The 57,142-nt window shown below is 64.1% G+C and carries 48 protein-coding genes and 2 tRNA genes (1 of these 50 cut by a window edge); 20 read left to right on the top strand and 30 right to left on the bottom strand.

Features of this window, described 5'->3' with window-relative positions; all coding sequences use genetic code 11:
- Positions 1-122: 122 nt before the first annotated feature.
- Both rhtA and NTD82_RS04415 read left to right on the top strand, forming a co-directional pair.
- Positions 123-1,010 carry a threonine/homoserine exporter RhtA gene (rhtA, locus tag NTD82_RS04410; RefSeq protein ID WP_262127943.1) on the top strand — a complete coding sequence of 296 codons (888 nt, stop codon included), beginning with the start codon at positions 123-125 and terminating at the stop codon, positions 1,008-1,010.
- Between the two features lie 180 nt (positions 1,011-1,190).
- On the top strand, positions 1,191-1,472 hold the full coding sequence (locus NTD82_RS04415; protein ID WP_110972607.1) for a hypothetical protein: 282 nt from the start codon (positions 1,191-1,193) through the stop codon (positions 1,470-1,472).
- A 52-nt stretch (positions 1,473-1,524) separates the two neighbouring features.
- Here the strand turns inward: NTD82_RS04415 and NTD82_RS04420 are convergent, their stop codons facing one another.
- Both NTD82_RS04420 and NTD82_RS04425 read right to left on the bottom strand, forming a co-directional pair.
- A complete protein-coding gene (locus tag NTD82_RS04420; protein ID WP_262127891.1) occupies positions 1,525-3,339 on the bottom strand; it encodes an aminopeptidase P family protein in 1,815 nt (604 codons plus the stop codon).
- 57 nt (positions 3,340-3,396) lie between these two features.
- On the bottom strand, positions 3,397-4,557 hold the full coding sequence (locus NTD82_RS04425) for a cysteine desulfurase family protein (protein WP_262127892.1): 1,161 nt from the start codon (positions 4,555-4,557) through the stop codon (positions 3,397-3,399).
- 204 nt (positions 4,558-4,761) lie between these two features.
- On the opposite strand from NTD82_RS04425, the gene NTD82_RS04430 reads away from it, so the two are divergent.
- Positions 4,762-5,865 (top strand): DUF3182 family protein, encoded by a 1,104-nt coding sequence (locus NTD82_RS04430; protein ID WP_262127893.1) that lies wholly within the window; start codon positions 4,762-4,764, stop codon positions 5,863-5,865.
- Entirely contained in the window at positions 5,852-6,622 is a 771-nt protein-coding gene (locus tag NTD82_RS04435) for an alpha/beta hydrolase family protein (protein WP_095157567.1), read from the top strand. The genes NTD82_RS04430 and NTD82_RS04435 overlap by 14 nt, the downstream gene beginning before the upstream one ends.
- On the opposite strand, the gene NTD82_RS04440 is transcribed toward NTD82_RS04435, so the two are convergent.
- Positions 6,617-6,988, bottom strand: coding sequence for an antibiotic biosynthesis monooxygenase (locus NTD82_RS04440; protein WP_262127894.1), 372 nt, complete (start codon positions 6,986-6,988; stop codon positions 6,617-6,619). The two genes, NTD82_RS04435 and NTD82_RS04440, sit on opposite strands and share 6 nt — an antisense overlap.
- A 187-nt stretch (positions 6,989-7,175) precedes the next feature.
- Here NTD82_RS04440 and soxR point away from each other — a divergent pair, with 187 nt between their 5' ends.
- Positions 7,176-7,625, top strand: a complete 450-nt coding sequence (gene soxR, locus NTD82_RS04445; protein WP_095157571.1) for a redox-sensitive transcriptional activator SoxR — start codon at positions 7,176-7,178, stop codon at positions 7,623-7,625.
- A 2-nt stretch (positions 7,626-7,627) separates the two neighbouring features.
- Here soxR and NTD82_RS04450 read toward each other — a convergent pair whose 3' ends face one another.
- Positions 7,628-8,599: a GlxA family transcriptional regulator gene (locus NTD82_RS04450; RefSeq protein WP_262127895.1), complete on the bottom strand. Its 972-nt coding sequence runs from the start codon at positions 8,597-8,599 to the stop codon at positions 7,628-7,630.
- Between the two features lie 103 nt (positions 8,600-8,702).
- On the opposite strand from NTD82_RS04450, the gene NTD82_RS04455 reads away from it, so the two are divergent.
- Positions 8,703-9,251 carry a cysteine hydrolase family protein gene (locus NTD82_RS04455; protein WP_262127896.1) on the top strand — a complete coding sequence of 183 codons (549 nt, stop codon included), beginning with the start codon at positions 8,703-8,705 and terminating at the stop codon, positions 9,249-9,251.
- A gap of 1 nt (position 9,252) precedes the next feature.
- Here NTD82_RS04455 and NTD82_RS04460 read toward each other — a convergent pair whose 3' ends face one another.
- On the bottom strand, positions 9,253-9,816 hold the full coding sequence (locus NTD82_RS04460) for a helix-turn-helix domain-containing protein (RefSeq protein ID WP_262127897.1): 564 nt from the start codon (positions 9,814-9,816) through the stop codon (positions 9,253-9,255).
- Between the two features lie 87 nt (positions 9,817-9,903).
- On the opposite strand from NTD82_RS04460, the gene NTD82_RS04465 reads away from it, so the two are divergent.
- The 7 genes from NTD82_RS04465 (at position 9,904) to NTD82_RS04495 (ending at position 17,054) form a co-directional block, all read left to right on the top strand.
- On the top strand, positions 9,904-10,848 hold the full coding sequence (locus tag NTD82_RS04465) for a DMT family transporter (RefSeq protein WP_262127898.1): 945 nt from the start codon (positions 9,904-9,906) through the stop codon (positions 10,846-10,848).
- 145 nt (positions 10,849-10,993) lie between these two features.
- Positions 10,994-13,909: a monovalent cation/H+ antiporter subunit A gene (locus NTD82_RS04470; RefSeq protein ID WP_262127899.1), complete on the top strand. Its 2,916-nt coding sequence runs from the start codon at positions 10,994-10,996 to the stop codon at positions 13,907-13,909.
- A complete protein-coding gene (locus NTD82_RS04475) occupies positions 13,909-14,253 on the top strand; it encodes a Na+/H+ antiporter subunit C (protein WP_009394682.1) in 345 nt (114 codons plus the stop codon). The genes NTD82_RS04470 and NTD82_RS04475 overlap by 1 nt, the downstream gene beginning before the upstream one ends.
- Positions 14,250-15,935, top strand: a complete 1,686-nt coding sequence (locus tag NTD82_RS04480; RefSeq protein WP_262127900.1) for a monovalent cation/H+ antiporter subunit D — start codon at positions 14,250-14,252, stop codon at positions 15,933-15,935. The genes NTD82_RS04475 and NTD82_RS04480 overlap by 4 nt, the downstream gene beginning before the upstream one ends.
- Positions 15,932-16,420, top strand: a complete 489-nt coding sequence (locus NTD82_RS04485) for a Na+/H+ antiporter subunit E (protein WP_095157585.1) — start codon at positions 15,932-15,934, stop codon at positions 16,418-16,420. The genes NTD82_RS04480 and NTD82_RS04485 overlap by 4 nt, the downstream gene beginning before the upstream one ends.
- Positions 16,417-16,695: a K+/H+ antiporter subunit F gene (locus NTD82_RS04490; protein WP_095157587.1), complete on the top strand. Its 279-nt coding sequence runs from the start codon at positions 16,417-16,419 to the stop codon at positions 16,693-16,695. The genes NTD82_RS04485 and NTD82_RS04490 overlap by 4 nt, the downstream gene beginning before the upstream one ends.
- Positions 16,692-17,054: a Na+/H+ antiporter subunit G gene (locus NTD82_RS04495; protein ID WP_095157589.1), complete on the top strand. Its 363-nt coding sequence runs from the start codon at positions 16,692-16,694 to the stop codon at positions 17,052-17,054. The genes NTD82_RS04490 and NTD82_RS04495 overlap by 4 nt, the downstream gene beginning before the upstream one ends.
- On the opposite strand, the gene NTD82_RS04500 is transcribed toward NTD82_RS04495, so the two are convergent.
- The 18 genes from NTD82_RS04500 to NTD82_RS04585 form a co-directional block, all read right to left on the bottom strand.
- Entirely contained in the window at positions 17,048-17,248 is a 201-nt protein-coding gene (locus NTD82_RS04500) for a hypothetical protein (protein WP_262127901.1), read from the bottom strand. The two genes, NTD82_RS04495 and NTD82_RS04500, sit on opposite strands and share 7 nt — an antisense overlap.
- Positions 17,245-17,712, bottom strand: coding sequence for a hypothetical protein (locus tag NTD82_RS04505; RefSeq protein WP_095157593.1), 468 nt, complete (start codon positions 17,710-17,712; stop codon positions 17,245-17,247). The genes NTD82_RS04500 and NTD82_RS04505 overlap by 4 nt, the downstream gene beginning before the upstream one ends.
- Positions 17,713-18,106: 394 nt before the next feature.
- Positions 18,107-19,771, bottom strand: a complete 1,665-nt coding sequence (locus NTD82_RS04510) for a methyl-accepting chemotaxis protein (RefSeq protein ID WP_410017027.1) — start codon at positions 19,769-19,771, stop codon at positions 18,107-18,109.
- Positions 19,772-19,919: 148 nt separating this feature from the next.
- Positions 19,920-20,324, bottom strand: a complete 405-nt coding sequence (locus NTD82_RS04515) for a TraR/DksA family transcriptional regulator (protein ID WP_095157597.1) — start codon at positions 20,322-20,324, stop codon at positions 19,920-19,922.
- A 254-nt stretch (positions 20,325-20,578) separates the two neighbouring features.
- Positions 20,579-22,246 (bottom strand): NahK/ErcS family hybrid sensor histidine kinase/response regulator, encoded by a 1,668-nt coding sequence (locus NTD82_RS04520; protein WP_262127903.1) that lies wholly within the window; start codon positions 22,244-22,246, stop codon positions 20,579-20,581.
- Positions 22,230-23,393 carry an alcohol dehydrogenase-like regulatory protein ErcA gene (gene ercA / locus NTD82_RS04525; RefSeq protein ID WP_262127904.1) on the bottom strand — a complete coding sequence of 388 codons (1,164 nt, stop codon included), beginning with the start codon at positions 23,391-23,393 and terminating at the stop codon, positions 22,230-22,232. The genes NTD82_RS04520 and ercA overlap by 17 nt, the downstream gene beginning before the upstream one ends.
- 117 nt (positions 23,394-23,510) lie before the next feature.
- Entirely contained in the window at positions 23,511-23,582 is a 72-nt protein-coding gene (gene pqqA, locus NTD82_RS04530) for a pyrroloquinoline quinone precursor peptide PqqA (RefSeq protein WP_009394664.1), read from the bottom strand.
- Between the two features lie 111 nt (positions 23,583-23,693).
- The gene (locus tag NTD82_RS04535) at positions 23,694-25,214 is read right to left on the bottom strand and encodes an aldehyde dehydrogenase family protein (protein ID WP_095157603.1); all 1,521 of its coding nucleotides are present in this window, start codon (positions 25,212-25,214) and stop codon (positions 23,694-23,696) included.
- A 208-nt stretch (positions 25,215-25,422) separates the two neighbouring features.
- Positions 25,423-30,000 carry a dermonecrotic toxin domain-containing protein gene (locus NTD82_RS04540; RefSeq protein WP_262127905.1) on the bottom strand — a complete coding sequence of 1,526 codons (4,578 nt, stop codon included), beginning with the start codon at positions 29,998-30,000 and terminating at the stop codon, positions 25,423-25,425.
- A gap of 157 nt (positions 30,001-30,157) precedes the next feature.
- Positions 30,158-34,735, bottom strand: coding sequence for a dermonecrotic toxin domain-containing protein (locus tag NTD82_RS04545; protein ID WP_262127906.1), 4,578 nt, complete (start codon positions 34,733-34,735; stop codon positions 30,158-30,160).
- 78 nt (positions 34,736-34,813) lie between these two features.
- Positions 34,814-35,587, bottom strand: coding sequence for an enoyl-CoA hydratase (locus NTD82_RS04550; RefSeq protein ID WP_262127907.1), 774 nt, complete (start codon positions 35,585-35,587; stop codon positions 34,814-34,816).
- 14 nt (positions 35,588-35,601) lie between these two features.
- Complete coding sequence (locus NTD82_RS04555) at positions 35,602-36,729, bottom strand: acyl-CoA dehydrogenase (protein ID WP_262127908.1); 1,128 nt, start codon at positions 36,727-36,729, stop codon at positions 35,602-35,604.
- 8 nt (positions 36,730-36,737) lie between these two features.
- Positions 36,738-37,931, bottom strand: coding sequence for an acetyl-CoA C-acyltransferase (locus NTD82_RS04560; protein WP_262127909.1), 1,194 nt, complete (start codon positions 37,929-37,931; stop codon positions 36,738-36,740).
- A 15-nt stretch (positions 37,932-37,946) separates the two neighbouring features.
- Positions 37,947-38,714, bottom strand: a complete 768-nt coding sequence (locus NTD82_RS04565) for an SDR family NAD(P)-dependent oxidoreductase (RefSeq protein ID WP_262127910.1) — start codon at positions 38,712-38,714, stop codon at positions 37,947-37,949.
- Positions 38,715-38,724: 10 nt separating this feature from the next.
- A complete protein-coding gene (locus NTD82_RS04570; protein ID WP_262127911.1) occupies positions 38,725-40,377 on the bottom strand; it encodes an AMP-binding protein in 1,653 nt (550 codons plus the stop codon).
- A gap of 145 nt (positions 40,378-40,522) precedes the next feature.
- Complete coding sequence (locus NTD82_RS04575) at positions 40,523-45,052, bottom strand: NEL-type E3 ubiquitin ligase domain-containing protein (RefSeq protein ID WP_262127912.1); 4,530 nt, start codon at positions 45,050-45,052, stop codon at positions 40,523-40,525.
- A gap of 105 nt (positions 45,053-45,157) precedes the next feature.
- Positions 45,158-46,147 carry an AraC family transcriptional regulator gene (locus NTD82_RS04580; RefSeq protein ID WP_262127944.1) on the bottom strand — a complete coding sequence of 330 codons (990 nt, stop codon included), beginning with the start codon at positions 46,145-46,147 and terminating at the stop codon, positions 45,158-45,160.
- Positions 46,148-46,238: 91 nt separating this feature from the next.
- Positions 46,239-47,102, bottom strand: a complete 864-nt coding sequence (locus tag NTD82_RS04585) for a LysR substrate-binding domain-containing protein (protein WP_262127913.1) — start codon at positions 47,100-47,102, stop codon at positions 46,239-46,241.
- 109 nt (positions 47,103-47,211) lie between these two features.
- On the opposite strand from NTD82_RS04585, the gene NTD82_RS04590 reads away from it, so the two are divergent.
- Positions 47,212-48,318, top strand: coding sequence for a 2-aminoethylphosphonate--pyruvate transaminase (locus tag NTD82_RS04590; RefSeq protein WP_262127914.1), 1,107 nt, complete (start codon positions 47,212-47,214; stop codon positions 48,316-48,318).
- Positions 48,319-48,367: 49 nt separating this feature from the next.
- Positions 48,368-49,195, top strand: coding sequence for a phosphonoacetaldehyde hydrolase (gene phnX / locus NTD82_RS04595; protein WP_262127915.1), 828 nt, complete (start codon positions 48,368-48,370; stop codon positions 49,193-49,195).
- 37 nt (positions 49,196-49,232) lie between these two features.
- Here the strand turns inward: phnX and NTD82_RS04600 are convergent, their stop codons facing one another.
- Positions 49,233-49,787 (bottom strand): NADPH-dependent FMN reductase, encoded by a 555-nt coding sequence (locus tag NTD82_RS04600; protein ID WP_262127916.1) that lies wholly within the window; start codon positions 49,785-49,787, stop codon positions 49,233-49,235.
- A gap of 150 nt (positions 49,788-49,937) precedes the next feature.
- On the opposite strand from NTD82_RS04600, the gene NTD82_RS04605 reads away from it, so the two are divergent.
- Entirely contained in the window at positions 49,938-50,156 is a 219-nt protein-coding gene (locus NTD82_RS04605) for a hypothetical protein (RefSeq protein WP_262127917.1), read from the top strand.
- Positions 50,157-50,289: 133 nt separating this feature from the next.
- Here NTD82_RS04605 and NTD82_RS04610 read toward each other — a convergent pair.
- Positions 50,290-50,366, bottom strand: a tRNA-Val gene (locus tag NTD82_RS04610).
- Positions 50,367-50,534: 168 nt separating this feature from the next.
- A tRNA-Val gene (locus tag NTD82_RS04615) sits at positions 50,535-50,611 on the bottom strand.
- Positions 50,612-50,825: 214 nt separating this feature from the next.
- Between NTD82_RS04615 and NTD82_RS04620 the strand changes: the two genes are divergently transcribed.
- Positions 50,826-52,109, top strand: coding sequence for an NAD(P)/FAD-dependent oxidoreductase (locus tag NTD82_RS04620; RefSeq protein ID WP_095157642.1), 1,284 nt, complete (start codon positions 50,826-50,828; stop codon positions 52,107-52,109).
- A 12-nt stretch (positions 52,110-52,121) separates the two neighbouring features.
- Here NTD82_RS04620 and NTD82_RS04625 read toward each other — a convergent pair whose 3' ends face one another.
- Positions 52,122-52,850 (bottom strand): peptidase C39 family protein, encoded by a 729-nt coding sequence (locus NTD82_RS04625; protein WP_262127918.1) that lies wholly within the window; start codon positions 52,848-52,850, stop codon positions 52,122-52,124.
- A 155-nt stretch (positions 52,851-53,005) separates the two neighbouring features.
- On the opposite strand from NTD82_RS04625, the gene NTD82_RS04630 reads away from it, so the two are divergent.
- Positions 53,006-53,191: a hypothetical protein gene (locus tag NTD82_RS04630; protein ID WP_095157646.1), complete on the top strand. Its 186-nt coding sequence runs from the start codon at positions 53,006-53,008 to the stop codon at positions 53,189-53,191.
- A gap of 304 nt (positions 53,192-53,495) precedes the next feature.
- On the opposite strand, the gene NTD82_RS04635 is transcribed toward NTD82_RS04630, so the two are convergent.
- Together NTD82_RS04635 and NTD82_RS04640 are read right to left on the bottom strand one after the other, a co-directional pair.
- Positions 53,496-54,245: a TerC family protein gene (locus tag NTD82_RS04635; RefSeq protein ID WP_262127919.1), complete on the bottom strand. Its 750-nt coding sequence runs from the start codon at positions 54,243-54,245 to the stop codon at positions 53,496-53,498.
- A 36-nt stretch (positions 54,246-54,281) separates the two neighbouring features.
- Positions 54,282-54,518: a hypothetical protein gene (locus NTD82_RS04640; protein ID WP_095157654.1), complete on the bottom strand. Its 237-nt coding sequence runs from the start codon at positions 54,516-54,518 to the stop codon at positions 54,282-54,284.
- Between the two features lie 135 nt (positions 54,519-54,653).
- Between NTD82_RS04640 and nhaR the strand changes: the two genes are divergently transcribed.
- Positions 54,654-55,559: a transcriptional activator NhaR gene (gene nhaR / locus NTD82_RS04645; protein ID WP_262127920.1), complete on the top strand. Its 906-nt coding sequence runs from the start codon at positions 54,654-54,656 to the stop codon at positions 55,557-55,559.
- On the opposite strand, the gene NTD82_RS04650 is transcribed toward nhaR, so the two are convergent.
- Positions 55,540-56,688: an MFS transporter gene (locus NTD82_RS04650; protein WP_262127921.1), complete on the bottom strand. Its 1,149-nt coding sequence runs from the start codon at positions 56,686-56,688 to the stop codon at positions 55,540-55,542. The two genes, nhaR and NTD82_RS04650, sit on opposite strands and share 20 nt — an antisense overlap.
- A 213-nt stretch (positions 56,689-56,901) precedes the next feature.
- Between NTD82_RS04650 and sstT the strand changes: the two genes are divergently transcribed.
- Positions 56,902-57,142, top strand: partial view of a serine/threonine transporter SstT gene (sstT, locus tag NTD82_RS04655; RefSeq protein ID WP_095157660.1) — the start only. It continues 968 nt past the right edge of the window; the window shows 241 of its 1,209 coding nt (coding positions 1-241); its start codon is at positions 56,902-56,904; the stop codon falls past the right edge of the window.

Here is a 57,142-nt window from a genome sequence, read left to right on the forward strand (position 1 = left end):
GAAATATGGGTCAACAAAGAAATATGCGCACTATATTGCTCATTTACCCCGCAGTTGAGCATCATAGGCCCATCGGCGTAACTACCGCCCTGCCCTCCTATATAAAGGAACACCCAACCGCAATGAACATCCAACCCCGCAGCCTGGCCGCCACGCTGTTTCCTGTCGGCGTGCTGCTTATTGCAATGGCGTCGATTCAGTCTGGAGCGTCGCTCGCCAAAAGCCTGTTCCCGCTGGTTGGCCCGGAGGGCACCACGACGCTGCGCTTGCTGATCGCGAGCGTGATCATGTTGCTTCTGCTGCGCCCCTGGCGTGCACGGCTTACCGCCAGCACGCTGAAGACTGTGGTGGTTTACGGCGCCGCTTTGGGTGGTATGAACCTTCTCTTCTATATGTCGCTGCAAACTGTTCCGCTGGGCATCGCGGTGGCGCTGGAGTTCACCGGCCCGCTGGCAGTCGCGCTGTATGCGTCCCGCCGCCCGGTGGACTTTCTCTGGATCGGCATGGCCATCGCCGGCCTGCTGTTGCTGGTCCCTATCGGTGCGACCAGTTCGGGAATCGATCCGAAAGGCGCGTGCTTCGCCCTGGGCGCGGGGGTTTGCTGGGCGCTGTATATCCTTTATGGACAGAAAGCCGGTGCCGAGAACGGCATCCAGACCGCCGCCCTTGGCGTGGTGATTGCCGCGATAGTCGTTGCCCCGATCGGTATCGTTCATGCCGGTACTGCGCTGTTGAACCCGGCACTGATCCCGGTAGCCCTCGGTGTCGCGATCCTTTCTACCGCCCTGCCCTACAGCCTGGAGATGGTCGCCCTCACGCGCCTGCCGGCACGCACGTTCGGCACGCTGATGAGTATCGAGCCGGCATTCGGCGCTCTTTCCGGGCTACTGTTCCTCAACGAAGTGCTGAGCCTCACCCAATGGCTGGCGATTGCCGCCATCATTACAGCCTCCGTCGGCGCCACGATGTCCATGCGCAAGGGCGCCCCACCGCTGGTTGCAGCCGACTGATTGAGAAATATTTTCATTTAAAGCGATATGAGTGATTGTGTCGGCCCGCCAACCCTGTTTAAGCTGTGGACGGTATCTAATATGTTGAACCTTTCAAATCGGAGCAGGGACGAATAAGCATCAGGACGATGCCAAGTACACAAACACGGGCACAGACCCGCGAATGCGTTAAGGACAGGAATGAAACGAATTTTGCTCATCCTCGCCATTCTGGCCGTTGCCGGTTGTGCCGCGACCGCCAAGGACGAAGTCAAGCGTGGCAAGAAAGGGCTGCACATCAACTGCTCTGGCCTGTCCTCCTCCTGGAACAAGTGCTATAGCAAAGCTGAAAGCTCTTGCGGCACCAAAGGCTACAAGGTCATCGCAAAATCCGGCGACGGCGATGAAGAGCCCGGCGACTACCCGTTCGGCATCAATCCAGCGGGCTACACAAGCCGCAGCATGATCGTCATCTGCAAATAAGAAAGGGCAACCCGTGGGTTGCCCTTCTTTATTAATGCGACATTTTGCCGACCTAAGCGCTGATTGCCGCCGTTCTCTCCTGCAGCCACGCAAGCGCTGCACCGCTCAGCAATGGCTCGAGCCGACGCCGTACCTGTGCGTGATAGCCGTTCAGCCACTCGACATCCTCGCTACCGAGCCTTTCGATCAGCAGGCAACGTGTATCGATCGGGCACAGGGTCAAGGTTTCGAACTCAAGGAAGTCGCCGAACGCACTCTTTGCCGACTCGCGATTGAACACCAGGTTTTCGATCCGAACGCCCCACTGCCCCGGACGATAAGTGCCCGGTTCAATAGAGGTGATCATCCCCGTCTGCATGGCCGTCTGTGGCGCGGCGGCGGCCTGATAGGCAATCACCTGCGGCCCTTCATGGACATTCATGAAGTAGCCCACCCCATGACCGGTGCCATGGCCATAATCGACATGCTCTGCCCACAGTGGCGCCCGGGCGATGGCATCGAGTAGCGGCGACAGAATGCCCCGCGGAAACTTCACTCGCGACAACGCGATCATGCCCTTGAGCACCCGCGTGCAATCTTCTTTCTGTGCCTGACTAGGCGTCCCAATCGGCACCATACGGGTGATATCGGTGGTTCCGCCCAGATATTGCCCGCCGGAATCGATCAACAGCAGGCCATCGCCTTCGATCCGCGCGTGGGAGGCTTCCGTGGCCCGATAGTGCGGCATGGCCCCGTTGGCATTGAAGGCGGCGATGGTCGCGAAGCTGAGTGAAACGAAACCGGGACGCCGCGCCCTCTCGGCGCTCAGGCGTTCATCGACGGTTACTTCGGTAACCGTCTCGCGAGTCTGGGCGACCTCGAACCAAGAGAAGAACTCACACAGCGCCGCACCGTCCTGCTCCATGACCTGGCGGATGTGCGCAAGGTCCGCCTCGCTCTTGCGCGACTTGGCCAGGGTGGTCGGGTTGATGCCCTCCACCAGCCGCACGCCTTCATTAAGGTTCGCCAGCAGGCCACTGGTGACCTTGGCCGGATCGACCAACAGGCTGCTGCCCGCCGGAATCGCGGCGAGACTGGCGGAAATCGCAGGGTAATCCCGCACCTCTACGCCATCGGCAGCCAGAACCTTGCGCAGTTGAGCATCGACCTTGCCTTCACCGACAAACAGCAGCGCCGCATCGCGACTGACCAGCGCAAAGGAGACAAAGACCGGGTTGTAGGAAACATCACTGCCACGCAGGTTGAACAACCAGGCAATGTCATCGACGGTGGCAATGAAATGCCAGTCCGCGCCGCGCTCTGCGAGACTCTGGCGCAGGGCGTGCAACTTCTCCACCCGACTGACCGTGGCCTGCGGCGGCAAATGCTCGTAGACCGGATTGGTTGGCAGCGCCGGACGATCATCCCAGACCTCTGTGAGCAGGTCCTTGTGCATCAACAGGCGGACATTGCGCGCCTTCAACCGATCACCCAATTGCCGGGCCGAGGCCAGGGCCATGACCGCGCCATCCACTGCCACCGTGCCATCGGCGGGCGCATTATCGGCCAGCCAATCCAACGGACCGGGGCGACCCGGCTGCAGCTTGACCAGTTCTATCCCGCTGCCGGCCAATTCCCGCTCGGCCTGCTCCCAATAACGACTGTCGGCCCAGAGGCCGGCAAAGTCCGCGGTCAGCACCAAGGTGCCGACCGAGCCGTGGAAGCCCGAGAGCCACCGGCGTGCCTGCCAGTAGCCCGGCAGGTATTCGGAAAGATGGGGGTCGGCGGAAGGCACGAACAACGCATCGACCCCTTCGTTGCGCATCACCTGACGCAGGCGCGCCACTCGTGTACTGATCGCATCCTGCGCTGTCGGCTGACTGTTCATGCTTACTCCTGTCACTACCACGGCCATTCATTCTGGCCGCTGATAATGGAGCAGGCATCAGCCTCGGGCAACACCCCAGAACGGCGCAGGACGCAGCGCAGCCCTTATCGCGCGGGCCGCCTGGTCGATATCCGCCTCGTGGGTGAAACGTCCGAGGCTCAGACGGATGGTCTGACTCGCCAGGTATTCGTCATGCCCCAGCGCCAGCAACACGTGGGAAGGCGCACTGCTACCGGAGTTACAGGCCGAGGTGGAGGAAAATGCCAGTGTTGCGCCGAGTGCGGAGAGGTCCAGCGAATCGCCGCTGAAGGTCAGACTGAGGGTGTGGGGAATGGCGTGCTGGGGGTTACCGTTGAGCTGCAATCCGGAAATATCACGCAACTGTTCCAGCAGGCGATCACGCAAACATCGGATGCGTGCCACCTCCTCGTCCTGCACCTCGCCGGCCAGGGCGAACGCCGCACCCATTGCAGCGATCTGGTGCGTTGCGAGGGTGCCGGAGCGCAAGCCGCCTTCGTGACCGCCGCCGTGGATCTGCGCCTGCAACAGGGGTCGGGCGCGTTCGCCAACATACAGTGCACCGATGCCCTTGGGTCCGTAGACCTTGTGCGCAGAGAACGACACCACATCCAGCGGCCACTCGCTCAGATCGATTGCCACTTTGCCGGCCGCCTGCGCCGCATCCACATGCAACAGCGCGCCATGACGCCGAACGATTTCACCGATGGCGCGAACATCATTCAGGGTGCCCAGCTCATTGTTCACCAGCATCAGCGAGACCAGGAACGTGTCCGGACGCAAGGCCGCCAATACGGCGCGCGGGGTAATCAGCCCGTTCGTATCCGGGGTGAGGTAAGTCACCTCGAAGCCGGCGTCCTGCAACTGCCGGGCGGTGTCGAGCACGGCTTTGTGTTCGACCCGGCTGGTGATGATGTGCCCGCCGCTGCGGCCCTGGGCCAGGCCCTTCAGCGCGAGGTTGTTCGACTCGGTGGCGCCGGAGGTCCAGACCAGTTGATCGGCACGCGCGCCCACCAATGACGCAACCTGTTCCCGGGCCAGTTCAACGGCTTGCCGCGCCTGCTGGCCATAGCGGTGCGAACTGGATGCCGGGTTGCCGAAATTGCCGGCTGCGCCCAGGCACTTGACCATCACGTCAATGACTCGCTCGTCGACGGGTGTCGTGGCGGCATAGTCGAAATACAGCGGTAGATTTTCCATGGTTCAAGGCTCTCTGGCAGTTGTCGCCCAGGAACGCAGCGCGCTTCCCGAATCCTGATGCCATAGTGCCTCAAGCCAGCATAGAACTAATAATTATCAATTTTCATATTTATATAACTTTTAGTGGAAAAGCCCGATTAGCGCTGAACTTCCGCTTGGTCGCGCGCTTCAGAACAGATATCCCTTGCTGCTGGAGCGCCTACCATGCCCCGCCGGACCGACCGCAAGCACGGCGTGTTGTTGCTCGATACCCGCGAGAGCACGCCCGACCACGAACGCGCCGTCCACCGCAAGCTGGCCGAACACCTCGCGGCGCTGCTGCACACCGAGGTGGTGGACACCGAGGCCGATGACAGCGGTGACTTCTACTACCTCCCCACCTCGACGCTGATCGAGCCTGCGCGCTATCGGGAACTGGGCATCACTTCGATCGCCGATTTCTTCGGCGGCATGGTCACTCATCCCTACATGGCGACCAAAGCCATCTCCCACCCCTTGCCCGCCAGCGCCACCTTTCCGCTGGGCTGGACCGACGACTTCGCCCGCCGCGCCAGTGATGCCCTGCTCAAGGGCTACACGGTGTTCAGCATCGATGATGCCCGGCGCGCCGCAGCGCTTTTGTTCCAGGACGGGCCGCTGCGGCTGAAGCCGGTGCGGGCTACCGCCGGTCGCGGCCAAACGGTGATCGAAAACCTCAACGCCCTGGAAGCCGAGCTGCAGCAAATGGATGAAGACGAATTGGCCCTCTGGGGCCTGGTGCTGGAGGAGAACCTTGAGCAGGTTGAAACATTCAGTGTCGGCCAGGCACTGGTAGCCGGTATCACCTGCAGCTACTACGGCGTGCAGAGCCTGACAAACGATCACCAAGGCGTTTCGGTTTACGGCGGCTCGGACCTGGTGCTGGTGCGCGGCGGCTACGACGAACTGCTGCAACTGGAGCTGGAAGATCCGTTGCGTCTGGCAATCACCCAGGCCCGAACCTACGAGCAGGCGGCCATGCAGGCCTTTCCCGGCTTTCTCGCGTCCCGGCGCAATTACGACGTAGCCCGCGGCTTGACACCCCACGGCAGCGTGCGCAGCGGCGTACTGGAGCAATCCTGGCGCATCGGCGGCGCCAGCAGCGCGGAGTTGCTGGCGCTGCGGGCATTTTCCGAGGACCCGGCCCTGCAACGCATCCGCGCCTCGACCCACGAGGTGTTCGACGAGGTGCAATTGCCCGCGGACGCGACGCTTTTCTACCAAGGGGACGACTCTGAAGTCGGACGCATCTGTAAATACGCGAGGATCCGCGCCTATGACCATCCATAGCGAAACCCTCGACATCCTTGTCGACGGCGAAAATATCGCCGGAACGCTGCTCAGCCCCAGCGCGAAAGTCCCGGGCATCCTTTTCGTCCACGGCTGGGGCGGTAGCCAACAACGCGACCTGGCCCGGGCCAAGCACATCACCGGCCTGGGTTGCGTGTGCATGACCTTCGACCTGCGCGGCCATGAGAAAACCGAAAGCCAGCGCCGCAGCGTCACCCGCGAGCAAAATTTCGCCGATGTGCTGGCGGCCTACGACAAGCTGGTCGGCCACCCGGCGGTGGACACCAGTTCCATCGCGGTGATCGGCAGCAGCTACGGCGGCTACCTGGCCACCCTGCTCACTCGCCAGCGTCCGGTGAAATGGCTGGCACTGCGAGTGCCGGCGTTGTACTGGGATGACGAATGGAGCGCGCCCAAGCAGGGCCTCGACCGCCAGCGCCTGTCGCAATACCGCCTGATGACCCTCGGCCCCGGCGACAACAGGGCGCTGGCGGCTTGCGCCGAATTCTCCGGCGACGTCCTGTTGGTGGAGTCGGAGCAGGACGACTATGTGCCCCACAGCACCTTGATGAGCTATCGCTCGGCCTTCGTCTGCGCCCATTCGCTGACCCACCGGATCGTCGACGGCGCCGATCACGCGCTGTCCAGCGACCGCAGCCAGAAAGCCTACAGCGCCCTGCTCACCGCCTGGATCAGCGAGATGGTGATCGGCGCCCGGCTCGATCGCTATCCGCACCATTCACCCTGGTACTCATAGCGTCTGGTGCGGCGCCACCTGGCAGTGCAGCCCGCCCTCGGCGGTGCGTGCCAGGCTGCTGAGGGTCTGGAAGGCGGAAAAATTCACGCCCCGGGCCAGGTGCTCGCGCAGCAGATCGAGGAAAGGTTCCTGGTCGAAACTGCCAATGGCCGCCTCCCAGTCGGAGCGCGACTGCCATTGCAGGTATTGCAGCACCCGGCTGCCGTCGTCGCTGGCCTGCACGCTGATTCCCAGCAGCCCGGCATGTTCGAACGCGAGCCGCTCGCTGCGTGCCGCCAGGGCGTGGGCCAGGGCGTGCTGGTGCAACGGGGCCACTTCGAATTCGATCAGTTGGGTGAAACAGAGGCTGTTTGCTACCGCCATCATGAAAAATCTCTCCGTTGTCGGGTTGGCCGGATCAGCGAGTAACGCGTTGAGCTTGGGGGCGGCCTTTCGCGAGCAAGCTCGCTCCTACAGGTCTCCCGCCTAAACAATGCACGGCAGGTATGCACTTGTGGTGCATGGCCCGGCACGGTAAAACCTCCAGTTAGCTCAAGGTCAAGAGAATCTTTTTATGCAAGACAAAAGCCTGAGCGTCGGCCAACTGGCCACGCGCAGCGGCGTCGCGGTCACCGCGCTGCACTTCTACGAGAGTAAGGGGCTAATTTTCAGTACCCGCAACGCCGGCAACCAACGGCGCTTTCCACGGGAAACCCTGCGCCGGGTCGCGGTAATCAAGATGGCGCAGCGCCTCGGCCTGCCGCTCTCAAGCATCCACACCGCGCTGCAGAGCCTGCCCAGCCATCGCGCGCCCAGCGCCGCGGACTGGCGGCGCCTGTCAGCACAATGGCGGGACGACCTGACCGAGCGAATAGACAAACTGATGCTGCTGCGCGATCAGCTCGACGGCTGTATCGGCTGTGGCTGCATGTCGATGCAGAGTTGCCCCCTGCGCAACCACCATGACCAGTTGGCCGAGCAGGGCCCCGGCCCGCACTTGCCGGAGCCCGCCGAGGAACACTGAGGTCAGGCCTGGCCGGTCACCTGTTTACGGTACTCGCCAGGCGCCAGGCCGGTGACTTTGTGGAAGACCTTGCGGAACGCGCCGGGGTCCTGGTAGCCGACACCCCAGGCGATCTGGTCGATGCTGCGGCGGGTGAATTCGAGCATCCGGCAGGCGCGTCCGACCCGCACCTGCTGGCAGTACTCAGTGGGTTTGAGCCCGGTGGCGCCGCGAAAACGCCGGAGAAAGGTGCGCTCTTCAAGGCCCGCGCATTCGGCCATGACCGCGACGCTGACGTCCCGCGCGCCGGTGCTCTGCAACCAGTGCTGAACCTTCAACACCGCTTCGTCGCCGTGGTCCAGGCGAGGACTGAAGGTGCTGCCCGCGGGCTTGAGCTGGACCGGCTGCACCGCCAGGAAACGCGCGGTTTCGCTCGCAAGGGTATGGCCCAGGAAGCGCTCCACCAGGTTCAGGCCGACTTCGGTCCAGGCCATCAGTCCGGCGCTGGTGATCACATCGCCGTCGTCCAGCAGCGGCAGGTTGGCCTCCACTTTGACCTGGGGAAAACGCTCGGCCAGCGACTGGGCGAAGGTCCAGTGGGTGGACGCCGAACGACCATCGAGCACGCCACTGGCGGCAATGAAAAACACCCCGACGCAGACCGATGCCAGCAATGCGCCGTCGGCGTGCCATTCGCGCAACTGCCCGCGATAGCGCTCCAGCACTTCGCTGGACAACTCCGAGCCCAGGCTCGGCGGCACGATCATCACCCGCGGCTGGTGGCGTGGCTGCGGCTGGCTGTCGAAGGTCACGCTCAGCGCGCCATCCACGTCCTGCCAGTGACAGACCCGCAGCGGCGCCTGTTGGCGCACACCAAGATCGGCGGCCAGGCGATTGGCCACGCTGAACAGGTCGGTCATGCCATATACCGCGGCCATCTGCGCCCCCGGGTACATCAAGATGCCGATCTCGGTTGCGTCGCCCACACAGGTCATTGTCAGTTTTTCCCGTCAAATTGTCGGTCGCGCCAATCTTCAACAGCGCCGCGCAAGCCTATAACTATCCGCCACACCATCACCATCCTCCTGAGGAAGCAGCATGAGCAAGCACGCCCTGATCATCATCGACATCCAGAACGATTATTTCCCCGGCGGTAAATGGACCCTGGCCGGCGCCGACGCGGCCGCCGACAACGCCGCCAAGGCGCTGGCCGCAGCCCGTGAGCGCGGCGACTTCGTAGTGCATGTACGGCATGAATTCGAATCCGCTGATGCGCCATTCTTCACGCCCGGTTCGGAAGGTGCGCGGATCCATTCGAAAGTGGCCGCCCGCGACGGCGAGGCCGTGGTGCTCAAGCACAAGGTCAACGCCTTCCTCGACACGCCGCTGCTGGGCCTGCTGGAAGAACAGCGGATCACCGACCTGACGGTGGTCGGCAGCATGAGCCATGTCTGCATCGATGCCGCGACCCGTGCCGCCGCGGACCTCGGCTACAACGTCAGCGTGCTGCACGACGCCTGTGCCACCCTCGATGTGGAATTCAACGGCGTGAACGTCCCGGCCGCCCAGGTGCATGCGGCGTACATGGCTGCGCTGGCGTTCGGCTACGCCAAAGTGATTTCTACCGAAGAATGGCTCGCGGCCTGAATCAGATCACCACGTTGCGCACGAAGCGAGTCGCCACCTCGCCGTCGTTGCGGTAGCAGTGGTTACGGTTGCTGGCGTAGCTGAGGAACTCGCCGGCAACCAGTTGGTGCTGCTGATCATCGATCAGCAGCGTCAGACAGCCTTCGAAGACGAAGACCTGCTCGCTGAAGCCTTCAGGGTCGGCGCTGGTGGTGTACAGCTCGCCCGGTTCCAGGCGCCACTCCCACAGTTCCACCTCGCGGCGGGCGGGGGTGCTGGCCAGCAGCACCGCCTTGCTGCCGGGGTGCTCGCCGGCCCAGGCCAGCTCGTTGATACGGCTGGAGTCGCGGTTGTCCGCAGCTTTGATCAGGTCGCTGAAAGCCACGCCCAGCGCTTCGGCGATCAGGTCGAGGGTCGACAGGCTGACATTTTTCTCTCCCGCTTCGATGGCCACCAGCATGCGTCGGCTGACACCGGAGTTCTGCGCCAGGGCGCTCTGGCTCAGACCCGCGTCGTGACGCAGGCGGCGCACGTTCTGACTGACGTGCTGCAAGACCGAAGCGCGTGAATTGGAATCTTTGTCCACGTGGGTGCTCACTCGAAAGGGTTTGCGCAGTATACTGCCCAACTTTGCCGCGCATTGTGCGTCGCCCCCTCTTCTGTGTGCAAGGTCATGACTACCAATACCCCCTCGCGTGCGTCCTTCACTTTCCGCCTGAGCAAGGCGGAACTGGTGCTGGTGTTCATCACCATGCTCTGGGGCGGCACCTTCCTGATCGTGCACAACGTCATGACTGTCAGCGGCCCAATGTTCTTCGTCGGCCTGCGCTTCGCCGCCGCCGCGTTGTTTGTCGGTGTCTTCTGCGCCCGTTCGTTGTCCGGCCTGACCATGCTGGAACTGAAAGCCGGGGTGCTGATCGGCGTGTCGATCATGCTCGGCTATGGCCTGCAGACCGTCGGCCTGCAAACCATCAGCAGCAGCCAGTCAGCCTTCATTACCGCGCTCTACGTGCCCTTCGTGCCGCTGTTGCAGTGGCTGGTGCTGGGGCGCCGCCCAGGCTTGATGCCAAGCCTGGGCATCGGCCTGGCCTTTGCCGGGCTGATGCTGCTGGCCGGCCCCAGCGGTGGCGCGGTGCAATTCAGCCCTGGGGAAATCGCCACACTGGTCAGCGCCGTGGCCATCGCCGCGGAGATCATTCTGATCGGCAACTATGCCGGCAAGGTGGACGTGCGCCGGGTCACCGTGGTGCAACTGGCCACTGCCTCGGCGCTGGCCTTCATGATGGTGGTGCCGACCCAGGAACGCCTGCCGGACTTCTCCTGGCTGCTGCTGACCAGCGCCATCGGCCTTGGCGCCATGAGCGCGGTGATCCAGGTGGCAATGAACTGGGCGCAGAAGTCGGTTTCGCCAACCCGCGCTACGCTGATCTACGCAGGTGAACCGGTCTGGGCCGGGATTGTCGGACGTATTGCCGGTGATCGCCTGCCAGGCCTGGCCTTGCTCGGCGGTTTGCTGATAGTCATCGCCGTGGTGGTGAGCGAACTGAAGATCAAACGCCGGGAAGAAAAGCCGGCTGAATGCGCCGCGGATGAGAAGGAAGCCGACCCGGGTCTCTAGCCAACCGGATGCTTGTCCTGCGGAAACTGTTATAAGAAAAAAGATTTTTCTTACAATTCTTGTAAGGTTCTGCGACAGCTTCATGGTTGGTGATCCCATGGCTGTTCCGTATGATCCCTTACAAATTTCCGCAGATTAGATATCTATGTCCTTGATAGTTCTGCTGCTTCTGCCATTTGTTGGGAGCTGTCTGGCAGGTGTCCTGCCGCACAACGCGCGTAACGCCGAATCCATGCTCGCCGGCATCGTTGCCCTGGTGGGCACGGTGCAGGTTGCCATGCTCTATCCGCAGATCGCCGATGGCGGGGTGATCCGCGAAGAAATCCTCTGGCTGCCGAGCATGGGCCTGAACGTGGTCCTGCGTATGGACGGCTTCGCCTGGCTGTTCTCGCTGCTGGTGTTGGGCATTGGCACCTTGGTGTCGCTGTACGCGCGTTACTACATGTCACCGCAAGACCCGGTGCCACGCTTCTTCGCCTTCTTCCTGGCTTTCATGGGCGCCATGCTCGGCCTGGTGATGTCCGGCAACCTGATCCAGATCGTGTTTTTCTGGGAACTGACCAGCCTGTTCTCCTTCCTGCTGATCGGCTACTGGCACCACCGCGCCGACGCCCGCCGCGGCGCCTACATGGCGTTGATGGTCACCGGGGCCGGCGGTTTATGCCTGCTGGCGGGGGTGATCCTGCTCGGCCATGTCGTCGGCAGCTACGACCTGGACAGGGTGCTGGCGTCCGGTGACGCCATCCGCAACCACGCCCTGTACCCGGTCCTGCTGCCACTGATCCTGCTCGGCGCACTGACCAAGAGTGCGCAATTCCCCTTCCACTTCTGGCTGCCCCACGCAATGGCGGCGCCCACCCCGGTTTCGGCTTATCTGCACTCGGCGACCATGGTCAAGGCCGGGGTCTTCCTGCTGGCGCGGCTGTGGCCGGTGCTGTCCGGTACCGATGAATGGTTCTGGATCGTCGGCGGCGCCGGCGCCTGCACCCTGTTGCTGGGCGCCTATGCGGCGATGTTCCAGAACGACCTCAAGGGCCTGCTGGCCTACTCCACCATCAGTCACCTGGGCCTGATCACCCTGTTGCTGGGCCTCAACAGCCCGCTGGCGGCGGTGGCGGCGGTGTTCCACATTCTCAACCACGCCACGTTCAAGGCGTCGCTGTTCATGGCCGCGGGGATCATCGACCACGAAAGTGGCACCCGCGACATCCGCAAGCTCAGCGGCCTGTTCCGGCTGATCCCGTTCACCGCCACCCTGGCCATGGTGGCCAGCGCATCCATGGCCGGCGTACCGTTGATGAACGGCTTCCTCTCCAAGGAAATGTTCTTCGCCGAAACCGTGTTCATCAGTTCCACCGCCTGGGTCGAGATGGCCCTGCCGGTAATCGCCACCCTGGCCGGCACCTTCAGCGTCGCCTACGCCCTGCGCTTCACCGTCGACGTGTTCTTCGGCCCGACCGCCACTGACCTGCCGCACACCCCGCACGAACCGCCACGCTGGATGCGCGCACCGGTGGAACTGCTGGTGCTGACCTGCCTGGTGGTGGGGATCTTCCCCGCGCAGTCGGTCGGCCCGCTGCTGGCCGCCGCCGCGTTGCCGGTGGTTGGCGGCACGCTCCCCGAGTACAGCCTGGCGGTCTGGCACGGCTGGAATGCGCCGCTGATCATGAGCCTGATCGCCATGTGCGGCGGCATCCTGTTGTATCTGGCGCTGCGTACCCAGCTCCAGCAGGGGCGCTTCCGCCATCCACCGCTGATCGAGCGTTTCAACGGCAAGCGCCTGTTCGAGAAAGGCCAGGTGCTGCTGATGCGCACGGCTCGCTGGGTCGAACGCGTCCTCACCACCCGCCGCCTGCAGAAGCAACTGTTCATGCTGGTGACGGCCGCGCTGCTGGCCGGCATGCTGCCGCTGCTGCACCACGGCCTGAGCTGGGGCCACCGGCCGAAGATCCCGGGCTCCGGGGTGTTCGTGATGCTCTGGCTGATCGCCATCGCGTGCGCCATCGGCGCCGCCTGGCAAGCCAAGTACCACCGTCTGGCCGCGCTGATCATGGTCAGCGTCTGCGGCCTGATGACCTGCATCACCTTCGTCTGGTTCTCCGCGCCGGACCTGGCCCTGACCCAACTGGTGGTGGAAGTGGTCACCACAGTGCTGATCCTGCTGGGCCTGCGCTGGCTGCCGCGGCGGATCGAAGGTGTCTCGCCCGCGGCCGGCTCGCAGGAACGGGCGCGCCTGCGTCGTCTGCGCGACCTGGTGCTGGCGGTGCTGGTGGGCGGTGGCATGGCGCTGCTGTCCTACGCCATGCTGACCCGTCCGACGCCCAACTTCATCTCGTCCTTCTACCTCAGCCGCGCCCTGCCGGAAGGCGGCGGGACCAACGTGGTCAACGTCATGCTGGTGGACTTCCGCGGCTTCGATACCCTCGGCGAGATCACCGTGCTGGTGGCCGTGGCGCTGGCGGTGTTCGCCCTGCTGCGGCGCTTCCGTCCGCCGCGTGAAAGCATCCAGTTGCCCGCCCAGCAGCGCTCGCTGGCGCCGGACGTGGTCACCGACCTGGTCAACCCGCGCAACGCCACCGACACCGCGCTGGGCTTCATGATGGTCCCGGCGGTGCTGGTACGCCTGCTGCTGCCGATGGCGCTGCTGGTGTCGATGTACCTGTTCATGCGCGGCCACAACCAGCCGGGCGGCGGCTTCGTCGCCGGCCTGGTGATGTCGGTGGCGTTCATCCTCCAGTACATGGTGGCCGGCACACAGTGGGTCGAGGCGCAGATGAGCCTGCGGCCGCTGCGCTGGATGGGCACCGGACTGCTCTGCGCGACCCTCACCGGGGTCGGCGCGTTGTTGTTCGGCTACCCGTTCCTGACCACGCACACCGCGCACCTGCACCTGCCGGTGCTGGGTGACCTGCACGTGGCCAGCGCGCTGTTCTTCGATATCGGGGTGTTCACCGTGGTGGTCGGCTCGACGCTGCTGATCCTCACCGCCCTCGCCCACCAGTCGGTGCGTGCCCACCGCCCGAGCCAGCCCAAACCCACCGCTCAAGGAGCCGCCGCCTGATGGAAGAAGTCATCGCAATAGCCATCGGTGTGCTCGCCGCGTCGGGTGTCTGGCTGATCCTGCGGCCGCGGACCTACCAGGTGATCATGGGCCTGTGCCTGCTGTCCTACGGCGTCAACCTGTTCATCTTCAGCATGGGCAGCCTGTTCATCGGCAAGGAGCCGATCATCAAGGACGGCGTCCCGCAGGACCTGCTCAACTACACCGACCCGCTGCCGCAGGCGCTGGTGCTGACGGCGATCGTCATCAGCTTCGCCATGACCGCACTGTTCCTCGTGGTGCTGCTGGCGTCCCGCGGCTTTACCGGCACTGACCATGTCGATGGACGGGAGCCCAAGGAATGAGTGGGATGCAACAACTGATTGTCGCCCCGATCCTGCTGCCGCTGCTGACCGCGGCGCTGATGCTGCTGCTCGGCGAAAAGCGCCGGCCGCTCAAGGCCCGGATCAACCTGCTGTCCACCCTCACCGGGTTGTGCATCGCCATCGCCCTGCTGCTGTGGGTTCGCGACCAGGGCCAGGCGACGTCCATCGGCGTTTACCTGCCAGGCAACTGGGCCGCGCCATTCGGCATCGTGCTGGTGCTCGACCGCCTCTCCGCGCTGATGCTGGTGCTGACCGGCATAGTCGGCATCAGCGCCCTGCTCTTCGCCCTGGCCCGCTGGGACCGGGCCGGCGCCAGCTTCCACGCGTTATTCCAGATCCAGTTGATGGGCCTGTACGGCGCCTTCCTGACCGGCGACCTGTTCAACCTGTTCGTGTTCTTCGAGGTGCTGCTGGCCGCGTCCTACGGTTTGCTGCTGCATGGTTCGGGGCGCTCGCGGGTCAAGGCCGGTCTGCATTACATCGCCATCAACCTGTTCGCTTCGTCGCTGTTCCTGATCGGCGCGGCGATGCTCTACGGCGTGACGGGCACCCTGAACATGGCCGACCTGGCGCTGAAGATCCCGTTGGTGCCGGAAGCCGACCGCGGCCTGCTGCACGCCGGTGCGGCGATCCTCGCGATCGCCTTCCTGGCCAAGGCCGGGATCTGGCCACTGAATTTCTGGTTGGTGCCGGCCTACTCCTCGGCCAGCGCGCCGGTGGCCGCGCTGTTCGCGATCATGACCAAGGTCGGCATCTACACCCTGCTGCGCCTGTGGACCCTGCTGTTTTCCGGGCAGGCCGGGGCCTCGGCGTACTTCGGTGGCGAGTGGCTGGTGTACGGCGGCCTGGCGACCCTGGCCTGCGCCGCGCTGTCGATCCTCGCCGCGCAACGCCTGGAGCGCCTGGCCAGCCTGAGCATCCTGGTGTCGGCCGGCACCCTGGTGGCGGCCATCGGCTTCGGCCAGACCGCGGTGACCTCCGCCGCGCTGTTCTACCTGGTCAGCTCGACCCTGGCGCTGTGCGCGCTGTTCCTCCTGGCGGAACTGATCGAGCGCTCGCGCTCGGCCAACGAGATCCCCGAGGACGAAGAAGAAGACGCAATGCCCTCGCCGCTGGAATCGCTGCAACCGCCCAAGGGCATCAACCTGGACGACGAACAGAAAGCCGTGGTCGGTCAGGTCATCCCGTGGACCATGGCGTTCCTCGGCTTCAGCTTTATCGCCTGCGCCCTGCTGGTGATCGGCATGCCGCCGCTGTCGGGGTTCGTCGGCAAGTTCAGCTTGATCACCGCGCTGTTCAACCCGCTGGGCCTGGGTATCGAGCCGGAGCAGCCGGTGCCGGTCACTGGCTGGGTGCTGGTGGCGTTGCTGGTGCTGTCGGGAATGGCTTCGCTGATCGCCCTGGTGCGGGTCGGCATCCAGCGTTTCTGGACACCCCAGGAGCGCCCCTCGCCGCTGCTGCGCCTGTATGAATGCGTGCCCATCGTCGCCTTGCTGAGCCTGTGCGTGGTGCTCAGCCTGTGGGCCGAACCGTTGATGCGCTATGCCCAGGACACCGCCGCCAGCCTGAGTGACCCCAGCGTCTACATCGAAGCCGTGCTGGGCACCCAGCCAATCCCCGGCCCTACCACCTTGAACAGCGTCGGGCAGGTGCAACCATGAAAAAACTCTTCCCCGCGCCGCTGCTGTCGCTCTCGCTGGCCGTCCTCTGGCTGGTGCTCAACCTCTCGGTAAGCCCCGGCAACCTGCTGCTGGCGATCCTGCTCGGCATCGTCGCGCCGCAACTGATGGCGCCGCTGCGCCCGCTGCAAGCACGCATCCGCCATCCGGGCACCATCCTGCGCCTGATCCTGCGGGTCGGCGCGGATGTGGTGGTGTCCAACCTGCAGGTGTTTCGCAGTGTCTGGCAAGCCGGGCGCCGGCCGCCGCGCTCGCAGTTCGTGCACATTCCGCTGGACCTGCGCGACGCCCACGGCCTGGCCGCGCTGTCGATGATCACCACGGTGATTCCCGGCACGGTGTGGTCGGAACTGGCGCTCAACCGCAGCATCCTGTTGTTGCACGTCTTCGACCTGGACGATGAAGCGAGCTTCATCGAACACTTCAAGACCACGTATGAACGTCCGCTGATGGAGATTTTCGAATGACTGGCCTGCTTGCCAACGCCATCATCGCCAGCCTGTTCATCTTCGCCATTGCCATGGCGCTGACCCTGGTCCGCGTGTTCCGCGGGCCTTCGGCCCAGGACCGGGTATTGGCGCTGGACTACCTGTACATGCTGGGGATGCTGACGATGCTGGTGCTGGGTATCCGCTACGGCAGCGATACCTACTTCGAGGGGGCGCTGCTGATTGCCCTGTTCGGCTTTGTCGGCTCGTTCGCCCTGGCCAAGTTCCTGTTGCGTGGCGAGGTGATCGAATGACCGCTCCGGTATTGCCGTTCTGGCTGGAAGTAGTGACCGCCGCGCTGATCCTGACCAGCGCCCTGTTCGCCCTGACCGGTGCCATCGGGCTGTTGCGCCTGAAGGACTTTTTCCAGCGCATGCATCCGCCGGCGCTGGCCTCGACCCTGGGCGCCTGGTGCGTGTCGCTGGCGTCGATCCTGTATTTCTCGGGGCTCAAGGAAACGCCGGTGCTGCATGCCTGGCTGATCCCGATCCTGCTGTCGATCACCGTGCCGGTGACCACCCTGCTGCTGGCCCGCACCGCGCTGTTTCGCAAGCGCATGGCCGGCGAGGACGTACCTGATGAAGTCAGCGGCAGCCCCGAAAAGGATTATTGAGGCGACTGCTCGCTCAGGCGTTGCAGCTCGCGCCTGACCATGGCCGCGTACTCCGCCGGCTCAAGCTGGTAAAGCTGCCCGGCGACCCAGCTCAGCCACTGCCCTTTCAACTCATCGCGGCGCGCCAGCAACTGGCGTGCCTGCGCTTCGGCGCGCGGTTGATGGATGGCGTGGAATTCACGCCGTCCGCTCACTCGCTGGCCTTGAAGGTCAGCTCGCCCTTGCGCCACTTGGCGGCCTTGGCGGTGGCGGCCTTGAGCACCTTCGACAGACCTTCTTCAATGCGCTCGTTAGCGGCGAACACCATCACCACGCCCTTGCCCTCGCGAAAGACGATGCCGTTGCCTTCCGGCACGCTGACAAAGGCGTACTCGCCCAGGCCATAGATGGTCAGCTTGATTTCACGGAAACGGATTTCGAACTTGCCGCCCTCACGGCTCGGCAGCACGGCAGCGCGGAAGTGGTCGCCGACTTTCAGCTCCAGGCGCTGCTTGTCGTCCACCACCAGCGACTCTTCGGTGTCGATCTCGGCCATGTAAAGGCCTTCGGGGCTCTGCTCGGTGACATAGACGTAACGCGACTGGAACAGCTTGACCAGTTTGCCGCGAAGGTCGCCCAGCACGAACAGGGCATGCATATCGAGATTGCTGACTGCCAATGAAAACTCCTCAAAAACCGCTATCACACAGGCGCACGGGCAAAAGACTCCCACGGGCACGCCGTTCTTCAATTCGAAGTCCAAAAGACTAGTGATTTGGAACTAAAAAGTAGCGGCTCTTTGGCGTTTCGCACTGCGGGAAAACGCACTATTCCATGCCAGCTATTGCCCGACGACGAACTAACCAGGGTTTTTCCACTGGGCCGGGGCACACTTTCTGACAGCCACACAGGAAAAAAATGCAGTGACTGCAAGATCAGGGAAGGGAATATGCCCGAAAACACGGAAATCCGTCGAGGCTTTTTGAGCGACAAGCAACACGCGACAAGCCACAAGAGAACGCCTCGTGCGCCGAGGCTTCCTCTTGTGGCTTGCCGCTTGAAGCTTGTCGCGGTTAAGGCATCTTCTCCGGCCGATAGCCCAGCCGCAGTCCACCCCAATGGCGGCCATCGACCTTGATCGGCACCGACAGGTCGTGCATCAGCTCGCCGGTATCGCGGGTGTAGGTCTGCAACAGCACTCGTTGCTGATGGCTGCCGCAGCGAATGCCGGTGCGGTCATCGAACTTGCGTTTACTGCGGTTATGCGCGGTGTCCGTGGCTTCGTCGCCGGTCAGCGGCTGGTTGAAGGCGTTGTTGTGGGTCGGCACATAGCCCTGCTGGGTACAGGCGATCGCATAGATCAGGCCTTCGTGCTCGCGCAGCAGCGGTTCCTGGATACCCGGCAAGATCTGATCGGTGTAGTGATCGAAGCGGGTGCGGTAACGCGCCGGGCGGGTGCCGGGCAACATCTGGTACTGGCGGTCGAACAGATCGTCGTGGGTGATGCGGCCTTCGCGGACATCCGCCTCGAAGCGCTCGCCAATCTGCTGCGCGCCACGCAGGGCGAGGTCGAACACCCGCTGGTGGTACTCGTCCAGGCCCACCTCGGCCAGGCGCTCGCTGATGCTTTCGGCCTGCCCTTCCATCTGCACCGCCGCCTGGGCCAGGCGCTGGGTTTGCTGGTCGCTGGCGGCCAGGTCGCTGCGCATCTGCTCGACAGCCTGGAACAGGCTGTCCAGTTGGGTGCGGGTCGATTCGGTGCCGCCGGCGATCTCGGTGATCTGGTCTTCGACGCCCGCCGCCAGCCCGGCGATGGAGTCCAGTTGCTCACCGGTGTGTTCGACCTGGCCGACGCCGCTGTGCAGGTCGTCGGAGAGCTGGCGAATCTGCTCCACCACCTGGGCGGTGCGCTGCTGGATCTCGGCGACCATCAGACCGACTTCCTCAGTGGCCGTGGCGGTGCGTCCGGCGAGACCGCGTACTTCGTCGGCGACCACGGCGAAACCGCGGCCATGCTCACCGGCACGGGCAGCTTCGATTGCGGCATTGAGCGCCAGCAGGTTGGTCTGGCTGGCGATGGCCTGGATCACCAGAGTGACGCGGGCGATGTCTTCGCTGCGCTGGTGCAGCGCCTCGATCAACTCACGGCTCTGGTTGGCCCGGGCGCTGAGTTGGTGCATCAACTGGATCGACTCGGCCAGCACGGTACGGCCGGCGGCGCTGCTCTCGTGAGCCTGTTGCGCGGCGACCAGCGCCTCGCGGCTGAGCTTCGACGTGACTTTCTCGGTGCCGATCATGACCTCGGCGCTGCTGACGATGCGCGCCGCCGAGGCCAGTTGCGATTGCAGTTTCTCGGCCAGTTGCTTGACCGAATAGGCCACGCCCGCGGCGGACAGGGCGTTGTGGCTGGTGCTCTGGGCGAGGTCGCGGGTCAGCTCGGCGAGCGGATCGCTCACCGCAACCGGCGCCGGGCGCGGGCGGCTGCGCAGGTGTGGCAGCCACAGGGCCAACAAGGCCAGCGGCAGGCAGAACCAGAATGAAATACCGGCAAAGGCCATGGCCGCCAGCACCACCACCAATACCAGGCTTTGCAGCAACGTGCCGGACCAGCCGCGCGCCACCTTCGTTGACGGGTCTGGTTGTGCCAGGCTGGCTGGCAGAGATCCTTCTCGCATCATGACTCTGGCTCCGCTTGTTATTGTGGAGTCATTAAACGCCACTACAACGCCATTAGCCATGCTTCCTTGGGCGTAAGCCGACCCGGCCTTGATGCAGGACAATTTCTGTTCTGAGGGGCGAAGTCTGTTGTGGGAGCTCACAGCGCAGGGCCCCCAAACAAAAACCCCGGACACATGGCCCGGGGTTTCAGCTAACAACAGCGCGGAATCAGACCTGACGCTGGTGCTTGTCCAGTTGCTCGTGGCGCTCCTGCGCCTCGATGCAGTACTTGGTGGTAGGGCTGATCAACAGGCGCTTGAGGCCAATCGGCTCACCGCTGTCATCGCACCAGCCGAAGCTGTCGTCGGCGATACGGCCCAGGGCCATTTCCAGTTGTGGCAGCAGACGCTGATCACGCTCGATGGCGTTGACCAGCCAGTGGCGCTCTTCTTCGACCGAGGCGGCATCGGCAGGATCGGCAGGCGAGTCCAGGCTTTCGATGGTTACACGGCTTTGCTCGATGCGCTCGTGGGTCTCCACCTTCATCGTCTGCAGCAGCTCGGTGAAGAACGCCTGTTGCTCGGCATTCATGTAGTCATCGGCCGGCATGGCCAGCAACTTTTCCTTTGTCATTGATTTCTCTAATAAAAAATTACGTGCATTTAGACGAATCGGGTGCCGTGGTGGCCGTGCCACCGCAGCGGAATTCTTCAAGCACCAATTGGTACTCAATTTACAGGGGGCGGCAGTCTAAGGCCGAGCCTCGTGACGGGCAACAGAAATGACTGTGGTTTTGTCCGAAAAGCCCCCGCCCCGGACAACTCTGGCGCCGGGGGCAGCGTTTATAGCAAATAACCCGTCGCCGCGTGAAGCACGGCAGTGCCCGCTTATCCGAGCAATTGGCTTAAAACCGCACGCAACTTGCCGGGTTTCACCGGTTTATTGAGCAAGGGCGCGCCCAGTCGCTGCATCGCCCGGCGGCTCTGATCACTGCGGTCAGCGGTGATCATCACCGCCGGAATCGCCGTGCCGAAGTATTTGCGCAGGTCACGAACGACTTCACATCCGGTAACACCATGATCGAGATGGAAGTCTGCCAGCACCAGCTCTGGCGCCCTGCCCTCCAGCACCTGCAAGGCCGCTTCGCGGTCGGTGGCGGTCAGCACTTCGCAACCCCATTGGCCGAGCAACGCGGCCATGCTTTGCAGGATGCTGGTCTCGTTGTCCAGCACCAGCAGGCGCCGACCCGGCAGCGGATCGCCGAGGGCCGGCAGCGGCGCGCTGGGTGCGACCACCGGACGCGGGGCTTCGCTGGATAGCGGCACGTCGATGCTGAACACCGAACCGCGCCCCGGCCAGGAACGGACCCGCACCTGGCATTCGAGGATCCGCGCAATGCGGTCGACGATCGCCAGCCCCAGACCGACGCCTTTGCGGTCGGCGGCGCGGCCGACATCCAGTTGGTTGAATTCGAGGAAGATCGAGTCCAGGCGATCGGCGGCGATGCCGCGGCCGGTGTCCCAGACTTCCAGGCGCAGCATCTGTCCGCGCCGCCGCGCGCCAAGAAGAATGCGGCCCTGTCCGGTGTAGCGGCAGGCATTGCTGACGAAGTTGCGCAGGATCCGTGTCAACAGGCGGATATCGGTGCGGATCAACCAGCCGCCGCTGCGCACCCGCAGGCTCAGCCCGGCCGCTTCCGCCGCTGGCTGGAACTCCGAGGCCAATGGCACCAGCAGTTCGTCCAGGTGGTAGAGGTCGAGATCCGGCTTGATCGCCGCCTGGTCGAGGCGGGAAATGTCCAGCAGGTCGGTGAGCAGGTCTTCGGCGCCTTCCAAGGCCTGGTGCGCACGTTCCACCAGCAATTGCTCGGCGTCCGGCAAGCGCCGCTCGCGCAAGGTCGAGATCAGCAGCCGCGCGGCGTTGAGCGGTTGCAGCAGGTCGTGGCTGGCGGCGGCGAGGTACTTGTCCTTGCTGCGGTTGGCGGCCTGGGCGGCATCGCGGGCTTCCATCAGTTGGTTGGTGCGCTCGGCGACGCGCTGTTCCAGTTCGTCGTTGAGCTGCTGCAAACGGGCGTGGTGCTGCTTGCGCTCGGTGATGTCGGCGACAAAGCCTTCGACCACGCCCTCCTCGTCCGGCCGCAGCAACAGGTTCATCAGCACGTCGATGCTGCTGCCGTCCTTGCGCTGCAACTGGGTTTCGTAGCCCAGCAGCGCCCGCTCGCGCTGCAGTTCCTGGGCGATGGCCATGAGTTCTTCCTGGCCGCCAACGAACAGGTGCCCGGCCAGGTCCGTGCGCGCCAACAGCAATTGCTGCGGATCGGCATAGCCGAGCATCCGCGCCATCGCCGGGTTGGCCGCGCGCAGGCCGTCTTCGAGGCTGGCCTGGAAGATCCCGTGCACGGCGTGCTCGAACAGCCAGGTGTAGCGGTTGCGCTCGGTTTCCAGCTCGTCGAGGCGCGCGGCCAGTTCCGGGTAGTGACTCTTGCGAACGGTGTGGTTGCTCAGGCCCAGCAGCCCGGCGAGGGCTTCGTCGCGAGGGTCAGAGGGCCTCGCCATAGACCACCTCGACATCACGCTGGCTTGAGGTTCGGGGGTTGGTGAGGATGCACGGATCGTCCATCGCATGCTGGGACAGGAACGGAATATCGCTGCCGTTGACCCCGTGCAAACCGAGGGTTTCGTGGAAGCCCACGGCGTGCTTGAAGGCGATCAGGTGTTCGACCAGACGCGTGCGGATCTGGTTGTGGTTGAGCCCGCGGCAGTCGATGCCGAGGGTCTCGGCGATCAGCTTGAAACGGTCCGGCGCGGCGCTGTAGTTGAACGCCACCACATGCTCCACCAGCACCGCGTTGCACAGCCCGTGCGGCAGGTCGAGGAAGCCGCCGAGGCTGTGGGACATGGCGTGCACCGCGCCGAGGATCGCGTTGGAGAACGCCAGCCCGGCCTGCATGCTGCCGAGCATGATCGACTCGCGCAGTTTGATGTCGCTGGGGGTGGCGATCATCTGCACCAGGTTGCCGTTGATCAGGCGCATGGCTTCCAGCGCGTGGGTGTCGGTCAGCGGTCCGTGGCCGGTGGAAACGAAGGCTTCGATGGCGTGCACCAGCGCGTCGATGCCGGTACAGGCCGAGAGGAACGGGTCCATGCTTAGGGTCGTTTCCGGGTCGATCAACGACACGTCCGGCACCACCGCCTTGCTGACGATGGAGAACTTCATGCGTTCCTGCTGGTTGGAGATGATCACGAACTGCGAGACGTCCGCCGAGGTGCCGGCGGTGGTTGGAATCAGGATCAGCGGCGGGCTCGGCACGCGGATGGTGTCGACCCCTTCGAATTCGAGAATGTGCCGGCCGTGGGCGACCACGATGCCGATGCCCTTGGCGCAGTCCATCGGGCTGCCGCCGCCGACGGCGACGATCACGTCGCACTGTTCGCTGCGGTAGCGTTCGGCGCCGTTCATCACTTCTTCGATGCGCGGGTTGGGCGAGACGTCGCTGTAGAGGGTGTAGTCGATGCCCTGGCCCTGGAGGCTGGCTTCGATGTCGGCGACCCAGCCGGCGGCGATCACGCCAGGGTCGCTGACCAGCAGGACCTTGCGTGCACCGAAGGTGCGGGCGTAGTTGGCGACGTGGTGGCGGCAGCCGGCGCCAAAGATGATTTCGGGGGAGACGAACTTACGCAACTGGCTCAGGTTCGGGCTCATGCAACGCCTTCTTGTTCTTTTTGGGATTGCGCCAGCCTAAAGCAAAGATGGGGGAATGCAATGCGATCATCGGAGCAGCTGCGTCGGCCGCTGGAGTACCGGCCGACGCAAGAGGGATCAACGGTTGGCGAAGTACATCGTCACTTCAAAACCAATACGCAGATCAGTGAACGCTGGCTTTTTCCACATAGGTCCATCCTCTTCTCGCGCCACGGGGTTTGTGGCGCTTCTAGTGATACACCGTTTCCGGTGCGGGTCGAATGCTACTTTGGAACTGTTTTGCCACAGCTATCCGGGCAATCAGAAGAAGCCCAGCGGGTTGATGTCGTAGCTGATCAGCAGGTTCTTGGTCTGCTGATAGTGGTCGAGCATCATTTTGTGGGTCTCGCGACCGACACCGGATTTCTTGTAGCCACCGAACGCGGCGTGCGCCGGGTACAGATGATAGCAGTTGGTCCACACACGACCGGCCTTGATCCCGCGGCCCATGCGGTAGGCGCGGTTGATATCGCGGGTCCAGACGCCGGCACCGAGACCGAATTCGGTGTCGTTGGCGATCGCCAGGGCTTCGGCTTCGTCCTTGAAGGTGGTGACACCGACCACAGGGCCGAAGATCTCTTCCTGGAACACGCGCATGCCGTTGTGGCCCTTGAGCAGGGTCGGCTGGATGTAGTAACCGGTCGACAGATCACCGGCCAGTTGCTCGCTGGCACCGCCGGCGAGGATCTCGGCGCCTTCGTCGCGGGCGATCTGCAGGTAGGACAGGATCTTGTCGTATTGCTGCTCGGACGCCTGGGCGCCGACCATGGTTTCGGTGTCCAGCGGATCGCCGCGCTTGATCAGCTTGATCTTCTTCAGCACCTCTTCCATGAACTGCGGGTAGATCGATTCCTGAACCAGCGCACGGGACGGGCAGGTGCAGACTTCGCCCTGGTTGAAGAACGCCAGCACCAGGCCTTCGGCGGCCTTCTCGATGAAGGATGGCTCGGCCTGCATGATGTCTTCGAAGAAGATGTTCGGCGACTTGCCGCCCAGCTCGACGGTGGACGGAATGATGTTCTCGGCGGCGCACTTCATGATGTGCGAACCGACCGGCGTGGAACCGGTGAAGGCGATCTTGGCGATGCGTTTGCTGGTGGCCAGGGCTTCACCGGCTTCGCGGCCGAAGCCCTGAACAATGTTCAGCACGCCCGGCGGCAGCAGGTCGCCGACCAGCTCGATGAAGACGGTGATGGACAGCGGGGTCTGCTCGGCGGGCTTGAGCACGATGCAGTTGCCGGCGGCCAGGGCCGGGGCGAGTTTCCAGGCGGCCATCAGCAGCGGGAAGTTCCACGGGATGATCTGCCCGACCACGCCCAGCGGCTCGTGGAAGTGGTAGGCGGCGGTGGTGTCATTGATTTCCGCGGCGCTGCCTTCCTGGGCACGGATGCAGCCAGCGAAGTAGCGGAAGTGGTCGGCGGCCAGTGGCACGTCGGCATTCAGGGTTTCGCGGATGGCCTTGCCGTTGTCCCAGGTCTCGGCCAGGGCCAGGACTTCCAGGTTCTGCTCGATGCGGTCGGCAATTTTCAGCAGGACGTTCGAACGATCCTGGACCGAGGTGCGACCCCAGGCATCGGCGGCGGCGTGGGCGGCGTCCAGGGCTTTTTCGATGTCCTGGGCATTGGAGCGCGGGAATTCGGCGATCAGTTGGCCGTTGACCGGCGAGGTGTTGCTGAAGTACTGGCCACTCAGCGGCTGGACGAATTCACCGCCGATGTAATTGCCGTAGCGCGGTTTGAACGTGACGATGGCATCCGGAGTGCCAGGAGCTGCGTAGATCATGGGGTAGGGCCTCTGCTGAGCGGCGCCTGTCGCTGATGACAGGCAGTGACTCGATCTTAGTCAGCCCGGCGGGCATGACGAATCGGCCCTTGGCAGGGATCGGCTACTCATTTGGTAGTACTGCACGGGCCGCGAGCCGCCTGACGGATCTTTAGCGCCCTGGAGATCGGGCGCCGCGCGGGCGGCGCCCATTCCCCCCGCCCTGCCTCTAAATACCCAGGAACAGCCCGGCAGCCGCCGGCCTGTCAATCTGGCTCCGGTAGATCTGGATCACCTTCTGGCTGTTTTTCTCCATTTTCAGCCGGCACTGCCCGCTGTCGTAGCGCTGTTCGCGGGTTTTCAGGTGGGCCACGAGGAAGTCGGCCGCCGCGGCCTCCAGGCTGGCGTAGTGGAAGTGGGCGTACCACAACGGCTGCCCGGCCTTGTCGCTGATCACGTATTCCTGCAGGTAATCCCGGTCCTGGCCTTTGCGCCGGGCGGTGGGTTCGCGGCCCTTGGGCCGAGTGATGTCGATCTCGTTCTGCGACTTCAGGTAAGCGACGCGGCTGCTCGTTGGCGGTTGCGTCTTGATGATCGAGATGCGCAGTTGCCGGCCTTCCTCGTGCATCGCGGCGGCCTTGTCCTTCAAGGCCTTGACCTGCGCCGTCGCGCCACGCCCGCCGGACTGGTGGTCCACCTCGTTGTTACCGGTCAGCAGGGTTTCGATCTGCCGAGCCAGTTGCTCCAGCGGACGCGCCTGATTGGCGAGGATTTCCTCCATCTCGATGGCGATGGTGGCGGTACGCGCCTGCGCGCGGGCCTTCTGCATCTGTCGGTCAGCTTCGGCCAGCAGACTGGTGCTGCGTTTGAGCAAGTTGGCGAGGCCCACCGTCGGCTGCGGGCGCTCCGGCGGCGTCAGCGGCGGCGATTCGGGCTCGACGATCTGCCACATGCCCGGCTCGGCGGTTTCTTCGAAGCGGGCCAATTCATTGTTCTCCAGCGGCTCGACCACCACCGTTTCCGTCTTGCCGGCCTTGGTCTTGCGCTGCCGCGCCACCACCACACCGCGGCTGCGGGTATTGATCACGACCTGCTTGCGATCGACCGGAGGCACATGTTCTTCACTGTCACCGGCCTGCGTGCGAATCAGCGTCGCCAGTTCCTCTTCGGCCTGTTGTTCCAGTAATTGCAGCGACTCGGCAAGCTCCGCGAGCCAGCGCTTTGCCTGGTCGTTGAGCAGGAGTTCGTCCACCATGCGCATCTGCTCCCGCGCCATCGTGTAATTGCGCACGCTGCCGTCAAGAATCGCGATGCGCTCCACTTCGGTAAAAGCACCTTCGGTGCTCAGTTCCAGTTGCATCTGCAGCCCAAACCGTACCAGGTCGACCATCTCGTAGACCTCGACGCCACTCCGCCTCTCCAGCCCGAGAATGAGCACGCCGGTAATGCTGAACTCGGCGGACCTCCAGGCCAACAGCGAAGACTCGACGTCCCCGAGCCGATGAAAATCGGCGACCAGTTCCGGCCCCATCGGCAGCACTTTGCTCAGTTGCTGGCAAATCTCGCGGGTCTCGTGGAACGTGAAAATCGCCTCGTCGATGATCGCCTTGGCTTTTTCGCACTCCGCCATCAGCGCGTCATAGTGCTGGTTCCGCACTTCCGTGCTGATCTGAGGGTCGGCAACCCGCGCCCGCAGGACGCGGGAAGCGCCCTTGCTGTCGACCAGTTGCGCCTGCAGGACCTTCACCATTTGCGCGAGGTTGGTCGCCCGCTCGAACAAGTAACGGGCGTGCTCGTGGTTGAAATTGACCAGGCTCTCCAACTGGTTCAAGGCGACGTAGTTTTCATCGATCCGCTTCATCAATTGACTATGGGCGCGCAGGTGATCGGCATAGCGGCTGAGTGCCGGTGCCGGCGGCGGCTTTCTCTCTCCCACGTCCTTGAGGTCTTGTTCAATCACCAGGCTCAGCGTCAGACGCTCACTCAGGAGTTCGACATGCCGGTTTCCCAGCTCTTTAACCCGCTGCCGATTGGCGGCGCGCAACTGCTCGATGCGGCGATTGAGCGGCATGCCACCGCGCAGCCGCACATGCGCGTCGATTCGCCAGTCGCCGGGGCTTTCGCGATGCAACCAGGGCCCCGGCCGGCCTGACGCGTCAACCACCCGAACCTCACCGTCGTTGATACCCACCTCATACACGCGGCCCTCAAGACGAACCCACCAGCGTTTGTCGTAGAGAAACAGCCCCGCCCAGGGCCCTTCGGCCACCGCCGTGCCCAGTTGGCCGGGCGTCAGGTGCACTTGGAAATGCACCAGGGATTCACGCTGGACCTTGCTCAGGCGCTGGGTCGCGCTCGTCCAACTGAAATCGAGCTGGGACAAGGCGACACCCGAGGGTGAGCTGGTCGGTTCTCGTACCACTAGCGGAGACACCGTTAGTCCCATATCGACCTTCGGCATGTCGGAGGCGGACTCCAGGGTGCTGTGGCCATTGGGCAGGGTAACCAGCAGAAAGGCGAAGTTGAGGAGTTGGATAGCCAGTTGCGATTCCGGCGGCTGGGGTTGCCGCAGATCATTTTGCAGGTCGGCGAAGACCTGCAGCATCCAGGTCGACACGGCAACCGGACCGTTGAGCAGCGGCAGCAAGGCGTTGAACATCAACCAGCCCAGCTCCTGATAGCCGATCCAGCGGTTCTCGCTGTTGGACACCGACTGCGCTTCGGCGCGGCCGAGCAGCTCTTGCGCGCACGATAGGTAAAGCTGCTCCAGCACCTTGCCGCTCAGCGCCTGCTCTCCCACGTCGGCAGGCGCTGGCACGTCGAACGCCGCAAACTCGGCGCCAGCAGCGAAACGCACCACATGCGGCTGCTCGAACCCGCCTTTGGCGTAGATCGGCCTGGCGTGCTCATCCATCCGCGCCAGCAGGTCTTGCTGCAACTCAGGCTCATGGGTCACCGCGTGGAAGAACGCCTCGCGGCTGGCGAACTCGCGCAGCGACTGACGGTGCAACGGGCGGTACAGCACGCTGGGCCCGCTATGGATATCGAAGCGTTCGATCAGGTAGGCGTTGAGTACGCTATCCGGCGTGGCGCCCTCCTGGCGGATAAAGGTCAAGGGCCGCAAGCGCGCGACATCCGGCGCGCCAAGCACCGGGCGAAACACACCGTTGACCAGGCGCACACCGGCCGCAGTGAGGCCGTCCTGCCCGCGCAGTTTTTTCTCCAGCGCGAGCAACGGCAGTTGCAGGCGAACCTGGTCGATGAACAGGGTCTGTCGACGCGCCAACGCCTGCGGGTCATCGAACAGCGCATGCCGCAGCAGGCCGGGATAGGCATTGCCCAGGTCCAGCCGGGTCACCAGCGCCTTCGCATAGTCCAGGGTCAGCCACGGCGGCACCGCGCTGCCGTCGCGCATGCGCACGGAGACGTTTCCGGCGCGCAGTACCGACAGGTTTTCCAGGGCGAATTGCGGCAGGCTGAAGCACACGGTCTCGCGTGTGCCGCTGGCGACAAAATCGCCGCCGATGGCCACGCCGCTGGCGATCACCCGCTGATTGACCACTTCGACCGCCTCGACGTCGAGCCCGGTCGCCTGCGGATGATCGAGCAAAAGGGCCGCCCGCACCTTGTCCCGGGCGTATTCGAGGATCGGCGGGACATCGTAGAGAAACGATTGGCCGTCACTGCGGCGCAGCAGGATCGCCAGCTCGAGCAGGGCTTCGCCATAGGTTTTTCGGTCCTCGACGCTGCCCTGCTTCAACCAGGCCGGGAGCAAACCGAAATACAGCAGCCAACTCTGGTGCTGACTGTGCTCGCAGATCTGCAGCAACGAGGTGGCCTCGTCCAGGCCTCGGACCAACGCTCCGACCGGGTCCTCGTCGGTTTCGCCCATCGAACCCGCGATCGTATCGATCAACATCAGTTGCTGTTCGAGCAGCAACCGCACCTGGCTCATGAACACCGATTCGCTGCTGGTGTACAGGTGCAGGATGAACGGCGTCACGCCGCGCCGCTCGCCGCCATACGCCAACATGCGCGCCAACGCCGCGCGCGACTCAAAGCGATACCACCTGCCAGACAAGGTGTAGAGCATCACCAGGGTGCGTTGTTGCTCGGGCATCACACGCTCGATCCACAGCGCACTGGCCAGGTCGGCATCCAGCCATTGCCGGGGATTGACGTCCAGGCTCACCAGCCAGACTTGGGTGTCCTTGAGGTTATCGAACTCGGCACGCTGGTGGGCCTCCGGGCGCACCGCCAGCATCAACGCGGTCGCCGCTTCCTGCGGGTCGAGCAGACCGCTGCCGCGCTCGAGCCCGATGACGCTCTGGCACTGCTGTTGCAGGTAACCCGCCAGCCAGTTCCATGGGCTGGGCTGGTCGTCTGAACCGCGCACCCAATAAGCCACGATCCGCCGTTTGTATTCTTCCAGCAGGAACGGCCCGCACTCGTTGAGCAGGGTCGCCACCGCCTGCACGTCAGTCGTGACCGCCTGGGGAAACTCCGCGCCGTGCTGGAAACTGAGAAAGTCTTGTCCGCTGACCAGCTTGAGGATGCCTGGACGGCAAAAGCGCTCGATCAGCACATCGGCCAGTGTGTCGGCGCGGTAGCCGTAGCCCTCCACCCAGCGATAAAGCCTGAGCTGCGCCGGATGCGGGCCGGCGATCCGGCGCTGGTGCCACTGTTGTTCGATGATCTGGAGGGCCACCTCGCTGAAGCAGGGGCGCCAGGCGAAGTGTTGGGCAATCGGCCCACAGAGCGTTGCGCTCAGGGCCAGTTGACCGTAGGGCGACAGGGTCGGGGTCATGCTCAAGCGTCCTTGTTCTGGATGAGAGCGCATTTCAACCCCGAGCCCGGTGCTTCTGGCGGTACATTGTGCTGGGCCAGACTCACCCTGAGCCGTGCCCTGCGCTACAGCGAGGAAGACCACGCACAGCGCCGAAACGAAACAGCCATACCGGCCACTAGAGGTTCAGGAACAACTCCGCAGCAGCAGCCTTGTCGATCATGCTGCGGTAGATCTGAATCACCTTCCGGCTGTTTTTCTCCATCTTCACCCGGTACTGCCCCCGGTCGAAACGCTGCTCGCGGGTCTTCAGGTGGCCGACGATAAAGTCGGCTGGCCCCGCGTCCAGGCTGGCGTAGTGGAAGTGGGCGTACCACAACAGCTGCCCCGCCATATCACTGATCACATACTCCTGCAGATAACCCCGATCCTGGCCTTTGCGCCCCGCAGTGGGTTCGCGGCCCTTGGGCCGGGTGATCTTGATCTCGTGCTGCGATTTCAGGTACGCCACGCGACTGCTGGTCGGCGGCTGTGTCTTGATGATCGAGATACGCAGTTGCCGGCCCTCTTCGCGCATCGCCGCCGCCTTCCGGTACAAGGCCTTGGACTGCAGTGCCGCGTCATGCCTGCCGGACTGGTCCTCTACCGTGTTGGAAACGCTCAGGGAATTCTCGACCTGCCGGGCCAGTTGCTCCAGCGGGCTCGCCTGGTTGATCAGGATTTCCTCTATTTCTACGGCGATGGTGGCGGTGCGCGCCTGCACCCGGGCCTTCTGCATTTTTCGATCAGCCTCCGACAGCATCTTGGCACTGCGTTTGAGCAAGCTGGCGAGGACGCCTTTCTGCTGCGGGCTCTCCGGCGTGTTTCGCAGCGGCGTCACGGGCTCAATGATTTTCCATACCCCCGGCTCGGCGGTTTCTTCAAAACGGGCCAGTTCACCGCTGACCAGCGGCTCGGGCACCACCGCTTCCGCTTTGCCGGCCTTGGTCTTGTGCTTACGCGCCACCACTACACCGCGGCTGCGGGTCTTGATCACCACCTGCTGACGATCGGCCGGCGGCACAGGCTCCTCACTGTTACCCGCCTGCGCACGAATCAAGGCCGCCAGTTCTTCTTCGACCCTATGCTCAAGCGAACGCAGGGCCTCGACCAGACCCACGAGCCAGCGCCTGGCCTGCTCGCTGGCAAAATCGCCGCCCAGAGGAGCCATGCTCTCCCGCGCCATCACGTAGTTTTGCGTGCAGCTATCCAGGATCTCGATGCGCTCCTCCGTGGTAAACACGGCGTCGCTTTCCAGCTCGTGCTGCATCTGCAGGGCGAGCCGGACCCGTTTGATCGACTCGAAGAGCTCCAGGTCATTGCGCCTTTCCGTGCCGATAATGAGCGCGGCCGTGATGCTGAACTCGCTGGCCTTCCAGGCCCAGAGCGAGGACTCGGCACCCCTGAGCCGTTTATAGTCGGCGACCCATTCCGGCCCCCTTGGCAGGATCTTGCCCAGTTGCTGGCAAATCCCGTGAGCCTCACCGAACGTGGAAATCGCCTCGCCGACAATCACCCTGGCTTTCTCGCACTCCGCCATCAGCGCGTCATAGTGCTGATCGCGCAGTTCCACCGTGGCATGGACGTCAGCACTGCGCGCCTGCAAGACACGGGAAACGTCCATGCTTCCAACCAGTTGCCAGCGCAAGACCTGAACCCGTTGCGCAAGGCTGGTCACCCGCTCGGACAAGTAACGGCCATGCTCCTGGCTGAAATCGGCCTGGGCTTCCAGCGCGTTCAATTCGACGTAGTTTTCATCGACCCGCTTCATCAACTCACTGTGGGTGCGCAGGTGATCGGCATAGGCCCTGAGTGACTGTGCAGACGGCGGGTTACGGTCTCCGACGAGCCTGGCGTCCTGTTCGATGGTCAGGTTCAATGCCAGACGCTCACTCAGAAGCTCAACCTGCCGCGCCTCCAGCTCGGGAATGCGCTGCCGATTGGCCGCGTGCATCCGCTCGATGCGCTGGTTAAGTGGCATGCCGCCGCGCAGCCGCACACGCGCGTCGATTCGCCAGTCGCCGGCGGCATCCCGGTACAACCAGGGCCCCGGCCGGCCCAACGCGTCAACCATCTGCACCTCATCGCTGTTGACCTGTACCTCATACACCTGGCCCTCAAGGCGTATCCACCAACGCTGGTCGTAGTAGAACAACCCTGCCCAGGGGCCGTCAGATACCTCCGATCCCAGTTGGCCGGGGGTCAGGCCCACCTGAAAGCGCACCAGCGACTCGCGCTGGGCATTGCTCAGGCGTTGGGTGGCGGTCGCCCAGCTGAAGTCGAGCTGGGACAACGCAAGCCCCGACGGCGAGCTGGCCGGTTCGTGCACAAGTTGTGCAATTACCGGCAACGCCGCTTCCACTTCCGGCATGCCGGAATCCGGCGCCAGAACGCTGCGCCCGTGCGGAATGCTGATCAACAGCGAAGCGAAATTGAACAGGTGGAGGACCAGTTGTGCCTCCTGCGGCTGTGGTTGCCGCAGATCATTCTGCAGGTCGGCGAAGACCTGCAGCATCCAGGCGGAGACGGCAACAGGGCCGTTGAGCAGCGGCAGTAAGGTGTTCAACATCACCCAGCCCAGCTCCTGGTAGCCGATCCAGCGGTTCTCGCTATTGGACAGCGACTGCGCTTCGGCCCGGCTGAGCAGCTCTTGTGCGCAGGCACTGTAAAGGTGCTCCAGCACCTCGCCGCTGAGTGCGTCCGTCCCTACGTCGGCAGGTGGCGGCTGCTCGAATACGCCAAACTCGGCGCCCGGCGTGTAGCGCACGACGTGCGGCTGCCGGAAGCCGCCGTTGGCGTAGATTGCCCTGGCGTGCTCGTTCAGACGTGCCAGCACGTCTTCCTGCAATTCGGGCTCCTGGCACACCGCGTTGAAAAACGCCGCACGACTGGCGAACTCGCGAAGCGGCTGACGGTGCAGCGGACGGTACAACACCGTGGGCCCGCTACGGATGTCGAAGCGCTCGATCAGATAGGCATTGAGCGCGGTGTCGGGTATGGCGCCCTTGCGCCGGATAAATGACAAGGGCCGCAAACGCGCCACATCCGGCTCGCCGCGGATCGGGCGGAACACCCCATTGACCAGGCGCACGCCCGCGGCAGTGAGACCGTCCTGCCCGCGCAGTTTTTTTTCCAGCGCCAGGAGCGGCAGTTGCAGGCGAACCTGGTCGATGAACAACGCCTGACGCCGCAGCAACACCTGCGAGTCATCGATCAGCTCACGACGCAGCAGTTCGGGATAAACCTTGCCCAGGTCCAACCGGGTCACCAGCGCCTTCGCATAGTCCAGGGTCAGCCAGCCAGGCAGCGCGCTGCCATCGCTCATGCCCAGGGTCACCGTTCCGGAGCGCAGCGCCGACAGGTTCTCCAACGCGAACTGTGGCAAGGTGAATCGCACGGTCTCGATCGTGCCGCTGGGGAAAAAATCGCCACCGACGGCGATGCCACTGGCGATCACCCGGCGATTGACCACCTCAACCGCGTCGACGTCGAGTGCGGTCGCCTGCGGATGATCGAGCAGGATCGCCGCCCGCACCTGGTCCCGGGCATATTCCAGGATCGGCGGGATGGCGTACAGAAACGACTGGCCGCCACTGCGTTGTTGCAGGAGGGTCAGCTCAAGCAGGGCATCGCCATAGATTCTCTGGTCCTCGACACTCCCCTCCTTCAACCAGGCCGGGAGCACGCTGAAATACAGCAGCCAGCTCTGGCGCTGGCTTTGTTCGCAGACCTGCAGCAGCGAGGTGGCTTCATCCAGACGCCAGACCAGGCCTCTGACAGGGTCTTCCTCCACGTCAGCAATCGAACGGGCGATGGTATCGATCAGCGTCAGTTGCTGTTCGAGCAGCAGCCGCACCTGGCTCAGGAACACCGATTCGCGGGTGGCGTACACGTGCAGGGTGAACGGCACCAGACCGCGGCGCTCGCCGCCATACGCCAGCATGCGCGCCAACGCCTGGCGCGACTGGAAGCGGTACCACCGGCCGGACAAGGTATAGAGCATCAACAGGGTGCGATTCTGCTCGGGTATGACACGCTCGACCAACAGCGTGCTGGCCATGTCGGCATCCAGCCAGCGCCGGGGGTTGACGTCCAGGCTCAACAGCCCTGCCTCGGTGTTGTCGAGGTTCCCGAACGCGGCACGCTGGCTGGGGTCCGGGTACAGGGCCAGGAGCATCGCGGTAGCGGCTTCCTGCGCGTCGAGCGTTCCGTTGCTGCGCTCGAAGCCGACAGCGGTTCTGCACTGTTCCTGCAGGTAGTTCGCCAGCCAGCTCCAAGGGCTCGGCCCGCCTTGCGGTCCGCGCACCCAGTAGGCCACCAACTGCCGTTTGTATTCTTCCAGCAGGAACGGCCCGCACTCGTTGAGCAGGACCTGCACCGCCTGCAAGTCCGTCATGGACGCTTGGGGAAACTCGGCGCCGGGGTAGCGGCTGAGAAAGTCCTGGCCTTCGACAAGCCAGACGGGCTCGCCCTTGCAAAAGCGCTCGATCAGCGCATCGGCCAATGTATCGACGTAGTAACCGTAACCCTCCACCCAGCGATAGAGCCTGAGCAGCGCTGGGCCAGGACCGGCAATCCGGCGTTGCCGCCATTGTTGCTCGATGATCTGGTGGGCCACCTCGCGGAAGGAGGGACGCGAGGCGAAGTACCGGGCAATCGGGCCGCAAAGCGTAGCGTTCAGGGCCAGTTGCCCGTAGGGCGACAGGGTCGGGGTCATGCTCAAGCTTCCTTGTTCTGGATGGAAGCAGCATTTCAACCCCGGCCCCGCAGGCCCTGGCGGTATATCTAGCTGGGATCAGCGATCCTTGAACTGCGCCTCGCGCTTGGCGATGAACGCCGCCATGCCTTCTTTCTGGTCTTCGGTGGCGAACGCCGCGTGGAACACCCGACGTTCGAAGCGCACGCCTTCGGACAGGGTGACTTCGAAGGCGCGGTTGACCGACTCCTTGACCATCATCGAAATCGGGATCGACTTGCTGGCGATCACCGCCGCCACTTTCAGCGCCTCGTCGAGCAGTTCGGCCTGGGGCACGATGCGCGCCACCACGCCGGCACGCTCGGCTTCCTCGGCGCCCATCAGGCGGCCGGTCAGGCACAGTTCCATGGCCTTGGCCTTGCCCACCGCGCGGGTCAGGCGCTGGGTGCCGCCCATGCCCGGCAGCACGCCGAGGTTGATTTCCGGCTGGCCGAACTTGGCGTTGTCGGCGGCGAGGATGAAGTCGCACATCAGCGCCAGTTCACAGCCACCGCCGAGGGCGAAGCCGGACACCGCGGCGATGATCGGCTTGCGCCGGTTGGCGACGCGGTCGCAGTCGCTGAACAGGTCATCGACGTAGATCTGCGGGTAGCTCAGCTCGGCCATTTCCTTGATGTCGGCGCCGGCGGCGAAGGCCTTGGCCGAGCCGGTGAGGACGATGCACCCGATGTTGGCGTCGGCTTCGAGGCTGTCCAGCGCCTGGTTCAGCTCACCGATGATCTGGCGGTTCAGGGCGTTCAGCGCCTGAGGCCGGTTGAGGGTGATCAGGCCGACCTTGCCACGGATTTCCAACAGAATGGTTTCGAACGTCATGCAAGCTGCTCCCTTCAAAGATTGCGCGCAATGACCATGCGCTGAATGTCGCTGGTGCCTTCGTAGATCTGGCAGACCCGCACGTCGCGGTAGATCCGCTCCAGCGGGAAGTCGCTCAGATAGCCATAACCGCCGAGGGTCTGCAAGGCATCCGAACAGACCTTTTCGGCCATTTCCGAGGCGAAAAGCTTGGCCATCGAGGCTTCCACCAGCGCCGCCCGCCCGGCGTCACGCAGGGCCGCGGCATGATGCACCATCTGCCGGGCCACGGCGATGCGCGTGGCCATGTCGGCGAGGCGGAACGCCACGGCCTGGTGCTCGATCAGCGGCTTGCCGAAGCTCTCGCGCTCGCGCGCATAGTCGCGGGCCACTTCGAACGCGGCGCGGGCCATGCCCACCGATTGCGCGGCGATACCGATGCGACCGCCTTCGAGGTTGGCCAGGGCGATCTTGTAGCCCTCGCCCTCCTCGCCCAGGCGGTTGGCCGCCGGCACGCGCACGTCTTCAAAAACGATCTGGCAGGTGTCGGAGGCGTGCTGGCCGAGTTTGTCCTCGACCCGCGCCACCTGATAACCGGGGCTGTCGGTGGGCACGATAAAGGCGCTGATGCCGCGCTTGCCCGCCGCAGGATCGGTCACGGCGAAGACGATCACCACCCCGGCATTGCGGCCGGAGGTGATGAACTGCTTGCAGCCGTTCAAGACGTAGTGATCACCGTCGCGGCGAGCGCGGGTCTTCAGGCTGCTGGCGTCGGAGCCGGCCTGCGGCTCGGTCAGGGCGAAGGCGCCGAGCATGGCGCCGCTGGCCAGCGGAGTGAGGAAGCGCTGCTTCTGGTCGTCGTTGCCAAACTTGAGGATCGGCACGCAACCCACCGAGTTGTGCACGCTCATGATGGTGGAGCAGGCGCCGTCGCCGGCGGCGACTTCTTCCAGGGCCATGGCGTAGGCCAGGTAGCCGGTGTCGCACCCGCCCCACTGCTCCGGCACCAGCATGCCGAAGAAGCCCATGTCGGCCATTTCCGCCATCGCCTCTTTCGGGAAGCGGTGCTCGCGACTCCATTCTTCGGCGAACGGCCGCAGGCGTTCCTGGGAGAACTGCCGCGCCGCGTCGGCGATCTGTTGTTGCTCGTCGTTAACCAGCATGGTGCACCTCAGTTCAGGATCTCGACGGCCATGGCCGTGGCTTCGCCGCCGCCAATGCAGATTGCCGCGACGCCACGGCGCAGGCCTTTCTGGCGAAGGGCCGACAGCAGCGTGACCAGGATGCGCGCGCCGGACGCACCGATCGGGTGGCCCAGGGCGCAGGCGCCGCCATGGATGTTGACCTTGTCGTGGGACAGGTCCAGCGAATGCATCGCCGCCAGGGTAACCACGGCGAAGGCTTCGTTGATCTCGAACAGGTCGACATCGGCCAGGGTCCAGCCGGTGCGCTGCAGGAGTTTTTCGATGGCGCCGATTGGCGCGGTGGGGAACAGCGCCGGCGCGTCGGCGAACGCCGAGTGACCGTGGATCACCGCCAGCGGCTTGAGCCCCAGGCGTTCGGCGCGGGAACGGCGCATCAGCACCAGCGCGGCGGCGCCGTCGGAAATCGAACTGGAGTTGGCCGCGGTCACCGTGCCGCCGTCGCGGAAGGCCGGCTTGAGTTGCGGAATCTTGTCCAGGCGGGCCTTCGGCGGTTGCTCGTCGTCTTTGATCAGCACCTTCTCCTTGCCCACGGTGACTTCCACCGGAACGATCTCGGCGGCGAAGCTGCCGTCCTTGATCGCTTGCTGCGCGCGGGTCAGCGAGGCAATGGCGAAATCGTCCTGGGCCTGGCGGCTGAAGCCGTTGGCCTCGGCGCAGTCTTCAGCGAAGGTGCCCATCAGGCGGCCCTTGTCGTAGGCGTCTTCCAGGCCGTCGAAGAACATGTGGTCGATGATCTTGCCGTGGCCCATGCGATAACCGCTGCGGGCCTTGTCCAGCAGGTATGGCGCGTTGGACATGCTTTCCATGCCACCGGCGACCACCACTTCGGCGCTGCCGGCCAGCAGCAGGTCGTGGGCCATGATCGCGGCCTGCATGCCGGAACCGCACATCTTGTTCAGGGTGGTGCAGGTGGTGCCTTTGTCCAGGCCGGCACCCAGCGCGGCCTGGCGGGCCGGGGCCTGGCCGAGGCCGGCGGGCAGCACGCAGCCGAACAGCACTTGCTCGACGCTGTCGGCGGCGATGCCGGCGCGCTCCACCGCGCCACGGATGGCGGCGGCGCCCAGTTGCGGCGCGGTCAGGCTTTTGAGGTCGCCCTGCAGGCCACCCATGGGGGTGCGCACGGCGCTGACGATTACGATCGGGTCATTGGCGAGGGTCATGGTGTTCTCCTGCGATTATTTGGCAGCCATGCGCAAGGCGCCGTCGAGACGGATCACCTCGCCGTTGAGCATGCTGTTTTCAATGATGTGGCGAGCCAACGCGGCGTATTCCACCGGGCGGCCCAGGCGCGGCGGGAACGGCACGCCGGCGGCCAGCGAGTCACGGACTTCCTGGGTCATGCCGGCCATCATCGGGGTTTCGAAAATGCCGGGGGCGATGGTCATCACGCGGATGCCGAAGCGCGCCAGTTCGCGGGCGGCGGGCAAGGTCAGGCTGGCGATGGCGCCTTTCGACGCGGCGTAGGCGGCCTGGCCGATCTGGCCGTCATAGGCGGCGATCGAAGCGGTGTTGATGATGACCCCGCGCTCGCCATCGGCATCGGCCTCGCCTTCGGCCATGGCCGCGGCCACCAGGCGCAGCATATTGAAGCTGCCGATCAGGTTGACGTTGATCACCCGGCTGAAGCTGTCCAGACCGTGCGGACCATTTCTGCCGAGGACTTTCTCGGCGCCGACGATACCGGCGCAGTTGACCAGCCCGTGCAGGCTGCCGAACGCCTCCACGGCGGCATCGACCGCGGCCTTGGCGGCGGCTTCCTGGCTGATGTCGGCGACGGCATGGCGGGCGTTCTCGCCCAGCGCCGCGGCCTTGGCGGCGACCGCCTCGGCATTGAGGTCGACCAGCATCACCCGGGCACCGGCCTGGATGAGCATTTCCGCGGTCGCGGCGCCGAGGCCCGAGGCCGCGCCGCTGACGATGAAGTTCTTGTTGGCTATTTGCATGGTGCTGTCCTCACGCGCTGGCCTTGTGGGCCTGCGCTGCTTGTTGAAGGGCGATTTCCTGATTGCGCAGGATGAAACGCTGCAGCTTGCCGCTCGGGGTCTTGGGCAGCTCGCTGACGAATTCGATTTCACGGGGATAGGCGTGGGCGTACAGGCGCTGGCGTACGTGCTGGCGCAGGATTTCGGCCAGTTCGTCGTTGGCCGCGTGGCCGCTGCCGAGCACGACGAAGGCCTTGATCAGTTCGGTGCGCTCCGGGTCGGGCTTGCCGATCACCGCCGCTTCGATCACCGCCGGGTGCTCGATCAGCGCGCTTTCCACGTCGAACGGGCCGACGCGGTAGCCGGAGGTGGTGATCACGTCGTCGCTGCGGCCGACGAAGCTGATGCTGCCGTCCGGGTTCAGCTCGACGGTATCGCCGCTGAGGTAGTACTTGCCGACGAAGGCTTTGGTCGGCAGGCCGTGATAGCCGCCGAACCAGCACAGCGGCGATTGCTCGCGGTCAACGGCGAGGATGCCCGGCTGTCCGGCCGGCAGTTCCTGGTGGCGCTCGTCGAGCACGACGATGCGGTGGCCGGGGATGGCGTAGCCGGCGGAACCCAGGTGCACCGGGTGTTCGAGGCCGTGATGGTTGCACAGCACCATGCCCAGTTCGGTCTGGCCGTAGTGGTCGTGGATGGTCACGTCCAATTGGTCGCGGAACCAGCGGATCACTTCCGGGTTGAGCGGCTCGCCGGCGCTGCTCACCACCCGCAGGCGGCCCTTGATCGGCGCGGAAAACCCGTCGCCGGCGGCAATCAGCATGCGGTAGGCGGTCGGCGAACCGGCCAGGTTGGTGATGGCGAATTTGTCGATGACCCGGCAGGTGCTCTCGACGCTGAACGGGCCGTCGAAAAAGGTCGTCGCGTGGCCCAGGGACAAAGGCCCGGTGACCGCGTAATAGAGGCCGTAGGCCCAACCCGGGTCGGCGAGGTTCCAGAAGTTGTCTTCGCGGCGCAGGTCGATGGCGTCCCGCATGTAGCCCTGGAACGCGACGATGGCGCGCAGCGGGACTTCCAGGGGTTTGGCGGGGCCGGTGGTGCCGGAGGTGAACATCAGCAGGAACGGCGCCTCGCCCGACAGCAGGACCGGCTCGCAGTGCGGGTCGGCGGCATCCAGTTCAGGGTAGAAATCCAGGTCGCCACGGGCGGCGTCGGCCTTGACGCAGATGATCGTCGGGCAGTCTTCAACATCGTCGAGCTTGCCGCGGTTGTTCGGGTCGGTGACCACCACCTTGGCACCCGAAGCGTGCAGCCGGTGCTCGATGGCTTTCGGTCCGAACGCAGTGAACAACGGTTGATAGACCGCGCCAAGGCGCCAGGTGGCGAGGACCGTCACCAGCAACTCGACGGTTCGCGGCAGCAGCCCGGCGACCCGGTCACCGGGGCCGACGCCCTGGGCCTTGAGCACATTGGCAAAACGCGCGGCGCGGGCCTGCAGCTCGCTGAAACGATAACTGGCGCTTTGTCCGTCGCGGCCTTCCCAGTGAAGGGCGATGCGGTCGTCCGCAGCGTGTCGGTCGCAGCATTCGACACAGGCGTTGAGCGCCTCGAGACTGCCGGCCAGCGCCGCCCCGGCCGCTTGCGGGTAATTGAAGGTACGTGCCGCCGCGCTGTAATCACGCATCGCCGAACTCCTCGTTTTTATTGTTGGAATAACGAAAGGTCCGCAGATAGTCGCGCCGGTGCTGCGTTGGGGCAATGGTCAAAGCTGTCAATCTGGATGACTGGTTTGGCCATGGGACGACCCGCGTCGTCCCATGGCGGGCCGCTCAAACCGGCGGGTCTTGCCTCATCGCCTCGCCGGTCAGGCGCAGCGCCAGGTCCTGAAAGGCCGCGCTACGCTCAGCGGCGAGGCTGTTCATGCGCGCGAGGTATTCGCCCTCGGGCAGGCTGGCGTGCTGCGCGCCGAGTTCGTCCAAACGGTGCCAGAACCTGTCTTCAAGTTCAGCGAACGCGGCCGGGTGCTGTTCGCGCAGGTATTCCACCCAGTAATCGCGGCTGGCAATGAACCGCGGCAGTTCATTGCCCTGCTCGTCGGCACGCACGACACGCACCGCCTCGCGCAGGTCCTGCGGCGTCACGCCGGCGATCTGGCTGAAATCCATATGGCTCGGCTGCCCCGGCAACTCCAGCTCACGCGCCAGCCCCGTGCGATAGGCCAGGCTCACTTCCACCTCATCCACGCCACGCCCTTGGGCGTAACGCTCGGTGATCACCTGGCGAACGTGCAGTTCAAGCCGCTCCAGGCGGAACAGCCGTCGGCAAAACCGCAGCAGCACGCTATGCGACAGCCCCCAATTGGCTTGTCGGCGGGCCTGGTGGAGCAGGAAACGGACCTCCAGCACACTAAAGTTGGACTCCACACTGTCGGCGCAGGTCGTCGGTCCCGCCGCGAGGTCGAACAAGGTTTCCCGCAGCTCGGTGCTCTCCACGCAGCCGTTCAGCATGCGCCATACCCGCACCCGCAGATCGACCCCCGCCAGGCGGAACTCGGCCGTCGTCAGCAAGCGCCCCAGCAACGCGAAGAAGTCGCCGGAATTGGGCTCGGCATGCAGGCGATCCCACCGCTCACCGCGCTCGACCAGCACCTCGCCCTGGGCATCGTCGAGCCAGCGTTCACGCAACAACTCGCTCGATATCGGCACGTCCTCGGTCATGTCCCAGAGCCGCGCGCGGACCGCCGGCGAGAGCGGATTGCCCTGCAACAACAAGGCACTGCGGACGTGCTGGGGCGATTCGAAAAAGCCGTCCGGCAAGGTCGCCAATTGGTTGCCCCGCAAATCGGCGAACTCCACGAACGGCAGGCTCAGCACGCCCGGCGGGAGGCTGCGCAAGCGCGTCTGGCGCAGGCCCAGGCGTTGCAGGCGCGGCAAGCGGCTGACGTCCGGCGCCACATCCAACGGGTTGTGATCGAGGGACAGTATCTCCAGACGGCTCAACGACGACAGGATCTGCTGGCCCATGGTGCTGATGCGGATCAGGTTGCTCTCCAGCACCAGGTGGCGCAGCTCCCGCATATTGCCAACGGCCTGTGGAATGTCGGTGAGGGCGTTGCCGCTCATATCGAGCCAGCGCAGGCGAGTGAAGCTTTGCAGGAACCCGCTGATGCGCTGCGACTGCTGCGCGTCAGGCAAGGTCAACTCGACCACATGGGAAAAATCGATGTCCGCCGACAATTCCGGGAAATCCCCTGTCGCTACATAGCCGAGGTTCAAGCGATAGCCCAGCAAGGCGCCGTCAGTGCCGTGCATCGGCGCGGTCAGGCGACACCAGCAACGACGTATTTCCTCGACCACCCGGCGGCGACCATTGGCCTGTTGCGTGGTGGCCTGGAGTTGCCAGCGGTACAGGGTTTCTTCGAGGTGATGGAGCGATCGCTGATAGCGCAACAGCTCGCTCATCGGGTCATCGTGCGCAGCGCTGATGCCCTCGAGAAAGCGGCTTACTTCCTGGTCATCGAACCCCGGAAACAATGACCTGACCATGCTGGTCAACGAGGTTCGCCCCGTGGCCCCGCGCCCACTCAGCGGATAGCCCGGACGACCCTCGGCGGTACGCCGCAAGGGGTTGAACACGCCCGGCCGGCTGGCCATGCCGATCAGCACCGGCACGCGCTGGCGGTCGGCGATGGCGCGATCGAGCAGCAGTTGCCGCAATTGTTCATCAGCCTGCTCGCCCTCCAGACCCAAGGCTTGAGCGTTGACCGGGCCAAGCCCCTCCAGGATGGCGTGGAACAGATTGCCTGGTTCCGCCTGGTTGCCCACCGGGTCCAGCTCACCGAACACGTCGAACTGCGCGCCGGCCCGCAGCAGGATCCGCACCTGTCGTGTGTCGGAAAGCGGCAGCAGGCGCTCGATCACCCGGCCGTGCACCGATCCGTCGCGCAACTCGAAACTGAAGCCCTCGGGCCACTCGGGCAGATGACGCAACAAGCCGAAGGCCAGGCGCACGCTGAGGTCGGGGCACACGTTGTGCAAACACAGGCCCTGCAGCGCCTGGCTGACGCGCACCTCGCTCAACGCCAGGCGCGCCTGCTCGGCCATGGCCAGGGGAATTCGCCCGCGCTCGTCGATGGAGCGAAGCGCGGCCTCCCCCGCCTCGTCAATCAAGGCGCGGATATGCACGGCGGGCAAGCCGGGGAAATCACGCCGCAGCAAGGCGCCCCGGCTATCAAGCTTCGACGACTGCCGGGCCGCGGTGTTGTCGAACAGCAACGCCCGAAGCGACGGCGAACCCGATTGCCAGGTGGCCCGCTCGTCCACCGGCAAGGCGTGCGGACGGTTGAGCAACGCCTTGGTGTAGCCGGCCAACTCGGGGTCCGCCGCACTCATCGGCTGCCCCTGTTGCAGTTGCTCGAAGAAACGATCGATCCGCGCATCCAGGGCAAACTGCGCCAGCGTATGGCGCAAGGTTGCCGGCACCGCGCGCCGCTCCACCAACAGGCCGCGCAACATCGCCTCATCGCCCCCGGCCACGGCGACCGCCCGTTCACACGCGAGGTCGCTCACGTCTTCGCTACCGGGTAGCAGGCGGCGCAACAGATTGGCCGTGCCCTGCCATTGCAGAGGGTGCTCGCCGGGCAGCCACCAGGCACCGCGACCATTTCCGCTCAATATCGGTGTGTAGCCCTCCGCGCGGGTCGGATGAAGAATCAGCCAGCGACCACTGCGCGGATCCTGCCGGACTTCGAATACCCGGTCGCCCTGCCGCCACCACTGACGGCCTTGCTTGCGGATCAGACCGTCGGCGTCGAGCCGGTGCGGGAACGGCAACGACAGCAGCGGCAAGGCATAGGCGGACAAGTCCGCGAGCCACAGGCGCAGGGTTCCGTCGGCACGCAGCACCGGTAACAGCCGGCCAATGAACTCACTGCGCTGCAAGGTCCGCACTACCGTGATCGCGGCCACCGAACCGATCGTGGTCAGCGTCAGGTCGCGCACCACTCCCAACATGTGGTCGAGCGCTTCTTCGTGCTGGCCCCGGCGCCACTCCTGCACCCCCTCATACACCTCGCCGAGCATTTCCCAGACCAGGTTCACCAGCATCAATTCGCCGACCACCGGCAAGAACGACGCAGTCAACATAAGCACCGATACCCCCGCCGACTCCAGCGCGGCGATGCGCTGTTGGTACACCTCCAGGTCAGCCGCCGAGGTCGGCACGACCAAAGCGGCGGCATCGGCCTTGAGCCGGCTGATCCGGTGCTGCACCAGGCGAGAGAACTCGACGTCCTGAGCCGTCAGCCCGACCACCTCCAGGTCCAGCCGCGACGCGAGCTTGATGACGAAACCCAGCCGATCATCCTGGGCGAGCAGGTGGGTGAAGCGGTCGCGGTAGGCGCTGTTCTTGAGGTCATTGCCCAGGTCGGTGGCCAGTGCGTACCACGACGAATATTGGCGCAACGGCTGACGGGGATCATTGGGCCAATAGAAAACCAGTTGCCGCGGCGCTGCGCCGGCCTGCTCGCGAACGGCGCCCGGCAGGCCCTTGTCGCGCGCCTCGAAGATCAACACGCCCGGCACAGCGAAACCCAACACTTCCAGAAAGCGGCAGCAGACGGGCAACTGGCCCGGGTTCGCATGGGCATCGGCCGTGGCCAGTTTCAGCAAACCCTGCAGGGCCTGATCATCGATCTGGCCCCTGAGGCTGGCGCTGTGGGCATGCGCGGCCAGCGCGCAGCGCATGTCTTCGGCCAGCACATGCAACACCTGTTGCAGCGCCTGGGTGTCGGCCGGTTGCAGCAGCGTTTCCAGGTGCTGCTGGTATTGGCTGCCGAGGTCCAGGCGGCGACAGATTTCGGCCAGGCGCTCCGGTGGCAGGTCCAGCATCTTGCCCGCCTGGACGATGCCGGCGCCCGGGTAGTAATTGCTGGCCTTGGCCTGCGCCCCGGTAAAGTTTTGCAGCACGCGGTGGAACAGGCTGCTGTCGCGGGAGTAAAGCTTGAACGTGGGCAGGTCGACGTCAGTGATCGGAAACAACGGGCGCGTGACCCGCAACCGGACATCGCGCCACAGCGCCTCACGGATATCCAGGGCAACCTCACCCTCCTGGGCCAGCGCGTTCTGGAGCAAAGGGATGACGAAGTCCTCGACCGGCCGGATCGACTCCAGCAGCCGCGCCACCCGCCCCTGCAAGGCCTGGTGGGCAGCAAGGCTGGCCTGCAACTGATCGAGCCGGTCAACGGAGGCGGACTTGAGCCACTGCGGGGCTTGGGAGGCGATGAAACGGTCAATCGCCGAGTTGTCGTCCAGTGCCACGTCGGCAGATGAATCGGGGGAACGCGTGGATGAAGGTGACATGGGGTCAGGCTCCTCGATGAGAGCCGGCAGCCTATGAACCCCTTCCGCCCGCCATCAGCGGGAAACAGCGCACGGCGGTGCAGCGCGTCCTCCCAGGCAAACACCTCAGCCGCTGGCCAACACCAGACTGCGGTAGTGCCCCGGATTGCTCCCCGACCATTTGCGAAAGGCCTTGTAGAACGAACTGGTGTCGGCAAAACCGAGGCGCTCGGCGATCTCGGCGAAGCTGATATCGGCCTGGGCCAGCCAGCCGATCGCCAGCTCCTTGCGCACGCTGTCCTTGAGCGCCTGGTAAGTCTGGCCTTCGTCCGCCAGGCGCCGGCGCAGGGTCGAGGCGGAGATGCACAGGCGCTGCGCCAGGGCTTCGGTTTCCGGCCACTCGGCGGCGGGCAGCCGGCGCAGGTCGTCCTTGATGCGCCGCGCCAGGCTCGCCGGGTCGCGGTACTTGACCAGGATGTTGCCCGGCGCCTCGGCAAGAAAGCGCTGCAATTCCTCGGCGCTGCGCCGTACCGGCAGGTCCAGGCAATCGGCGGCGAAAATCATCCGCGTGCGCGGGCGATCGAATTGCAGGTTCTGGGAAAACATCACCCGGTAGTCGTCGCAAAAGTCCGGCTCGGCGCAGCGCAATTCGATGGCCAGAATCGGAATCCGTCGTCCGGCCAGCCAGCAGGCCACGCCGTGGACGATCATCCAGAAGGTGAAATAGGTGAAGGGTCGGCGCGGGTCCTGGTGCGGCTCTCCGATGACGATCTCGGCGAGGCTCTGCTGGCGCACCAGCGCCGGGTGCAGGTGTTCGAACATCAGCGTGAGGAATTCCAGCGCCGAGGCCAGCGCCGTGCCCACCGTGGGCTGGGCCATGGACGAGCGGCAGAGAAAGGCCAGGCTGCCGCTGCGCAGGCCGCGGGGGTCCATGCAAAAGAACTCGTCGTTGCAGCGCCGCGCCAGCAACCGCCAAAGCCGCGCATAAGCGCTGGACGGCACGCGGGCGTCGGGCAACGCCAGGCGCGCCGGGTCGATCCCGACGCGGCCCAGCACTTCCACGGTGGCCGCGCCGGGGGGACAACCCTGCAACAGCGCTTCACGCACCAGTTGCATGGAGATGGTGTCTTTCTCCGTTTTCAACGCTGTTTCGCCTTGAGTCTTGTTTGACCGGCATCTTAGGCCGGCACGCGGAAAAAACCAGTGTTCAGTCCTGGCCGGCCAGTTCGAGAAACGCCCGGATCAGACGCAACTCCCGACGCCGCTCCAGGCAACCGAGCATGTGCTGGTTGACCAGCCCGGCGCCCTCGATCGGACGCGCCACCACCCGTGGGTCATGGCTCAGTTCCGCCGAAGAGACGATGCCGATGCCCAGGTGCGCCGCTACCGCCTCGGTCACCGCCTCGCGGCTGTCCAGCTCCAGCAGCACCCGCGGCTGCACGCTGGCGTCGGCGCAGGCCTGGTCGAAGGTGCGGCGGGTAATCGAGCTGGGTTCGCGCAGCACCATGATCTGCCGGTCCAGCTCAGCCAGGGGCAGTTCGTGTCCGCTGTCGGCCAACGGGTGGGTGGCCGGCAGCAAGGCACAGATTCGCGACGCCGAGAGACTTTGCAGGTAGACCCCCTTGCGGGGCTCGACCTCGGTCAGCACCGCCACATCGGCGTGTTCCGACAGCAGCGCGGCGAGGGTTTCCTGGGCATTGCCCAGGCGCAGATTGACGGTGATGCCCGGATAACGCTCGCGCAGCAGCGCCAGCATCGGCATGACCCGGTGCGGCCCGTCGGCGGCCACCTCCAGGCGGCCGGTGAGCAACTGTCGGTTGGCTTCGAGCATGGCCTGGGCTTCTTCGGCAAGACTGAACAGCGCGCGGGTGATAGCCGCCAGACGGATGCCCTCCTCGGTCAGTTCGACCCGCCGCGCGGTGCGGCGCAACAGGGTGATCTGGTAGTGCTCCTCCAGCGCCTTGACGTGGCCGGTGACCGCCGGCTGGCTGATGAACAGGCGGCTGGCGGCGCGGGTAAAGCTGCCTTCGCGGGCGACGGCATCGAAGGCACGGAGCTGGAACAGGTTCATATCTATCGGCCTGACTTATGGCTGGCATAACGACAAACAATTTGATTGATGGCGCGCCGGATTGCAACGTAGCGCCCATAGATTCTGCCCACCGCCAGCGAGAACCCCCATGTCCGACGCCCCTGTCCTGCTGACCCCCGGCCCCCTGACCACCTCGGCGCGCACCCGCCAGGCCATGCTGATGGACTGGGGTTCCTGGGACCGCGATTTCAACCAGTTGACCGCCAGCCTCTGCGAGCAGCTACTGGGCATCCTCAACGGCCACGCCAGCCACCACTGCGTGCCGCTGCAAGGCTCCGGCACGTTTGCCGTGGAAGCGGCGATCGGCACCTTGGTGCCTCGCGACGGCAAAGTTCTGGTGCTAATCAACGGCGCCTACGGCCAGCGCCTGACGAAGATCTGCAAAGTGCTGGGCCGCGCGTATAGCACCTTCCAGACCGCCGAGGACCAACCGACCACCGCCGCCGACGTCGACCGCCTTCTGCGCGAAGACGCCAGCGTCAGCCATGTCGCGCTGATCCATTGCGAGACCAGTACCGGCATCCTCAACCCGCTGGCGGAGATCGCCCAGGTCGTCGCCCGCCACGGCAAGCAGTTGATCATCGACGCCATGAGTTCCTTCGGCGCGCTGCCGATCGACGCCGCGCAGGTGCCGTTCACCGCCCTGATCGCCGCCTCGGGCAAATGCCTGGAAGGCGTGCCGGGCATGGGCTTCGTCTTCGCCGAGAAAAACGCCCTGGCCGCCGCCGAAGGCAACAGCCCTTCCCTGGCGATGGACCTGCACGACCAGCACGCCTACCTGAGCAAGACCGGCCAATGGCGCTTCACCCCGCCGACCCATGTGGTCGCCGCGCTGCACGAAGCGCTGCTGCAATACAGCGAGGAAGGCGGTCTGCCCGCCCGTCACCAGCGCTACGCCGACAATTGCGCCGCGTTGCTCGACGGCATGGCGACGCTGGGCCTGCGCAGCTTCCTGCCGCCAGCGATCCAGGCGCCGATCATCGTCACCTTCCACGCACCGCGCGACAGCCGCTACCAGTTCAAGGACTTCTACGAACGGGTCAAGGCCAAGGGCTTCATCCTCTACCCCGGCAAGCTGACCGAGGTCGAGACCTTTCGCGTCGGCTGCATCGGCTGCGTCGGACCGGACGGCATGCGCGCCGCCGTGAACGCCGTGGCCGCAGCGCTGCGGGAAATGGAAGTCGTGGATATCTGATTCATCCCCTCGCCAAATTTGCCGTTTGAACGATCAAGGACTCACTCACATGAACTACAGCAACCCGCAACGCCTGCAAGCCGCAATCCTCGACTGGGCCGGCACCGTGGTCGACTTCGGCTCCTTCGCGCCGACGCAGATCTTTGTCGAGGCTTTCGCCGAATTCGACGTCGAGGTGTCCATCGAAGAGGCTCGCGGGCCGATGGGCATGGGCAAGTGGGACCACATCCGCACCTTGTGCGACCAGCCGCAGATCGCCGAGCGTTACCGCAAGGTGTTCGGCCGCGTACCGAGCGACGACGATGTGACCGCCCTCTACAACCGCTTCATGCCACTACAGATCGAAAAGATCGGCGTGCACTCGGCGCTGATCCCCGGCGCCCTGGACACCATCAGCCAATTGCGCGCCGACGGGCTGAAGATCGGCTCCTGCTCGGGCTACCCGAAAGTGGTGATGGACAAGGTGGTGGAACTTGCGGCGCAGAATGGCTACGTCGCCGACCACGTCGTGGCCACCGACGAAACGCCCAATGGCCGCCCATGGCCGGCACAGGCGCTGGCCAACGTGATCGCGCTGGGTATCGATGATGTCGCGGCGTGCGTGAAGGTGGATGACACCGTACCGGGCATTCTCGAAGGTCGCCGTGCCGGGATGTGGACCGTGGCGCTGGTGTGTTCGGGCAACGCCCTGGGCCTGACCTATGAGGGTTACAAGGCGCTGGACGCGGAAACGCTGGCCAGCGAGCGCCAGCGGATCAATGCACTGTTCGAGGGCTCACGCCCGCATTACCTGATCGACACCCTCAACGAGTTGCCGGCGGTGGTGGCGGATATCAACCGCCGGCTGGCGGCGGGGGAAATGCCGCAGTCGGTTTAAGCCAATGCAATTCGGGGCCGCGTTGCGGCCCCTGACATCAACCCTGATGCCGCGCCACCCACTTGGCGAAACTGTCGATAAAGCCCTGCAAAAACGGCCGCGCTTTCTCCGACAACTTGCCCTGCTCATCGAACAGGGCCGCCGCGCCGCCGATATACGCCTCTGGCTGCTGCATGCACGGCACATCGAGGAACACCAGCGACTGGCGCAGATGATGGTTGGCGCCAAAGCCCCCCACCGCCCCCGGCGAAACACTGACCACCGCGCCCGGCTTGCCGCTGAAGGCGCTCTGTCCGTAAGGACGCGACCCCACGTCAATGGCATTTTTCAACGCACCCGGTACCGAACGGTTGTACTCCGGGGTGACGAACAGCAGTGCATTGCTGCTCTTGATCTGCTCGCGGAACGCCTTGTAGGCTGCGGGTGGATCGGTGTCGATGTCTTCGTTGTAGAGCGGCAGATCGCCGATTTCGACGATTCTCAACGTAAGGTTCGACGGCGCCAGTTCACCAAGCGCCTGGGCGACCTTGCGATTCAGAGACGCCTTGCGCAGACTGCCAACCAGCACAGCAACCGTATAAACCTGGCTCATGACCACTTCCACCTGTACGAATAAAGGGAATTGGTAGTTATAGATGATGAGCCCTGCCTGTGAGGTTTTTTTCCTGGCGCACAAAACTTCCCCCTGCGCGCCATGGTCTATGGCCCACAGAGATCATTTTTTTCAGAGGTCGCAAGCAAAATGACAGCAGTACTGGTCGGGCAATTTCATGCACGGGACGCTGAAGGACGCATCTATCCCGTGCATGAGTTTCAGGAAGCTACTCTCCAGGCCGATGGAAATGCCGCCTCATTGCCGATTACCACGTACCGCCTCGCCATCGGTGATCGGGTCAATCATCTGGGAGATGATCGCTTCGAGCTGGTGCAGAGCGGCGTGGAGATTATCCGGATTCCCTGACATCACGGGATACGGCCTGGAAGTCCGGGCCGTTGCAGCATTATTGACCGTCCGGTTTTTCCGGACGAAAACGAAAAGGGCGACCCTTGCGGATCGCCCTTTTCGTTTAACCGCCAACAGGAGCGGTAATGTTTGGTAGGCACAATTGGACTCGAACCAACGACCCCCACCATGTCAAGGTGGTGCTCTAACCAACTGAGCTATGTGCCTGCTGTGGGGCGGCATTCTACGCAAACGGTAGAGTGTGTCAACACCGAGTTACGGGAAATCTGCAAAAAAATCAGCGACTTTTAATCCCCCGCCAATAAACGCTGAAAACGAAAAAGGCGACCCTCTCGGATCGCCTTTTTCGTGACCGCCAACAGGAGCGGTGATGTTTGGTAGGCACAATTGGACTCGAACCAACGACCCCCACCATGTCAAGGTGGTGCTCTAACCAACTGAGCTATGTGCCTGCTGTGAGGCGGCATTCTACGCATTCGGCAAAGTGAGTCAACAGCTTTTTTAAGCTAAACCACTGAATAATAAAATTATTTACGCATAAACCCGGTTTTCGCTGTTTTCGACCGTCCGGCTGGCGGGTGTTTATTATTATTGATAGGATCTGCACATTCGTAAAAAATACAAAACACACAACTACAAAGTCACACAGATTCGAGGTACCGCCCCATGGCCGCCACTCCTTATCCACAGTCCTATTACGCCGCTTCGGCCAACCCGGTGCCACAGCGCCCTGCCCTGCAGGAAGAAGTCGAGACCGATGTTTGCGTGATCGGCGCCGGTTACACCGGTTTGTCCAGCGCGCTGTTCCTGCTGGAAAACGGTTTCAAAGTCACCGTGCTGGAAGCCGCCAAGGTCGGTTTCGGCGCGTCGGGCCGTAACGGCGGCCAGATCGTCAACAGCTATAGCCGCGACATCGATGTCATCGAACGCACCGTCGGCCCGCGCCAGGCACAACTGCTCGGGCAAATGGCCTTCGAAGGCGGCCGCATCATTCGCGAGCGCGTGGCCAAGTACAACATCCAGTGCGACCTGAAAGACGGTGGCGTGTTTGCCGCCGTGACCAACAAGCAGATGGGCCACCTGGAATCGCAGAAGCGCCTCTGGGAGCGCTTCGGCCACACCCAGCTGGAACTGATGGACAAGAACCGCCTGCGCGAAGTGGTCGCCTGCGACAGCTATGTCGGCGGCATGCTCGACATGAGCGGCGGTCATATCCACCCGCTGAACCTGGCACTGGGCGAAGCCGCTGCCGTGGAATCCCTGGGTGGCAAGATTTACGAACAGTCCCCGGCCATCCGCATCGACCGTGGCGCCAACCCGGTGGTGCACACCCCGAACGGCCGCGTACGCGCCAAGTTCATCATCGTTGCCGGTAACGCCTACCTCGGCGGCCTGGTGCCGGAACTGCAAGCCAAGTCGATGCCGTGCGGCACCCAGGTGATCACCACCGAACCGCTGAGCGATGAGCTGGCCCGCACCCTGCTGCCGCAAGACTACTGCGTCGAAGACTGCAACTATCTGCTCGACTACTACCGCCTGACCAGCGACAAGCGCCTGATCTTCGGCGGCGGCGTGGTCTACGGCGCCCGCGACCCGGCGAACATCGAGGCGATCATCCGTCCGAAGATGCTCAAGGCGTTCCCGCAGTTGAAAGACGTGAAGATCGACTACGCCTGGACCGGCAACTTCCTGCTGACCCTGTCGCGCCTGCCGCAAGTGGGTCGTCTGGGCGACAACATCTACTACTCCCAGGGCTGCAGCGGTCACGGCGTGACCTACACCCACCTCGCCGGCAAGGTGCTGGCCGAGGCGCTGCGCGGCCAGGCCGAGCGTTTCGACGCCTTTGCCGAACTGCCGCACTACCCGTTCCCGGGCGGTCACCTGATGCGCGTACCGTTCAGCGCCATCGGCGCCTGGTACTACACCCTGCGCGACCGCCTGGGCGTATAAGCCTGGCGGCCGTCAGCGCCCGAGGGCGTTGACGGCCTGCCGCGCGGCCTGCTCCTGGCCGGCCTGGGCCAGGTCATTCGCCGCCTTGAGCCAGCGTTGCCGGTCCACCTGGGCCGGCAGTTGCTTCGGTTGCTGCACCAGCACCGCCCAGCCCCCTTCCTTCTTCCACGCCGATTCGAACGAATCAAAGTCCATCAGCATCCGCCGACTGTTCCCCGCCCGCAGCAGCACACGCTCCTTGTAGCGGTCGTAGCCGACCAACAGGGCGTAACGCGGCTCACTCCAGAACGCCGAGCCTTCCTGATAGCGCAACAGCACCGGATTGCCCGCCGCCACCTGCGTGAGCAGCGCCGGCAGCCTGCTGTCCAGCGGATAAACCACCATGCCGTATTGCTGGGCGACGGTTTGCATAGACGTCTGCAGACGTTCCTGCTCCTGAGGCAGTTTCAGCGCACCTTCCAGCAGCCCCGGAGTGATGCGCACGCCTTGCTGCGAGAGGATCGCCGCCAATGCCATCGGCGCGCTCTGGTTGGCGTTGCCGCGGAAAAACGGCACCGTGCCGAGTTCGACCCGTTGCGGCAGTTGCTTGAGTTCGGAAGACGGCTGGCTGGCGCAGCCGGCCAGGGTCGCGGCCAGCAGACAGGCGGCAAAAAGACGGCGTGGCGTTGTGGAAAGGATCGGCATGGGTCCTCGCTTGAGCGGATGCCAGGCAGGCAACGCCCGGGCTTGAGCGGCGATCATAGGCCGACAGGCGGCATCGGTATAGCCCGCGTCCGCCTTAGAACAAAGCGGCCCAAGGCCTCAGACCATCGGTCAATAGCCTGAAATAAGTGAGCGTCTAGACTAATGAGGTGTCTGAGTTACTGGTCCTGCCTGTACTGAAGAAGGAGGCACCCATGAGCCTGACCATGGTTATTTTCATGTTGATCGCAGCCTGGCTGAGTGTCGCGGCTGCCATGTTGTGGGGCGTGTTGCGTATTGCCCGTCGTCATCACCTGCACCATCAGAATCCCGAGCCGCCCGTGAATGCACCAGCGCCGGCACCTCGTCGAGTGGCTCGTCGTCACGTTGGCGCCCACTGAATCTGCTGCTCGCGCTCGTCTGAGCATAGGAAAGGTTCTTCACGGAATACTGGGGGCTTTGGGCTTGAGTGCTCTGAGCTTATCCATTCTTTTTGGCGAGGCTGCCGGCCCCTTTAGCCTTTACGGCGAGTCCATTTTGTCTTGGCAAATTAGACTCGCCGTAGAGGCGAAAGGGGCCGGCAGCCTCGCCGCATCGAACGGATAAGTCCGCAAAGCCAAAGCCAAGCCAGAACCAGAACCAGAACCATAAAAAAGGGGCCCCTGAAAAGGAGCCCCAACTACAGCACGCAACAGATTCGTTAAATCAGCCCTCGCTGGCCTCACGCCGCTGGCGAGCCTTGCGCGAGAGAATGTTCAGCACCTCGATCGCAGTAGAGAACGCCATCGCCGCATACACGTAGCCTTTCGGAACGTGGGCGCCGAAGCCTTCGGCGATCAGGGTCATGCCGATCATGATGAGGAAGCCCAGGGCCAGCATCACCACGGTCGGGTTGTCATTGATGAACTTGGCCAGTGGATCCGCCGCTACCAACATCACGATCACGGCGCTGACTACGGCGATGATCATGATCGGCAAGTGCTCGGTCATGCCCACGGCGGTAATGATGCTGTCGATGGAGAAGACGATGTCCAGCACCAGGATCTGGCCAATGGCCGCTGCGAAACCCAGGGTAATGGTAGACGACGCCTTGGATTCTTCCTGGGCCCGTGGATCCACGCTTTCGTGGATTTCCTTGGTGGCTTTCCAGAGCAGGAACAGACCACCGGCGATCAGGATCATGTCCTTCCACGAGAAGCTCTTGCCGAGGATGTCGATGACCGGCTCGGTCAACTGGACGATCCAGGCCACGGTGCTGAGCAGCGCCAGGCGCATCACCAACGCCATGCTGATACCGATACGCCGCGCCTTGGAGCGGAATTCCTCAGGCAGCTTGTTGGTCAGGATCGAGATGAAGATCAGGTTGTCGATGCCGAGGACGATTTCCATGGCCACCAAAGTGGCCAGGGCAACCCAGGCGGTCGGGCTTGCGGCGAGTTCCAGCAGGTATTCCATGGATCAGATCCTGAATCGTTGTTGAGAAAAGGTAGATCAGATTTCCTGACCGTCAGTGTCCTTGGTGTCTTCTTTCTTTTCCGGCTGTGTACCGGTGGCGTCGTTAAGCGCCTGCTGGGCGGCCTTGTTGGTGTCGTCAATGGCCTGTTTGGCCGACTCGGCAGCCTGGTTGAGCATCTGCTGGGCGGACTTTTCGGCCTGTTCGCAGCCGGTCATGGCGAACAGGGCCATTACAAGGACCAGGGGCGTACCGATGGATTTGAGGTCAAGCATGGGGTCTTCTCCGAAGTGTTTTCGCTGCCACAACAGATGGCACCGCAATGGCAGGGGATTCTAAATATCTTGATACATCAGGAAAATTCGTATTTTCAGCGGTTATACTTCGGTTTTTCCGAATCGGGGATTGTCATGCTCAATTACCGGCAACTGCATTACTTCTGGGTCGTGGCCAAGACCGGCAGCATCGTGCGTGCCTGCGAACAATTGAACCTGACCCCGCAGACCATCAGCGGGCAGATCAGCCTGCTGGAACAGACCTACGGCATCGAGTTGTTCCGGCGGGTCGGGCGCCAGTTGGAGTTGACCGAAACCGGTCGCCAGGCCCTGTCCTACGCCGAGCCGATGTTCCAGATCGGCGGCGAGCTGGAAGCCATGCTGCGGGCGCAGCCCAACGAGCAGCAGGTGCTGTTTCGGGTTGGGGTGGCGGATGTGGTGCCCAAGTCGATCGTCTACCGGCTGATCGCGCCGACCATGGAGCTGGCCGAGCCGCTGCGCATCAGTTGCCGTGAAGACAAACTGGAGCGACTGCTGGCCGACCTGGCGATCCAGCGCCTGGACCTAGTGATCTCCGACAGCCCGATGCCCAGCCACCTGGATATCAAGGGCTACAGCCAGAAGCTCGGTGAGTGCGGTATCAGTTTCCTCGCCACGCCGGAGCTGGCAGCGCGTCTGCCGCTGCCCTTCCCCGCCTGCCTGCAACACGCGCCGTTGTTGATCCCCGGCCAGGAAACCATGGTACGCAACCGCTTGCTGCGCTGGTTCGCCGAGCAGCAGTTGCAGCCGCGGATCGTCGGCGAGTTCGACGACAGCGCGTTGATGCAGGCTTTCGGCAAGTCCGGTAGCGGGATTTTCATTGCCCCCAGCGTGATCGCCGAGGAGGTCTGCCGGCAGTACGACGTCGAACTGATCGGCCAGACCGACGCGGTCACCGAGTCGTTCTATGCCATTTCGGTGGAGCGCAAGGTCAAGCACCCGGGCATCGTCGCCATCACCGAGGGCGCGCGCCGCGAGCTGTTCAACTGGCCACTGGCTTGAAGCGCGTCAGCCACAGGGCCAGGGCCAACGCGAGGGCAATCAGTATCGCGGCGACATAGCCGACATCCGCCAGGCCCAGGCGGTCGATCACCGCGCCGCCGATCAGCGCCCCAAGGCCGATGCCCAGGTTACCTCCGGCGATATTCAGCGAGGCGCCGAAGGCCGGCGCTTCGGGCGCGGCCTTGATCACACGGACATGGCTGACCAGGAACAGCGCCGCCTGGGCCAGGCCCCAGACCGCCAGGGCCAGCACCAGTCCGACGCTGGACTGGATCGCTGGCACCACCGCCAGCAGCCCCACCACCAACAACGCGCAGAAGCCCGCTGAAGCGAGCAGCGGATGACGGTCCACCGCGCGCCCGCCCAGGCTGTTGCCGATCAAACCCACCGCGCCGAAACCCATCAGGTACCAGCCAACCCGGTCGCCGTCGAAGCCGGCCAGGCGCTCCAGCAGGTCCGCCAGGTAGGTGTAGGCCGTGAACATGCCGCTGAACACCAGCACCGACAACAGCACATGCCCCTGCAGCAGCGGGCTGCGCAGCACCCGGAACTGCCCGCGCAGCGAGGTGGTTTCGCTCTGCCGTGGGGTGTGCGGCAGGTAGCGCCACAGCAGCAGCGCCTTGGCCAGCGATAACAGCGCCAGCGCGGCAAAGGCCACCCGCCAGCCCAGTGCATCGCCGAGCAAGGTGCCGAGGGGAATACCGAAAACCGTGGCGCAGACCACGCCAAAGCTGATCTTGCTGATCGCCCGTCCGGCGTAGGCCGGGCCGACGATGTCCACCGCCGTTTCGCTGGCCAGCGCCCAGAACACCGGCAGGCCCAGCGCCGGCACCAGCCGCGCCACGGCCATCACGTAGTAGTCGGTGGCCAGCGCCGCCAGCCCGTTGGAGGCGGCAAACAGTAACAGCACGCCGACAAACAGCCGCTTGCGCTCGAAACGCGCGCACCAGGCGGTGAGAAAAGGTCCGCAGCAGGCCACGGTGAATGCGAACAGGGTCACCAGCAGGCCGGCCTGGGAAACGCTGACGTGCAGGTCCCGAGCGATTCCCGGCAGCAGGCCGATAATGAGGAATTCAGTGGTCAACACGGTGAAGCCGGCGGCGGCCAGCAACAGGATTGGCAGGAACATCCAGACTCCAGCGATGAGCGCATCGGCTCAAAAAGGTCGCGCATGGTAACAGTCACCGGCATGGCGACCTACCGTCGGACCGGGGGCAATGGGTGAGGTCGCGAGCTCTGTGATAGAGTTCCGCCCTTTTTTCGACCGGCGCCACCCGCCGCGTCGAGGCATTCCGTACCCGGGCGATCCCCGGGCCCTGAACACGATCGAGTCAGATTCGTTATGTTGCCTGTTCTCAACTTGCTCAATCGCACCAGCCTGGTGCTGCAAATCCTCATCGGTCTGGTGGCCGGCATCGCCCTGGCGCTGCTCGCGCCGCAAGTGGCGGGCAACCTCGCCTTTATCGGCAAAGTGTTCGTCAGTGCGCTGAAGGCCGTGGCGCCGATCCTGGTGTTCATCCTGGTCATGGCGTCCATCGCCAACCACAAGCACGGCCAGCAGACCCATATCCGGCCCATCCTCG

The sequence above is a fragment of the Pseudomonas sp. 5P_5.1_Bac1 genome, from assembly GCF_025466015.1.
Classification (GTDB): Bacteria; Pseudomonadota; Gammaproteobacteria; order Pseudomonadales; family Pseudomonadaceae; genus Aquipseudomonas.

What these genes read in the sequence shown, in the direction of transcription:
- rhtA (WP_262127943.1), top strand. Translation starts at nt 123, where the DNA reads ATGAACATCCAACCCCGCAGCCTGGCCGCCACGCTGTTTCCTGTCGGC.
- NTD82_RS04415 (WP_110972607.1), top strand. Translation starts at nt 1,191, where the DNA reads ATGAAACGAATTTTGCTCATCCTCGCCATTCTGGCCGTTGCCGGTTGT.
- NTD82_RS04420 (WP_262127891.1), bottom strand. Translation starts at nt 3,339, where the DNA reads ATGAACAGTCAGCCGACAGCGCAGGATGCGATCAGTACACGAGTGGCG.
- NTD82_RS04425 (WP_262127892.1), bottom strand. Translation starts at nt 4,557, where the DNA reads ATGGAAAATCTACCGCTGTATTTCGACTATGCCGCCACGACACCCGTC.
- NTD82_RS04430 (WP_262127893.1), top strand. Translation starts at nt 4,762, where the DNA reads ATGCCCCGCCGGACCGACCGCAAGCACGGCGTGTTGTTGCTCGATACC.
- NTD82_RS04435 (WP_095157567.1), top strand. Translation starts at nt 5,852, where the DNA reads ATGACCATCCATAGCGAAACCCTCGACATCCTTGTCGACGGCGAAAAT.
- NTD82_RS04440 (WP_262127894.1), bottom strand. Translation starts at nt 6,988, where the DNA reads ATGATGGCGGTAGCAAACAGCCTCTGTTTCACCCAACTGATCGAATTC.
- soxR (WP_095157571.1), top strand. Translation starts at nt 7,176, where the DNA reads ATGCAAGACAAAAGCCTGAGCGTCGGCCAACTGGCCACGCGCAGCGGC.
- NTD82_RS04450 (WP_262127895.1), bottom strand. Translation starts at nt 8,599, where the DNA reads ATGACCTGTGTGGGCGACGCAACCGAGATCGGCATCTTGATGTACCCG.
- NTD82_RS04455 (WP_262127896.1), top strand. Translation starts at nt 8,703, where the DNA reads ATGAGCAAGCACGCCCTGATCATCATCGACATCCAGAACGATTATTTC.
- NTD82_RS04465 (WP_262127898.1), top strand. Translation starts at nt 9,904, where the DNA reads ATGACTACCAATACCCCCTCGCGTGCGTCCTTCACTTTCCGCCTGAGC.
- NTD82_RS04470 (WP_262127899.1), top strand. Translation starts at nt 10,994, where the DNA reads ATGTCCTTGATAGTTCTGCTGCTTCTGCCATTTGTTGGGAGCTGTCTG.
- NTD82_RS04475 (WP_009394682.1), top strand. Translation starts at nt 13,909, where the DNA reads ATGGAAGAAGTCATCGCAATAGCCATCGGTGTGCTCGCCGCGTCGGGT.
- NTD82_RS04480 (WP_262127900.1), top strand. Translation starts at nt 14,250, where the DNA reads ATGAGTGGGATGCAACAACTGATTGTCGCCCCGATCCTGCTGCCGCTG.
- NTD82_RS04485 (WP_095157585.1), top strand. Translation starts at nt 15,932, where the DNA reads ATGAAAAAACTCTTCCCCGCGCCGCTGCTGTCGCTCTCGCTGGCCGTC.
- NTD82_RS04490 (WP_095157587.1), top strand. Translation starts at nt 16,417, where the DNA reads ATGACTGGCCTGCTTGCCAACGCCATCATCGCCAGCCTGTTCATCTTC.
- NTD82_RS04495 (WP_095157589.1), top strand. Translation starts at nt 16,692, where the DNA reads ATGACCGCTCCGGTATTGCCGTTCTGGCTGGAAGTAGTGACCGCCGCG.
- NTD82_RS04510 (WP_410017027.1), bottom strand. Translation starts at nt 19,771, where the DNA reads ATGGCTAATGGCGTTGTAGTGGCGTTTAATGACTCCACAATAACAAGC.
- NTD82_RS04515 (WP_095157597.1), bottom strand. Translation starts at nt 20,324, where the DNA reads ATGACAAAGGAAAAGTTGCTGGCCATGCCGGCCGATGACTACATGAAT.
- NTD82_RS04520 (WP_262127903.1), bottom strand. Translation starts at nt 22,246, where the DNA reads ATGGCGAGGCCCTCTGACCCTCGCGACGAAGCCCTCGCCGGGCTGCTG.
- ercA (WP_262127904.1), bottom strand. Translation starts at nt 23,393, where the DNA reads ATGAGCCCGAACCTGAGCCAGTTGCGTAAGTTCGTCTCCCCCGAAATC.
- NTD82_RS04535 (WP_095157603.1), bottom strand. Translation starts at nt 25,214, where the DNA reads ATGATCTACGCAGCTCCTGGCACTCCGGATGCCATCGTCACGTTCAAA.
- NTD82_RS04540 (WP_262127905.1), bottom strand. Translation starts at nt 30,000, where the DNA reads ATGACCCCGACCCTGTCGCCCTACGGTCAACTGGCCCTGAGCGCAACG.
- NTD82_RS04545 (WP_262127906.1), bottom strand. Translation starts at nt 34,735, where the DNA reads ATGACCCCGACCCTGTCGCCCTACGGGCAACTGGCCCTGAACGCTACG.
- NTD82_RS04550 (WP_262127907.1), bottom strand. Translation starts at nt 35,587, where the DNA reads ATGACGTTCGAAACCATTCTGTTGGAAATCCGTGGCAAGGTCGGCCTG.
- NTD82_RS04555 (WP_262127908.1), bottom strand. Translation starts at nt 36,729, where the DNA reads ATGCTGGTTAACGACGAGCAACAACAGATCGCCGACGCGGCGCGGCAG.
- NTD82_RS04560 (WP_262127909.1), bottom strand. Translation starts at nt 37,931, where the DNA reads ATGACCCTCGCCAATGACCCGATCGTAATCGTCAGCGCCGTGCGCACC.
- NTD82_RS04565 (WP_262127910.1), bottom strand. Translation starts at nt 38,714, where the DNA reads ATGCAAATAGCCAACAAGAACTTCATCGTCAGCGGCGCGGCCTCGGGC.
- NTD82_RS04570 (WP_262127911.1), bottom strand. Translation starts at nt 40,377, where the DNA reads ATGCGTGATTACAGCGCGGCGGCACGTACCTTCAATTACCCGCAAGCG.
- NTD82_RS04575 (WP_262127912.1), bottom strand. Translation starts at nt 45,052, where the DNA reads ATGTCACCTTCATCCACGCGTTCCCCCGATTCATCTGCCGACGTGGCA.
- NTD82_RS04580 (WP_262127944.1), bottom strand. Translation starts at nt 46,147, where the DNA reads ATGCAACTGGTGCGTGAAGCGCTGTTGCAGGGTTGTCCCCCCGGCGCG.
- NTD82_RS04585 (WP_262127913.1), bottom strand. Translation starts at nt 47,102, where the DNA reads ATGAACCTGTTCCAGCTCCGTGCCTTCGATGCCGTCGCCCGCGAAGGC.
- NTD82_RS04590 (WP_262127914.1), top strand. Translation starts at nt 47,212, where the DNA reads ATGTCCGACGCCCCTGTCCTGCTGACCCCCGGCCCCCTGACCACCTCG.
- phnX (WP_262127915.1), top strand. Translation starts at nt 48,368, where the DNA reads ATGAACTACAGCAACCCGCAACGCCTGCAAGCCGCAATCCTCGACTGG.
- NTD82_RS04600 (WP_262127916.1), bottom strand. Translation starts at nt 49,787, where the DNA reads ATGAGCCAGGTTTATACGGTTGCTGTGCTGGTTGGCAGTCTGCGCAAG.
- NTD82_RS04605 (WP_262127917.1), top strand. Translation starts at nt 49,938, where the DNA reads ATGACAGCAGTACTGGTCGGGCAATTTCATGCACGGGACGCTGAAGGA.
- NTD82_RS04620 (WP_095157642.1), top strand. Translation starts at nt 50,826, where the DNA reads ATGGCCGCCACTCCTTATCCACAGTCCTATTACGCCGCTTCGGCCAAC.
- NTD82_RS04625 (WP_262127918.1), bottom strand. Translation starts at nt 52,850, where the DNA reads ATGATCGCCGCTCAAGCCCGGGCGTTGCCTGCCTGGCATCCGCTCAAG.
- NTD82_RS04630 (WP_095157646.1), top strand. Translation starts at nt 53,006, where the DNA reads ATGAGCCTGACCATGGTTATTTTCATGTTGATCGCAGCCTGGCTGAGT.
- NTD82_RS04635 (WP_262127919.1), bottom strand. Translation starts at nt 54,245, where the DNA reads ATGGAATACCTGCTGGAACTCGCCGCAAGCCCGACCGCCTGGGTTGCC.
- NTD82_RS04640 (WP_095157654.1), bottom strand. Translation starts at nt 54,518, where the DNA reads ATGCTTGACCTCAAATCCATCGGTACGCCCCTGGTCCTTGTAATGGCC.
- nhaR (WP_262127920.1), top strand. Translation starts at nt 54,654, where the DNA reads ATGCTCAATTACCGGCAACTGCATTACTTCTGGGTCGTGGCCAAGACC.
- NTD82_RS04650 (WP_262127921.1), bottom strand. Translation starts at nt 56,688, where the DNA reads ATGTTCCTGCCAATCCTGTTGCTGGCCGCCGCCGGCTTCACCGTGTTG.